This window comes from Bhargavaea cecembensis DSE10 (assembly GCF_000348905.1).
GTDB classification, from domain to species: domain Bacteria; phylum Bacillota; class Bacilli; order Bacillales_A; family Planococcaceae; genus Bhargavaea; species Bhargavaea cecembensis.
The window spans coordinates 1-57,280 of sequence record NZ_AOFT01000008.1 but is presented as its reverse complement, the minus strand read 5'-3'; the positions used below and the strand labels follow the sequence as shown (position 1 = coordinate 57,280).

55 protein-coding genes and 2 riboswitches are annotated in these 57,280 nt (G+C 56.5%); of the genes, 44 read left to right on the top strand and 11 right to left on the bottom strand.

The genetic code is table 11. The features are described 5' to 3' along the window. Window positions 1-25 precede the first annotated feature (25 nt). From C772_RS08860 to C772_RS08820, 9 genes are all read left to right on the top strand, one after another. The gene (locus tag C772_RS08860; RefSeq protein WP_008299269.1) at window positions 26-1,639 is read left to right on the top strand and encodes a long-chain fatty acid--CoA ligase; all 1,614 of its coding nucleotides are present in this window, start codon (window positions 26-28) and stop codon (window positions 1,637-1,639) included. A gap of 186 nt (window positions 1,640-1,825) precedes the next feature. Then, on the top strand, window positions 1,826-3,244 hold the full coding sequence (locus tag C772_RS08855; RefSeq protein WP_008299267.1) for a YfcC family protein: 1,419 nt from the start codon (window positions 1,826-1,828) through the stop codon (window positions 3,242-3,244). 56 nt (window positions 3,245-3,300) lie between these two features. After that, entirely contained in the window at window positions 3,301-4,512 is a 1,212-nt protein-coding gene (locus C772_RS08850; protein ID WP_008299265.1) for a M20 metallopeptidase family protein, read from the top strand. Between the two features lie 196 nt (window positions 4,513-4,708). Next, window positions 4,709-6,013 (top strand): DUF4139 domain-containing protein, encoded by a 1,305-nt coding sequence (locus C772_RS08845; protein WP_008299262.1) that lies wholly within the window; start codon window positions 4,709-4,711, stop codon window positions 6,011-6,013. Between the two features lie 155 nt (window positions 6,014-6,168). Beyond that, window positions 6,169-6,780 carry a DedA family protein gene (locus C772_RS08840; RefSeq protein ID WP_008299260.1) on the top strand — a complete coding sequence of 204 codons (612 nt, stop codon included), beginning with the start codon at window positions 6,169-6,171 and terminating at the stop codon, window positions 6,778-6,780. Window positions 6,781-6,786: 6 nt separating this feature from the next. Beyond that, a complete protein-coding gene (locus C772_RS08835) occupies window positions 6,787-7,617 on the top strand; it encodes an undecaprenyl-diphosphate phosphatase (RefSeq protein ID WP_008299258.1) in 831 nt (276 codons plus the stop codon). A gap of 526 nt (window positions 7,618-8,143) precedes the next feature. Continuing rightward, window positions 8,144-9,334, top strand: a complete 1,191-nt coding sequence (locus C772_RS08830) for a M14 family zinc carboxypeptidase (protein WP_008299254.1) — start codon at window positions 8,144-8,146, stop codon at window positions 9,332-9,334. Between the two features lie 204 nt (window positions 9,335-9,538). Then, window positions 9,539-10,579 (top strand): M14 family zinc carboxypeptidase, encoded by a 1,041-nt coding sequence (locus C772_RS08825; RefSeq protein ID WP_008299252.1) that lies wholly within the window; start codon window positions 9,539-9,541, stop codon window positions 10,577-10,579. A 268-nt stretch (window positions 10,580-10,847) separates the two neighbouring features. Then, window positions 10,848-12,386 carry an AbgT family transporter gene (locus C772_RS08820; RefSeq protein ID WP_008299250.1) on the top strand — a complete coding sequence of 513 codons (1,539 nt, stop codon included), beginning with the start codon at window positions 10,848-10,850 and terminating at the stop codon, window positions 12,384-12,386. Window positions 12,387-12,549: 163 nt separating this feature from the next. On the opposite strand, the gene C772_RS08815 is transcribed toward C772_RS08820, so the two are convergent. Beyond that, window positions 12,550-13,281 carry an IclR family transcriptional regulator gene (locus C772_RS08815; RefSeq protein ID WP_008299248.1) on the bottom strand — a complete coding sequence of 244 codons (732 nt, stop codon included), beginning with the start codon at window positions 13,279-13,281 and terminating at the stop codon, window positions 12,550-12,552. 147 nt (window positions 13,282-13,428) lie between these two features. Here C772_RS08815 and C772_RS08810 point away from each other — a divergent pair, with 147 nt between their 5' ends. The 4 genes from C772_RS08810 (at window position 13,429) to C772_RS08795 (ending at window position 18,336) form a co-directional block, all read left to right on the top strand. Further along, window positions 13,429-14,304, top strand: coding sequence for a dimethylarginine dimethylaminohydrolase family protein (locus tag C772_RS08810; RefSeq protein ID WP_008299246.1), 876 nt, complete (start codon window positions 13,429-13,431; stop codon window positions 14,302-14,304). Between the two features lie 44 nt (window positions 14,305-14,348). Next, window positions 14,349-15,989, top strand: a complete 1,641-nt coding sequence (locus tag C772_RS08805) for a M20/M25/M40 family metallo-hydrolase (RefSeq protein WP_008299244.1) — start codon at window positions 14,349-14,351, stop codon at window positions 15,987-15,989. A gap of 13 nt (window positions 15,990-16,002) precedes the next feature. Further along, window positions 16,003-16,770, top strand: coding sequence for a dimethylarginine dimethylaminohydrolase family protein (locus tag C772_RS08800; RefSeq protein WP_008299242.1), 768 nt, complete (start codon window positions 16,003-16,005; stop codon window positions 16,768-16,770). 153 nt (window positions 16,771-16,923) lie between these two features. Next, window positions 16,924-18,336 carry an amino acid permease gene (locus C772_RS08795; RefSeq protein WP_008299239.1) on the top strand — a complete coding sequence of 471 codons (1,413 nt, stop codon included), beginning with the start codon at window positions 16,924-16,926 and terminating at the stop codon, window positions 18,334-18,336. Between the two features lie 143 nt (window positions 18,337-18,479). Here C772_RS08795 and C772_RS08790 read toward each other — a convergent pair whose 3' ends face one another. Continuing rightward, complete coding sequence (locus tag C772_RS08790) at window positions 18,480-18,815, bottom strand: zinc ribbon domain-containing protein YjdM (RefSeq protein WP_008299237.1); 336 nt, start codon at window positions 18,813-18,815, stop codon at window positions 18,480-18,482. A 433-nt stretch (window positions 18,816-19,248) separates the two neighbouring features. Here C772_RS08790 and C772_RS08785 point away from each other — a divergent pair, with 433 nt between their 5' ends. Then, window positions 19,249-20,115 (top strand): nuclease-related domain-containing protein, encoded by an 867-nt coding sequence (locus C772_RS08785; RefSeq protein WP_160162843.1) that lies wholly within the window; start codon window positions 19,249-19,251, stop codon window positions 20,113-20,115. Window positions 20,116-20,246: 131 nt separating this feature from the next. Here C772_RS08785 and C772_RS08780 read toward each other — a convergent pair whose 3' ends face one another. After that, window positions 20,247-20,981, bottom strand: a complete 735-nt coding sequence (locus C772_RS08780) for an MBL fold metallo-hydrolase (protein ID WP_008299234.1) — start codon at window positions 20,979-20,981, stop codon at window positions 20,247-20,249. Window positions 20,982-21,167: 186 nt separating this feature from the next. Between C772_RS08780 and C772_RS08775 the strand changes: the two genes are divergently transcribed. The 7 genes from C772_RS08775 to C772_RS08745 all read left to right on the top strand — a co-directional run bounded on the left by C772_RS08775 (window position 21,168) and on the right by C772_RS08745 (window position 26,117). After that, entirely contained in the window at window positions 21,168-21,863 is a 696-nt protein-coding gene (locus C772_RS08775; RefSeq protein ID WP_008299232.1) for a response regulator transcription factor, read from the top strand. Continuing rightward, window positions 21,860-23,206, top strand: coding sequence for a sensor histidine kinase (locus tag C772_RS08770; RefSeq protein WP_008299230.1), 1,347 nt, complete (start codon window positions 21,860-21,862; stop codon window positions 23,204-23,206). The genes C772_RS08775 and C772_RS08770 overlap by 4 nt, the downstream gene beginning before the upstream one ends. 21 nt (window positions 23,207-23,227) lie before the next feature. After that, window positions 23,228-23,650 (top strand): VOC family protein, encoded by a 423-nt coding sequence (locus C772_RS08765; protein ID WP_008299228.1) that lies wholly within the window; start codon window positions 23,228-23,230, stop codon window positions 23,648-23,650. Between the two features lie 72 nt (window positions 23,651-23,722). Beyond that, the gene (locus C772_RS16120) at window positions 23,723-24,442 is read left to right on the top strand and encodes a PepSY domain-containing protein (RefSeq protein WP_008299226.1); all 720 of its coding nucleotides are present in this window, start codon (window positions 23,723-23,725) and stop codon (window positions 24,440-24,442) included. Window positions 24,443-24,506: 64 nt separating this feature from the next. Beyond that, entirely contained in the window at window positions 24,507-24,851 is a 345-nt protein-coding gene (locus tag C772_RS08755; RefSeq protein WP_008299224.1) for a DUF6176 family protein, read from the top strand. Window positions 24,852-24,941: 90 nt separating this feature from the next. Beyond that, window positions 24,942-25,448, top strand: coding sequence for a PepSY domain-containing protein (locus tag C772_RS16115; protein ID WP_008299221.1), 507 nt, complete (start codon window positions 24,942-24,944; stop codon window positions 25,446-25,448). 90 nt (window positions 25,449-25,538) lie between these two features. Beyond that, window positions 25,539-26,117, top strand: coding sequence for a PepSY domain-containing protein (locus tag C772_RS08745; RefSeq protein WP_008299218.1), 579 nt, complete (start codon window positions 25,539-25,541; stop codon window positions 26,115-26,117). Between the two features lie 345 nt (window positions 26,118-26,462). On the opposite strand, the gene C772_RS08740 is transcribed toward C772_RS08745, so the two are convergent. Beyond that, window positions 26,463-26,861, bottom strand: a complete 399-nt coding sequence (locus C772_RS08740) for a DoxX family protein (RefSeq protein ID WP_008299216.1) — start codon at window positions 26,859-26,861, stop codon at window positions 26,463-26,465. A 304-nt stretch (window positions 26,862-27,165) separates the two neighbouring features. On the opposite strand from C772_RS08740, the gene C772_RS08735 reads away from it, so the two are divergent. Next, window positions 27,166-27,849: a response regulator transcription factor gene (locus C772_RS08735; RefSeq protein WP_008299215.1), complete on the top strand. Its 684-nt coding sequence runs from the start codon at window positions 27,166-27,168 to the stop codon at window positions 27,847-27,849. Between the two features lie 192 nt (window positions 27,850-28,041). Continuing rightward, window positions 28,042-29,109 carry a sensor histidine kinase gene (locus C772_RS08730; RefSeq protein ID WP_008299213.1) on the top strand — a complete coding sequence of 356 codons (1,068 nt, stop codon included), beginning with the start codon at window positions 28,042-28,044 and terminating at the stop codon, window positions 29,107-29,109. Here C772_RS08730 and yyaC read toward each other — a convergent pair. Continuing rightward, window positions 29,095-29,694 carry a spore protease YyaC gene (gene yyaC / locus C772_RS08725; RefSeq protein WP_008299210.1) on the bottom strand — a complete coding sequence of 200 codons (600 nt, stop codon included), beginning with the start codon at window positions 29,692-29,694 and terminating at the stop codon, window positions 29,095-29,097. The two genes, C772_RS08730 and yyaC, sit on opposite strands and share 15 nt — an antisense overlap. A 198-nt stretch (window positions 29,695-29,892) precedes the next feature. Here yyaC and C772_RS08720 point away from each other — a divergent pair, with 198 nt between their 5' ends. The 3 genes from C772_RS08720 (at window position 29,893) to argH (ending at window position 33,558) form a co-directional block, all read left to right on the top strand. Then, window positions 29,893-30,999, top strand: coding sequence for an AbrB family transcriptional regulator (locus tag C772_RS08720; RefSeq protein ID WP_008299209.1), 1,107 nt, complete (start codon window positions 29,893-29,895; stop codon window positions 30,997-30,999). A 164-nt stretch (window positions 31,000-31,163) separates the two neighbouring features. Further along, complete coding sequence (locus C772_RS08715) at window positions 31,164-32,081, top strand: ROK family protein (protein ID WP_008299206.1); 918 nt, start codon at window positions 31,164-31,166, stop codon at window positions 32,079-32,081. A 70-nt stretch (window positions 32,082-32,151) separates the two neighbouring features. Further along, window positions 32,152-33,558, top strand: coding sequence for an argininosuccinate lyase (gene argH / locus C772_RS08710; RefSeq protein WP_008299202.1), 1,407 nt, complete (start codon window positions 32,152-32,154; stop codon window positions 33,556-33,558). A 93-nt stretch (window positions 33,559-33,651) separates the two neighbouring features. Here argH and C772_RS08705 read toward each other — a convergent pair whose 3' ends face one another. Beyond that, the gene (locus tag C772_RS08705) at window positions 33,652-34,050 is read right to left on the bottom strand and encodes a VOC family protein (protein ID WP_008299201.1); all 399 of its coding nucleotides are present in this window, start codon (window positions 34,048-34,050) and stop codon (window positions 33,652-33,654) included. 16 nt (window positions 34,051-34,066) lie between these two features. Further along, window positions 34,067-34,687, bottom strand: a complete 621-nt coding sequence (locus tag C772_RS08700; protein ID WP_008299199.1) for a YczE/YyaS/YitT family protein — start codon at window positions 34,685-34,687, stop codon at window positions 34,067-34,069. Window positions 34,688-34,915: 228 nt separating this feature from the next. Between C772_RS08700 and C772_RS08695 the strand changes: the two genes are divergently transcribed. From C772_RS08695 to C772_RS08675, 5 genes are all read left to right on the top strand, one after another. Then, complete coding sequence (locus tag C772_RS08695; RefSeq protein ID WP_008299198.1) at window positions 34,916-35,710, top strand: ABC transporter ATP-binding protein; 795 nt, start codon at window positions 34,916-34,918, stop codon at window positions 35,708-35,710. Then, window positions 35,688-37,646: an ABC transporter permease gene (locus tag C772_RS08690; RefSeq protein WP_235046397.1), complete on the top strand. Its 1,959-nt coding sequence runs from the start codon at window positions 35,688-35,690 to the stop codon at window positions 37,644-37,646. Before C772_RS08695 ends, C772_RS08690 begins: the two co-directional genes overlap by 23 nt. A gap of 143 nt (window positions 37,647-37,789) precedes the next feature. Beyond that, entirely contained in the window at window positions 37,790-39,124 is a 1,335-nt protein-coding gene (locus tag C772_RS08685; RefSeq protein WP_008299196.1) for an LLM class flavin-dependent oxidoreductase, read from the top strand. Window positions 39,125-39,234: 110 nt separating this feature from the next. Beyond that, window positions 39,235-39,338, top strand: a riboswitch (guanidine-I (ykkC/yxkD leader). A gap of 88 nt (window positions 39,339-39,426) precedes the next feature. Continuing rightward, on the top strand, window positions 39,427-39,771 hold the full coding sequence (locus C772_RS08680; protein ID WP_008299195.1) for a DMT family transporter: 345 nt from the start codon (window positions 39,427-39,429) through the stop codon (window positions 39,769-39,771). Then, a complete protein-coding gene (locus C772_RS08675) occupies window positions 39,753-40,067 on the top strand; it encodes a DMT family transporter (protein WP_008299194.1) in 315 nt (104 codons plus the stop codon). Before C772_RS08680 ends, C772_RS08675 begins: the two co-directional genes overlap by 19 nt. Window positions 40,068-40,168: 101 nt before the next feature. On the opposite strand, the gene C772_RS08670 is transcribed toward C772_RS08675, so the two are convergent. From C772_RS08670 to garR, 4 genes are all read right to left on the bottom strand, one after another. After that, entirely contained in the window at window positions 40,169-40,690 is a 522-nt protein-coding gene (locus C772_RS08670) for a hypothetical protein (RefSeq protein WP_008299192.1), read from the bottom strand. Window positions 40,691-40,798: 108 nt separating this feature from the next. Continuing rightward, window positions 40,799-42,148 (bottom strand): GntP family permease, encoded by a 1,350-nt coding sequence (locus C772_RS08665; protein WP_008299190.1) that lies wholly within the window; start codon window positions 42,146-42,148, stop codon window positions 40,799-40,801. An 18-nt stretch (window positions 42,149-42,166) separates the two neighbouring features. Beyond that, window positions 42,167-43,588 (bottom strand): four-carbon acid sugar kinase family protein, encoded by a 1,422-nt coding sequence (locus tag C772_RS08660; protein ID WP_008299187.1) that lies wholly within the window; start codon window positions 43,586-43,588, stop codon window positions 42,167-42,169. Window position 43,589: 1 nt separating this feature from the next. Beyond that, the gene (gene garR / locus C772_RS08655; protein ID WP_008299186.1) at window positions 43,590-44,483 is read right to left on the bottom strand and encodes a 2-hydroxy-3-oxopropionate reductase; all 894 of its coding nucleotides are present in this window, start codon (window positions 44,481-44,483) and stop codon (window positions 43,590-43,592) included. Between the two features lie 164 nt (window positions 44,484-44,647). Here garR and C772_RS08650 point away from each other — a divergent pair, with 164 nt between their 5' ends. The 13 genes from C772_RS08650 (at window position 44,648) to C772_RS08590 (ending at window position 57,226) form a co-directional block, all read left to right on the top strand. Then, window positions 44,648-45,271 carry a GntR family transcriptional regulator gene (locus tag C772_RS08650; protein WP_008299183.1) on the top strand — a complete coding sequence of 208 codons (624 nt, stop codon included), beginning with the start codon at window positions 44,648-44,650 and terminating at the stop codon, window positions 45,269-45,271. A gap of 176 nt (window positions 45,272-45,447) precedes the next feature. Continuing rightward, window positions 45,448-45,628, top strand: a riboswitch (cobalamin riboswitch). Between the two features lie 247 nt (window positions 45,629-45,875). After that, a complete protein-coding gene (locus C772_RS08645) occupies window positions 45,876-48,077 on the top strand; it encodes a ribonucleoside-diphosphate reductase subunit alpha (protein ID WP_008299182.1) in 2,202 nt (733 codons plus the stop codon). Window positions 48,078-48,135: 58 nt separating this feature from the next. Continuing rightward, a complete protein-coding gene (locus tag C772_RS08640; RefSeq protein WP_008299179.1) occupies window positions 48,136-48,573 on the top strand; it encodes a flavodoxin in 438 nt (145 codons plus the stop codon). Window positions 48,574-48,776: 203 nt separating this feature from the next. Continuing rightward, window positions 48,777-49,829: a ribonucleotide-diphosphate reductase subunit beta gene (locus tag C772_RS08635; protein WP_008299177.1), complete on the top strand. Its 1,053-nt coding sequence runs from the start codon at window positions 48,777-48,779 to the stop codon at window positions 49,827-49,829. Window positions 49,830-49,952: 123 nt separating this feature from the next. After that, window positions 49,953-50,627: a transposase gene (locus C772_RS16110; RefSeq protein WP_008299175.1), complete on the top strand. Its 675-nt coding sequence runs from the start codon at window positions 49,953-49,955 to the stop codon at window positions 50,625-50,627. 72 nt (window positions 50,628-50,699) lie between these two features. Beyond that, window positions 50,700-51,659 (top strand): 2-hydroxyacid dehydrogenase, encoded by a 960-nt coding sequence (locus C772_RS08625; RefSeq protein WP_008299174.1) that lies wholly within the window; start codon window positions 50,700-50,702, stop codon window positions 51,657-51,659. Window positions 51,660-51,809: 150 nt separating this feature from the next. Next, window positions 51,810-52,013 (top strand): hypothetical protein, encoded by a 204-nt coding sequence (locus C772_RS08620; RefSeq protein ID WP_008299172.1) that lies wholly within the window; start codon window positions 51,810-51,812, stop codon window positions 52,011-52,013. Window positions 52,014-52,310: 297 nt separating this feature from the next. Then, on the top strand, window positions 52,311-52,739 hold the full coding sequence (locus tag C772_RS08615) for a VOC family protein (RefSeq protein WP_008299170.1): 429 nt from the start codon (window positions 52,311-52,313) through the stop codon (window positions 52,737-52,739). After that, complete coding sequence (locus C772_RS08610; protein WP_008299168.1) at window positions 52,739-53,008, top strand: iron-sulfur cluster biosynthesis family protein; 270 nt, start codon at window positions 52,739-52,741, stop codon at window positions 53,006-53,008. Before C772_RS08615 ends, C772_RS08610 begins: the two co-directional genes overlap by 1 nt. Before the next feature lie 163 nt (window positions 53,009-53,171). After that, window positions 53,172-53,954 (top strand): IclR family transcriptional regulator, encoded by a 783-nt coding sequence (locus tag C772_RS08605; RefSeq protein ID WP_008299166.1) that lies wholly within the window; start codon window positions 53,172-53,174, stop codon window positions 53,952-53,954. 27 nt (window positions 53,955-53,981) lie between these two features. Continuing rightward, on the top strand, window positions 53,982-54,866 hold the full coding sequence (locus C772_RS08600) for an acetaldehyde dehydrogenase (acetylating) (protein WP_008299164.1): 885 nt from the start codon (window positions 53,982-53,984) through the stop codon (window positions 54,864-54,866). 13 nt (window positions 54,867-54,879) lie between these two features. Beyond that, window positions 54,880-55,905 carry a 4-hydroxy-2-oxovalerate aldolase gene (dmpG, locus tag C772_RS08595; RefSeq protein ID WP_008299163.1) on the top strand — a complete coding sequence of 342 codons (1,026 nt, stop codon included), beginning with the start codon at window positions 54,880-54,882 and terminating at the stop codon, window positions 55,903-55,905. Between the two features lie 337 nt (window positions 55,906-56,242). Further along, the gene (locus tag C772_RS08590) at window positions 56,243-57,226 is read left to right on the top strand and encodes a nuclease-related domain-containing protein (protein WP_008299159.1); all 984 of its coding nucleotides are present in this window, start codon (window positions 56,243-56,245) and stop codon (window positions 57,224-57,226) included. Window positions 57,227-57,280 lie beyond the last annotated feature (54 nt).

Sequence of the window (57,280 nt, the reverse complement as noted above, 5' to 3'; positions counted from 1 at the left end):
ACCATACAAAAGGAGATGGATTCAAATGATGAAGACGCCGCTGCTCTTGAAGACGTTCGTGGACCGCGCGGAGCGCTATTTCCCGGACAAGGAGATCATCTCGAAGACCGCCACACAGACACACCGCATTCCATACCGCGAATTCGCGAAGCGCACCCGGAAGCTTGCTTCTCTCCTGACCGCACTCGGCATGGAGCGGGGGACGAAGGTCGGTTCGTTCGCATGGAACACGCACCGACACCTCGAGGCTTACTTCGGCGTCCCGTGCGCCGGCGCGATCCTGCATATGATCAACATCCGGCTGTCACCGGAGCACATTGTATACGTCATCAACCACGCGGAAGACGAGATTCTGCTCGTCGACGATGATCTGTTCCCGCTGATCGAGAAGCTCGCGCCGCAGCTCAAGACGGTCAAGCACATCATCGTCATGTCGGATTTGGACAAGCTGCCGGAAACGTCTCTCGAAAACGTCCACTCCTACGAGGCGCTCATGGCAGAAGCGGCGGACGACTTTGAATTCCCGGATGACCTGGATGAAAACGCGCCTGCAGGCATGTGCTACACAAGCGCCACGACCGGCAATCCGAAGGGCGTCGTGTACTCGCACCGCGGGCTCGTCCTCCACAGCTATGCACTCGGGCTTGCCGACGGCATGGGACTGTCGGAGCGCGACGTCACGCTGTCGGTCGTCCCGATGTTCCATGCGAATGCCTGGGGGCTGCCGTTTGCCGGTGTCTTTTTTGGCATCACGCAGGTGCTGCCGGGGCCGGGCGGGTTCAACCCGGACGTCCTGCTTGATCTGATCGAGCAGGAAAAAGTCACACTCACCGCGGGCGTACCGACCATCTGGCTCGGCGTGCTGAAGACACTTGAGCAGAAGCCGCGCGACATCAGCTCGCTCCGCGCCATCGTCTGCGGCGGCTCGGCATCCCCGAAGGGACTGATCAGGACGTTCGAGGAAAAGTACGGCGTTCCGTTCATCGTCGGCTACGGCATGACCGAAACGTCGCCGCTCGTCAGCTTGTCGAACTTCACCTCTTCTGTGGAAGACCGTTCTGCGGAAGAAAAGCTCGACCTCCGCGCCTCGCAGGGCATGACCATTCCGGGCATTGATACCCGCGTCATCAACGAACAGGGCGAAGTGCCGTGGGATGGCAAGACGATGGGCGAGCTGACCGTCCGCGGCCCGTGGATCGCAAGCGAGTACTACAAAGACGAGCGCACGAAGGACGCCTTCCGCGACGGCTGGCTGTACACGGGCGACATCGCCGTCATGACGCCGGAAGGCTACATCAAGATCACCGACCGGACCAAGGACCTGATCAAGTCCGGCGGCGAGTGGATTTCCTCGGTCGACCTCGAGAATGCCCTCATGACCCATCAGGACGTCTTCGAGGCAGCCGTCATCGCCGTCCCGCACGAAAAGTGGCTCGAGCGGCCGCTCGCCTGCGTTGTCCTGAAAGACGGCATTGAGCGCAGTGATGAGAAAAAGCAGGAACTCCTCGGCTATCTGGAAGGCCAGTTCGCCAAATGGTGGGTCCCGGACAACGTCGTCTTCCTGGATGAAATCCCGAAAACCTCCGTCGGCAAATTCCTCAAGGCGAAGCTTCGGGAGCAGATGGGGCAGACGGTATAAGAGAAGCTTCTATAAATATGTGATAAAACCGGGCGATGCCCGGTTTTTCCATTTCTTGAAAATCTAATAAGAGTAGGGAATTGAGTTTTATTTTCTGTAGATTTCGTATTGACCGCATAATTCTATTCACTTATATTTATACATATTCAAATTTCGACGGTCTTCGACCTCTAGGAGTGACTGCGCATGGCCAATATTTCAGAAACCACCGCCCGCAAAAAGCGGTTTAAATTCGAAGTTCCCCATCCATTCGCCATCTTGTTCGCAGTGATCCTGCTGACGGCGCTCAGTACTTATCTGATTCCGGCTGGCGAATACGAGCGGACGACAAACGAAGAGGGACAGACCCTGGTCGTGGAAGGCTCCTATCAGCAGATTGAATCCAGCCCGGCCGGATTCATGGACATCTTCAAGGCGATCCATGCCGGGCTGACAACCAGTGCCGGCATCGTGTTCTTTATTTTTATCGTCGGCGGGGCGTTTAACGTCTTCAAGGAAACCAAGGCGATCGAAGGCGCATTCGGTTCCGTCTCGGGCAAGCTCGAGGGCCGGGAGATGCTGATGATCCCGGTGTTCATGATGTTCTTCGCCATCGGGGGCGCGACGATCGGCATGTTTGAAGAGGCGCTTCCGTTTATCCTGATCTTGGTGCCTCTTGCGATGATGATGGGCTTTGACTCCATGACCGGTGCTGCAGTGGTCATGGTCGGAGTCGCCACCGGATTCACCGCTGCCTTCATGAACCCGTTTACGGTCGGTGTTGCACAGGGCATCGCCGAACTCCCGACCTTCTCGGGGATGGTCCCGCGGATCTTCTTCTGGTTCGCCTACGTGACGGTATCGATTCTCTTCGTGATGCGCTACGCGGCCAAGGTGAAGAAGAATCCGGAGCTGAGCGTGACATTTGAAGAAGACAAAAAACGCAATGTGGACAAGGCGGCCGCGCTTGATATGAAGCTGTCCCACAGGCAGGGCGTCACACTTCTGATTCTGCTGGCCACATTCGTCGCCCTTGCTTACGGCGTCATCAAGTACGGCTGGTATATCCAGGAAATCTCCGCGTTGTTCGTCATCATGGCGATTGCGATCGGAATCGTCAACCGCATGGGGATCAACGGGACGACGATGGCGTTCGTTCGCGGATGCGAAGAGCTGCTCGTCGGCGCCCTCGTCGTCGGATTCGCGTATGGTGCCGTCACGCTGCTTGAAAACAGCAGCACGATCGACACGATCCTCTATGGGATCTCCGGCCTCGTCTCGGAGCTTCCGACCGCGCTTGCCGCGGGTGCCATGTTTGTCGTTCAGGCGTTCATGAACCTGATCGTTGCTTCCGGAAGCGGCCAGGCCGCACTGACGATGCCGCTCATGACGCCGCTCGGCGACCTGATCGGCGTGAGCCGCCAGACGGTGGTCCTCGCTTTCCAGATGGGTGACGGCATCACGAACATCTTCTCGCCGACAAACGGGCTGCTGTTCGCGGCACTCGCCATGGCCGGCATTTCCCTTACGAAATGGTTTAAGTGGATGGCACCGCTGTTTGTTATCCAGTTCATCATGGCGATCATCATCGTCACGATCGCCCATCTGTTTATCTGGCCGGCATGACCGGAGCACTTGGGACGGCTGTTGCCGTCCCTTTCTTATCATAAGGAGTGATGAAAATGAATCAAACACTATATGAACGTTTTAGTCAGCTGCAGGAAGAACTCGTCGAGATCCGCCGGGACCTCCATATGCATCCGGAAGTCGGACACACCGAGGAGCGGACACCGGCGTTTGTCGCCGAGTATCTCCGGAACCTCGGCATTGAAGTCCGTACCGGTGTAGGCGGCCGCGGGGTCGTCGGGACGCTAAAGGGCGGGAAGCCCGGCAGGACGGTCGCGCTGCGCGCGGACTTTGATGCACTGCCGATCCAGGATGAAAAAGATGTTCCGTACAAGTCGACGGTTCCCGGTGTCATGCACGCCTGCGGGCACGATCTCCATACGGCTACGCTGCTCGGCGTGGCCAAGGTACTCTCTGAAGTCCGTGATGAACTTTCCGGCACGGTCGTCTTTCTCCACCAACACGCCGAGGAAACGACACCTGGCGGCGCGGACTTCATGATCCGGGACGGCTGTCTGGATGGAGTGGACGTGGTTTACGGCGCGCATGTCATGGCCGACGAGCCGCTCGGCACCGTCGGGGTGATGGAAGGCTACGCCTCTTCTGCACAGGACGATTTTGAAATCACGGTATTCGGCAAGGGCGGCCACGGAGCGGCGCCGCACACGACGATCGACCCGCTCGTGACCGGCAGCCAGCTGGTCGTCAACTTCCAGCAGATCCTCAGCCGCCGCGTGAACCCGATGCGCTCGGGCGTCATCACGGTCGGTTCGTTCCAGAGCGGGGAAGCGACAAATGTCATCCCGGACAAGGCGGTTCTCAGGGGCACTGTCCGCACCTATGATCCGGAGGTGCGCGATCTGATCGAAGAAGCGATGGAACGCCTGACCCGCACCACCTGCGAAGGAAACGGCGCGACCTACGAATTCCATTACGTCCGCGACTGCCCGTCGATCCATAATGACGCAGAGGAAACAAAGCGCGTCGCCAAGGTGGCGGCTTCCATCTTCGGCACTGAAAATGTCCGTTACGTCGAGCCGATGTCCGGCAGCGAGGACTTTGCCTACTACACCCAGCACGTGAAGGGCACCTACTTTATTGCCGGCGGGTGCAACCCGGAGATTGGAGCCGATTACCCGCACCACCATCCGAAGTTCAACGTCGATGAGCGTTCGATTCAATACATCGGCAAAACCTTCATCGGAGCGGTCCTCGACTTTTTGGGGAACACGGCAGCAGAGGAAAAATCTACAGAGATCCATGCATGATGAATCGGGCTTCGGCCCGATTTTTTGATTTGCGGCAAGGGGTATCATGCTGGAGGCACCCGGCGAGTAAGTTGAAGTACTCGGGACAGGCGGAAAAGCACTCGTCCGCCGAAAAAGGGCACTCGTCCGCTCATCGGAAGCACCCGCTCCATACGGTCCATCCCGGTGATACAATCGCAGAAAAGGGGGAATCGCCATGCTGGCTGATATTTCAGGTAAGAATGCGGTGTTGCGCGCATTGACCGTCTACAACGATGGGTTTGCGCTAATCAAGGAAACGAGGAAACTGCCGGAGTTTCCGGCGGACGGGGTGCTGCGCTACCTGGACGTGGCGCAGCGGATCGAGACGGAGTCGATCCTTGTTGAGGGGCTGGACATCCGTGAGATGAACTACGAATACGATCTTGTGGACAAGAATAAATTGCTGGAGAAGTATATCGGCCGTGAGCTCACGATCGTCGACCCGGAGTCCGGCAAGCGGATGCGCTACCGCCTGCTCAGTGTCGCGAACGGCATGGTCGTCGAAGACCTGGAGACGGGCGAGATTGTGCTTGATCCGGATGGGCAGGTCCGCCTCCCGGAACTCCCGGGCGGCCTGATTCTGACGCCGGCACTTGTCTGGCATGCGGCACCGTCCGGATCAGACGAGGTGCGCGTGAGCTACCTGACACAGGGGATGTCCTGGGAGACGGATTACGTCATTTCGCTGCCTGCAGAGTCGGCCGGCGAGGAGATGTTCAGCCTGACCGGCTGGATGACACTCCGGAACGAGTCGGGCATGACCTATGAGGATGCGGTGCTCCGCGTGCTCGCAGGGGAAGTCCACCGTGCGGAAGAGCCGGACCGGTTCATTCTCTACAGTGCTGTCGAGGAACAGGGCATGCCGGAACACGAATCATTCGCCGACTACCACCTGTATACGATTCCCGGCACGGTCACGATTAAGGACAGCCAGCAAAAGCAGATCCGGCTGATCGGCGCGGAGGGGGCGACGGGCCGCACCATTTATGAAGCGGGCCCGTATGACCGCAATCCTGCCATCTACTTTGAGTTTGACAATATCGAAGCGGCCGGACTCGGTTTTCCGCTTCCGCAGGGGACGGTGAAGTTCTATCGGAACAATCCGTCCGACGGCTCGGCGGAATTCGTCGGTGAAGACCGGCTCGGACACACCGCCAAGGGCGAAAAAGTCCGTCTCCGTCTCGGCAGCGCGTTCGACATCACCGTGGACTCCGGCCTCACGTCGTCCCGGAAAGAGGGCCGGTATGATCTGGAGTCTTATATGTATGCCATCCGCAACGCGAAAGATGTGCCCGTGACGGTCATCATCCGGCACCCGGTCCATGAGCGGCACTGGGACATTGCCGAGTCGGATCACCCGGCGGAGCGGAAGTTCGGAGAGGTGCTGATCCCCGTCAGAGTTCTGGCGAATTCCGAGGAGGTTGTCCGCTTCACCCTCCGGATCGACCGGTCGGTCACCATCGCCGGGGAAGAGGAATAACGGGGAACCTTCAATGGGCCTTTGCGTCTTTATGAACTCCGGGAGTGCGCCCCGCCCTGCCGGCAGGCCGTCCGGCGGGAGCGGCGCACGGCACGTCTTCCCAAAAACGGGGTTCTCTAGTAAACTGTCTAAAGGCAAAAATTTGGAGGAAACAGATGGAGAATTGGATCACCGACATCATGGAACAGTTCGGATATGTCGGAGTATTTGTACTGATCATGGTGGAAAATGTATTCCCGCCGATTCCGTCCGAGGTGATCCTGACATTCGGCGGGTTCATGACGACGGCCAGCTCGCTTACGAAAATCGGGGTGATCGCGGCAGCGACGGCGGGTTCCGTCGCGGGCGCCATCATTTTATATGGCATCGGCCTGCTGCTTGATGTGGAGCGGCTGGAGAAGATCGTGGACCGCTGGGGAAGGGTGCTCCGCCTGACGCGGGAAGATATCCATAAAGCGGATGCGTGGTTCGACAAGTATGGCCCGTGGACGGTGTTTTTCTGCCGGCTCGTGCCGCTGATCCGGAGCCTGATTTCGCTTCCGGCGGGGATGTCGAACATGAACTTCATGCTGTTCATTCTTCTCACGACGCTCGGAAGCCTGATCTGGAACACTGTTCTCGTATCGCTCGGAGCAGCCGTCGGAGACAACTGGGAAAGCATTGTCCATTACATGGATATTTATTCGAACATCGCCTATGCGATCATCGCCGTGCTGGGGATTGCTGCAATCATCTGGTACATCAACTTCAGAAGAAAGCGGGCTTAATAAAGTATGGATTGGTTTGACCTGTTAAAAGCCATTATTCTGGGATTTGTCGAAGGGATGACGGAGTTTGCGCCGGTCTCCTCGACGGGCCATCTCATCATCGTCGACGACATGTGGCTGAAGACGGAAGAGTTTCTGGGGAAATACCCGGCGAACACATTCAAGATCGTCATCCAGCTCGGGTCGATCCTGGCCGTCGTCATCGTCTTCTGGAAACGCCTGTTCAGCCTGATCGGGCTCTACCAGGTGGAGACGCGCGAAGGCGGAAGCACCCGGTTCAACCTGATGCACGTTATCATCGGGATGCTTCCGGCGGTCGTCCTCGGATTCGCCTTCAAGGATCTGATCGATGATTACCTGTTCGGCGTCGAGACTGTCATCTGGGCGCTTGTCGCCGGGGCGATCCTCATGATTACGGCCGACAAGTTCGGCCCGAAGACACCGAGTGTCACATCGCTTGACCAGCTGACGTACAAGCAGGCCTTCTCGATCGGCCTCGTCCAGTGCCTCTCGCTCTGGCCCGGCTTCTCACGCTCCGGCGCGACCATCTCCGGCGGCGTCCTGTTCGGACTGAACCATAAGACCGCCGCCGACTTCACCTTCATCATGGCCGTCCCGATCATGGCCGGCGCGAGCCTCGTCTCCGTCGTCAAGAACATGGACATGATGTCGATGGACTACCTGTCGTTTTACGTGGTCGGATTTGTGAGCGCGTTCCTGTTCTCGCTCCTGTCGATCAAGTTCTTCCTGAAACTCATCGACCGCATCAAACTCACCCCATTCGCCATCTACCGTATTGTGATTGCCGCGGTGCTGGCTTGGATTGTGTGGATGTAACGGCATTGAAAAAACCCCGCCCGTTGGCGGGGTTTTTTATTTTGGGGGCGAAGTTCAACGATCCTTAATAGCCATATGGATATCCATATGGCGGATATCCGAAGGGAGGATAAAAGAATGGCGGGTAAAAGAAGAATGGATAGTTGCCGTACCCATATCCCGGATAATGTCTTCTGCGTGGTCTATAGTAGCGATAAAAATCACGGTCCCTATAATCGCGATGCCTGTAATCTTCCCGGTAATACCTGGTCATTTGTCACGCTCCTTTTTCACAGTAACCTATTCAAAAGCCGGCAGTCGGGCGTAGGCGTCTGCCCATATGCATCCCGGCCCGTTAATATGGACTACGCGGATGTTAAGTGTTCCGCCCATTGAACCATTTGCCGCCCATGCCTTTAGGGAGTCCTTTTCTTCCTGTTTCGACAATCGTCTATTACAAAATGACCGAATAGTGTGTCATCTATTGTGCGTCCGATTTCTCCCTGCTAATCTAAGATTGAGTGAAGCGAGCAAAGGAGTGGGAGAGATGAAGAAGTGGGTTGGCGTTACGGCGGCAATCGCCATGGCGGCAGGAATTGCCCTGCCGGCAGCACCGGGGGAGGCGCTGGCGAAGGAAGAGTCGCATCATGAGTTCTCAATCAAGGGCTTCACCGATTATGCGGAGCTGACGAAGAAGCTGCAGCAGGTCGAGAAAACGAGCAAGGGGCTGGTGTCCGTTGATGTGGCGGGCCAGTCTAACCAGGGCCGCGACATTTACACAGTGCGTGTGGGCTCCGGTGACAAAGTTGTTCTGATCCAGAGCGAGATCCACGGCAACGAGAAGACCGGGACCGATGCGATCCTGAATCTCCTGAAGACGGTATCGGGCGGCTCGCCTTACGCGCAGCAGCTCCGTGAAGAAATCACGTTCGTCTTCATGCCGATGATGAACCCGGATGCATCCGAAGGGGACAAGCGCCGCAACACGATGACGTGGGCGGAAGTGGTCGAGGACTTCCCTCAGCTCAGCGGAGCACAGCCGTCGTGGAACTACCTGGACGACCGCGTCCAGCAAAACTATGACTACAGCAAAAATCCGGGCTTCGACGTGAACCGTGACTTCAACCCGGATCTCGACTACGTGCCGCAGCCGGAGGACTTCCCGGGAAGCTCGAGCGATCCGGGCTGGTTCATCACACCGGAATCACAGACATCCCGTGATGTGTATAAATCGCTCGTCGAAGAGTTCGGCAAAGTCGATGTCTTTATCGACCTGCACCACCAGGGGGTCTACTATGTCGAGGGCACGTCCGATGAAGTGACGCTGTCGCTGTCGGCGCAATTCGTCCCGGATCCGTCCAGCCCTGAAGGTGCCGAATACGCCCAGTACGCGGACAACTACAACTATGACTTCTCGCGCCAGCTGAACGTCGCCGCCTATGACGCGCTTCAGGCCAAGGGCAACTCGATTTTCAACAACATCACGCTCTACTCGCAGGGGCTTGACCTGCCGGGAACGGCACTCGGTTCGTACGCCCTGAATGGCAGCGGCACCGTCCTGTTTGAAGTGACCGGCCAGACCCAGTCGTTCGGCCAGAAAAAGCGCGGCCAGCTCGTGAAGGCAGTGGAAACCGGCCTTCTCGGCATCGTGAATGCCGTCGCCGACGGATCCGTCCATGATTTGGACCCTGAAGAGTACAAAGACATCCCGCTGACGTCCTACCGCCCGGCAGAGTAATTTAGACGAGAGAAGCCCTGCAGCCGCCGGGCTTCTCTTTTCATTCAGACCGGCCAACCGGAGAGGAAAATAGCCCCATCTTTTCTTCCCGAAAGTGTACGTAAAGACCCGATGGACAAGCAAAGAAACCCGCCCAACGCCGCATGGAAGCGGTTACTTTTGGGGTGTACGATAGAGACAGACATTCGAAGGGGGAGTGGGGACATGAAGAAAACGATGATTTCACTTGTTGCCGCGGGGGCGCTTGTTCTGAGCGCGGCACCATTGCAGGCGGACGCAGTAGGAAACGGTCCGAATTACGGGGGAAATGAGACGATCAATACGTCGATTCTCCATACGTACAGCGAGATGGCGTCGTACCTGCAGAAGCAGGAGGCCAAGCAGAAGGATATGGAGCTCGAGGTGATCGGCCAGTCGGTCAAGGGCCGCGACCTGTACCTTGTGAAGTACATGAAGAACCCGGAAAACCCGACGATCCTCTTCCTGACCCAGCAGCACGGCAACGAACAGCTGACGACGGAAGGCGCACTTGAGTTCATCAAGCACCTCGGCACGGGCAAAATGAAAGGCGTGACGGACAACGTCAACATCCTCATCGTGCCGATGCTGAATCCGGACGGGGCGATGGGGGATGTCGACTTCTCGCTGGATGACTATGTGGCGTCCGGGGACCGCCACCTGACGCGCTACAACGCGCTCGGCGTCGACCTGAACCGCGACCACGTCACGAAGATCCAGCCGGAAACACAGGCGCTGCACAATCAGGTTATGCAGAAGTATGATATCGATTATATGATCGATTTGCATCATCAGGGGGCACGCAGCGAACGTGACGGAGAGCTCGTATCCGGCTCGATCCTCTATCCGACAACACCGAACGTTGACCCCGACGTACTCGAGGGATCTAAGAAGCTGGGAGCGGTCGTCTTTGACGCCGTTGACTCCACAGGCTGGGGACACCTCGGCAAGTACGTCGGCGGCACGGCCGAGACGATCTCCCGCAACGGCATTGCGGTCGAATACGGCATTTCCACGCTCCTCTTTGAAATGCGCGGCATGTCCGACCACGAATACGAGCCGTATGTCCTTGGCCAGAAGAGCAACGGCTATCTGATCAAGCAGACAATCACGACGCTTGATGCAACGGTCCGGGCGATTGCAGACGGCTCGATCGAGTCAAAAGATACGTCGTTCTGGGACACGCTCGCTGAACAGAGGACCCGCCAATCCGAAGAAGACGAATAAAATGATGCCCCTGCCGCTTTGGCCGGGGCTTTTACATGTGCGTAAAGTGAGGCGTGCGGCTGAATGCTGAGCAACGCATGATTCAGTGAAACAACCGACTCGGATTTTTATGTCTTCTCCCGATTGTAAAGGTTCACCCAATTTCCCCAATTAGAACTTATTGTAATCACCTTCAATTCTTTCCCTGTCCGCGCTATACTGTGCAAAGCGTAATTTTCCGAACGCTAAAATGACTGAATATTATTTGTCATCTAAGAAAGGAGAAAACATGGAAGCGACCAAGAAAAAAGGGTTCGTCCAAAAATTCCTCGATACGATCGAAACGGTCGGGAACAAGCTGCCCCATCCGGTCACGCTGTTCGCCGGGCTGGCACTTCTCGTGCTCATCCTTTCCGCGATTGTCTCGTCCTTCGGCATCTCGGTAGAGCACCCGGGCAAAGAAGGGGAGATCATCGAGGTCAAGAACCTTCTCAATAAAGAGGGAATCCACTACATATTCACAAGCATGACGGCTAACTTCATCGGCTTTGCGCCGCTCGGCGTCGTGCTTCTCACGATGCTCGGCATCGGGGTCGCGGAACATTCCGGCCTCATCTCCGCGTTGCTTCGCGGCTTCGTCATGTCGGTGCCGAAGCGCCTGATCACGCTCGGCCTCGTATTTGCAGGGGTCATGTCGTCCGTTGCATCCGATGCGGGCTACGTTGTCCTGCCGCCGCTCGGTGCGGTCATTTTCGCCGCACTCGGCCGGCACCCGCTCGCGGGTCTGGCCGCTGCGTTCGCCGGCGTCTCCGGCGGATTCAGTGCAAACCTGCTCCTGTCGGGAACGGACGCGCTCCTCGGAGAGCTCACGATCCTCGGTGCCGCAATCATCGACCCGGCTTATGCTGACGGCATGAACATCGCCATGAACTACTACTTCATCATCATCTCTGTCTTTGTACTGACATTCGTCGGTGCATGGATCACGGAGAAAATCGTCGAGCCGCGTCTCGGCGAATACAAGGGTGAGTTCCGTGAAAGCATGGATAAGCTCACGGCTATCGAGAAAAAAGGCCTCGTATGGGCGACGGTCTCCGTCCTGGTAGCATCTGCCCTCATGGCACTGCTTGTCCTGATCCCGGGCGCGCCTCTCCGCGGCGATGAAGCGGACATGCCGATCATCCGCTCGCCGTTCATGAGCTCGCTCGTACCGATCATCGCAATCCTGTTCTTTATCCCGGGTCTTGTCTACGGGATGGTCACAAAAGCGATCCGTAACGACAAAGACGTCGCCGAGATGATGGGCAAGACGATGGCATCGATGGGGATGTTCATCGTCCTCAGCTTCACCGCCGCACAGTTCGTCGCCTACTTCTCCGAATCGAACATGGGTCTCGTCCTCGGTGTGTACGGCGCCGAATTCCTGCAGAGCATCAACCTGACAGGTATTCCGCTCGTCCTGCTGTTTATCCTGATCGCCGCGTTCATCAACCTGTTCATCGGTTCCGCTTCCGCGAAGTGGGCCATGATGGCGCCGATCTTCGTCCCGATCATGATGCAGCTCGGCTACTCGCCGGAGCTCACGCAGATGGCATACCGCATCGCGGACTCCTCGACGAACATCATTTCGCCGCTTATGACGTACTTTGCGATCATCATTGCGTTCGCACAGAAATATGACAAGAAAATGGGAATCGGAACACTTGTCTCCACGATGTTCCCTTACTCCATGGCGTTCCTGTTCGTCTGGTCGGCCGTCCTCATCATCTGGATGCTTCTCGGCCTCCCGCTCGGACCGGATGCACCGATCTACTACAACGGAAATTGATGAAAAAACCCCGCTTCCGGCGGGGTTTTTTGTGTGGGGTCAGACGGGTTTGAAGATTAGCCGCCTGAGTTTGAAGATTAGTGCCGTGAGTTTGAAGATTAGGTCCCCGAGTTTGAAGAATAGCTTCCTCCATCGGCGTCTCCCGCTCCTGCTCCCCCGATCCTCACAATGCTCCCAGTTTCCTCGCAATCCGGTCTCCCGCTTCTCTGACTTTCTCCACAAGATAGGCGAGCCGCTCATCTTCCAGCTCGTAGTCGAGGAAGCCGATTGACACGGCACCGATCACCTCGCCGAGACCGTCTTTGATCGCGACCGCGACGGAGGCGGTACCGGGTGTGCGCTCGCCGTGGCTTTCGGCAAATCCGGCTTTACGGATTTGGTGAAGCTTTAAGCAGAATTCGCCCCGCATTTCTTCAGGAACAAGGTTTTCGATGATCCGCCTGGCGCGGTCTTCCGGCATGGCGGCCAGGATGGCCTTGTTGGCGGCTCCGATATGCAGGGGGATGCGGATGCCGAGAGGGTCGTTGATCCGTATCGGATTTTCCTCATTGTCGATCCGCTCCACGACAATTGCCTCATTGCCGGAGGGCCGGCTCAGGTAGACGCTTTCTTTGACTTCACGTGACAGCTGCTCAAGTTCGGGCCGGATTTTGGTGACGTAGTCCATCGAATCATACAGACGCAGGCCGTATTCCATCCAAACCGGTCCGAGACGGTACAGCCTGGATTGCTCGTCCTGCTCGACCATCCGCTGTCTCATCATTCCCTGCAGGATCCGGTGCATCGTGCTGAGCGGCAGTCCGCTCCGGACGGACAGTTCGGAAATACTCATTCCCTCCTGGTCCGAGTCCGATAAGATTTCTGCTATTTTCATGGATCGCTCAAGTGCCTGCATCAGTTATCCTCCTGAAACCAAGGGTTTTCCGCTAAACGGAAATTTCAAAATACATTGACAGTATAGCACGGATTGCCTATATTGAACGTATTAAGTTTCCAATCAATGAAAATGGTTTCCATTCAACGGAAAAGGAGGGCCTATTCTATGTCCTATCTTTCGTCTATGTATCAGCCTCTTCAGCGGGTCATCGTCAAGCGGCCGCAGGAAGCATTCAAAAGCCAGGAGCATCTTGATGAAAACTGGCAGACGTTCAACTACGTGAGCGTTCCTGACTACGGGGAAGCAATCCGCGAGTACGAGACTTTCCTCGGAATTCTGGAAAAGCATGTCCCTCAGATCGATTATCTGCCGGAAGCGGAGGAGACGGGGCTCGATTCCCTTTACGCACACGATCCGGTCAAGTTCACGCCGGCGGGTGCCATCATCCTCAGGTCGGGCAAATCTCTCCGGCAGCCGGAAGCCCCCGTGTACAAAAGGTTCCTGGAGGAAAAGGGCATTCCGGTCATCGGCGAACTGACGGGAGACGCGGTTTCCGACGGAGGGGATATCGTCTGGCTGGATGATCGGACCATCGCGGTCGGGCGGGGCTACCGGACAAATGATGAAGCCATCCGCCAGCTGCGGGAAATCACGGCACCTTTCGTAGATGAGTTCATCGAAGTGCAGCTGCCGCATGACCGCGGAGAAGCGGAATGCCTGCACCTGATGTCATTCCTGAGCATCGTCGACAAGGACCTGGCTGTCGTCCACTCGCCGCTCATGCCGGTGTTCCTCCGCCAGCGCCTCATCGAAAATGGGGTCCGGCTGGTCGAAGTTCCGCAGGACGAGTACGACAATCTCGGCTGCAACGTCCTCGCGCTGGCACCGCGCATAGTAGTCATTCCGGCGGGCAATCCGGTGACGAAAGCAGGCCTCGAGGAAGCCGGCGCGACTGTCTACGAATATAAAGGTGACGAAATCAGCTATAAAGGAACCGGCGGGCCGACCTGCCTGACCTGTCCGGTGGTGAGAACAACATGACTCTGGTCCATGAAGAAAAACAGATGAACAAGGGGGAACGGCAAATGGGACGCCGATGGGACACACCTGAAGCACGCCGCGCGCTTCTCTGTGAATTGGTCAGCTGGGACAGCCGGACGCTGACGGAAGGGGAGCGGCTGTTTGCTCAGCGGCTGGAGACGAAGCTGCGCGAAATGCCCCACTTCCAGCAGCATCCGGAACGGGTAGGACTTCATGATGCAGGCCTCGGCCGCCAGACAGTGACGGCACTCTACAAGCATCCGGATGCGACAGATACGATCGTGCTGATCAGCCATTTTGACACGGTCCAGACCGAGGAATACGGGGCTCTCCAGGCGCTCTCCACACTGCCTGAAGAACTGACCGCCAAGCTCCACGAGGTCAAAGACACGCTCCACGCAGAAGCGCGCGCCGACCTGGAGTCGGGTGAGTACCTGTTCGGCAGAGGCACGATGGACATGAAGGCGGGCCTCACTGCTCATCTTTCACTGCTCGAGCAGGCGATCGACGAAAGTTGGCCGGTCAACCTTCTTCTCCTGACCGTACCGGACGAGGAAGTGAACTCTGCGGGGATGCGGGTCGCGGTCGGAGTTCTGCTCGAAATTGCCGAGAAGGAAGGACTCACCTTCAGCCTGTTCCTGAACGGGGAGCCGTCCTTCACGCAGGAGCCGGGCGATACGAAGGAATATATCTATTCAGGCACGATCGGCAAGATCATGCCCGCCGCCCTGTTCTATGGAAAGGAAACCCACGTCGGCGAACCGCTTCAGGGCCTGACTGCAAACTACATCGCTTCCTATCTGACACAGCAGATGGAGTTCAGCGACCTGTTCGAAGAAAGCGAGTACGGCGAGAAGACACCGCTTCCGGTATCGCTGTACCAGCGGGACCTGAAGGACCAGTATTCCACGCAGACGCCCTATCGCGCGGCCGCGCTCTATAATGTGTTCCTGTTCAAGCGCACTGCAGCGGACGTCATGGAGACATTCGAGAAAGTCGCCGTGGAAGCGGCATCCGCATGCAACTCGGCCTACCGGGAACTGTGCCGGCGCCACGGCGTAAGCGGCGTCGGCGACGTGAAGGTCTACCGCTACGAGCAGATCTTGAGGCACGCGGAAGACAAGCTTGGCACGGAAACGGTCCGCAAGCTGAAGGAAAAGGCGATTGCCCTGGCAGGTTCCGACGAGCGGGCGCAGAGCTTTGCCGTCGCCGACCGCCTCATGATTGAATGCCAGGAGCTGTCCCCTGCAATCGTCCTTTTGTATGCGCCTCCCTATTACCCGGCAGTCAATTCCACGGAGGACCAGCTGATCCGGGACGCGATCACGCTCATGCAGGGCACCGCGCGAACGCTTGGCACCGAACTCGAGCAGGTTCACTATTTTAATGGGATCTGCGACCTGAGCTACGTGAACTATCGGGACGGAAGTGCAGGCTGGACCGCCTACGAACGCAACACCCCGGTCTGGGGGGACACGTACAGCATCCCGTTTGAAGACATGCGGAAACTGGACGCTCCCGTACTGAACGTCGGGCCGCTTGGCCGCGACGCGCATCAGAGGACCGAGCGGCTCCACATCGACAGCGCCTTCCGCCGGCTGCCGATCATGCTGGAGACGCTGATCCGCAAGCTGTTTATTGAACGCAGTGAACATGCCGCTGCCCAATATCATCATTCATCCTGAAAGGAAGATTTCCATGTCCCGATTCCAGAATGTCATCGTCAAAGCGCCCGCCAGAAGCTATGTGAACGGGCTGACCAGCTCCGACCTCGGAAAGCCGGACTATGAGAAGGTCGCCGAACAGCACAGGGCCTACGTCGAAGCGCTGAAAAGCTGTGGTGTCGAAGCAACCGAGCTTCCGGCCGATGAGCAGTATCCGGACTCCGTATTTGTAGAGGACCCGGCCGTCCTGACGCCGGAATTTGTCGTCATCGCCAACCCGGGCGCCGAATCCCGCAACGGGGAAAAAGAAGCGATCGAAGAGGCGCTGAAGAAGTTCTACGATAAGTTCTATTACATCGAAGCACCGGGCTATCTGGATGGCGGAGATGTTCTCCAGGCGGACGACCGGTTTTATATTGGTTTATCGGAGCGGACAAACGAAGAAGGCGCGCGTCAGCTCAAGGAAATCCTCGAGAAGGAAGGCTACATGGCGGACATCCTGCCGCTCAAGGAGTTCTTCCACCTTAAGACGGGAATTGCCTACCTCGGAAATAACAACATGGTCGTCGCCGGTGAATTCATCGACCATCCGGCTTTTGCAGACTACAACCGGATTGTCATCAATAAGGAAGACGAGTACTCCGCGAACTGTATCCGGGTGAACGATCACGTCATCATTCCGGCGGGTTATCCGGAGACCAAACGCAAGATCGAGGAAGCCGGCTATCAGACAATTGAACTCGACATGAGCGAGGTCCAAAAGCAGGACGGCGGGCTGAGCTGCCTGTCACTCAGGTTCTGAAAAGGAATCAAGAAAAGCCCGCACACCAAGGGGATGCGGGCTTCGCTTAACCAATCAAGAGACTGAAAATTGGTTCTATTGTCCATTTCTGTAAGCGTGTTCAGGAGAAAATAAAAACCAGGCGGCTGCAGGGCCGCCGGTCAGGGGGATAAAATGAACGATCCAAGCAATCTCATGCCGCCGCAGGAACTCAATCGTTCAATGAAGAGCCGGCATCTGCTCATGCTCAGCCTGGGCGGAGTCATCGGGACCGGACTGTTTCTCAACGCCGGCTACACGATCAACCAGGCGGGTCCGGGAGGGGCCATCCTCGGCTACCTCGTCGGCGGCCTGATTCTGTACATGGTCATGACGTGCCTCGGGGAACTCGCCACCTATATGCCGGTCACCGGTTCATTCCAGACGTACGCCACAAAATTCGTCAGCCCGTCTGCAGGCTTCTCGCTCGGGTGGATGTACTTCGTCGGCTCGGCTGCGACCGCGGGGGTTGAGTTCACGGCGGCGGGAATCCTCATGCAGCATTGGTTCCCGGACGTCCCTGTGTGGATCTGGTGCGCGGTCTTCATGGTGTTCCTGTTCAGCCTGAACGCGCTAACGACACGCGGCTTTGCCGAAGCTGAATTCTGGTTTGCCGGCATCAAGGTGCTCGCGGTGATTGCCTTTATCATCATCGGGGCGCTGGCTATCTTCGGCGCGGTTCCGCTCGCCGACCGGCCGTCACCCGGCATGGCGAACCTCGCGCCGGCCGGCCTGTTCCCTGCGGGGATCGCCATCGTCTTTGTCACGATGATGAACGTCATCTTCTCCTATCAGGGGTCGGAACTGGTGGGGGTCGCGGCAGGGGAGACGGAAAACCCGGAGAAAAACATCCCGCGCGCGATCCGTACGATCCTGGTCCGCATCATCCTGTTCTACATCGCATCGATTGTCATTTTGTCGGCCATCTTCCCGTCCTCCGAGCTCGGCCTCATGGAAAGCCCGTTCGTCACGCTCATGACGCTGGCCGGTGTGCCGTTTGCAGCGGACATCATGAACTTCATCATCCTGACGGCCATTTTGTCCGTCGGCAACTCGTGCCTCTACGCCTCGACCCGCCTGCTCTGGGCAATGTCCGGCGAAGGTATGGCGCCGAAGGTCTTCCGGAATCTGACGAAGCGGAAAGTGCCGCTGAATGCCCTGCTCTTCACGATGATTTTCTCGCTCCTTTCGCTTCTGACCAGCTTCATGGAAGCCGACGCCGTCTTTGTCCTGCTCATGTCCATCGCGGGGATTTCGGTGACCATCTCCTGGATGGGGATCGCCCTCAGCCAGTTCATGTTCCGAAGGAAGTACCTGAAAGCCGGCAACCGCCTGGAGGATCTGAAGTACCGGGCACCGCTTTACCCGATCCTGCCGCTGTTCTGCATCGCATTCTGCCTGCTGATCCTGGGCTTCCTCTTCGTCGACCCGACACAGCGCATCGGCCTCATCTACGGCGTCGGCTTCTTTATCGCCTGCATGGTGTTCTACAAGATGAAGGAACTGCGTGCGAAGAAAGTCGTGGCGGAAACACCTGCGGCAGAATAAGGACGCTGTGCCCGTGTGTTTCTTGACACTCACTCTCCACTTTTTTCAAAATCGGATTCTAATTGCCCCGTCCCACGGGGCAATTTTCAATACCTGTGTGCGAAAAATGGTCTCGCATTCCGCAGCGGAATACGAGACCATAATCAGGCCTTTTTCACAAATTCAGATTTTAGCTGCATGGCACCAAATCCATCGATCCTGCAATCAATATTGTGGTCACCATCAACGATGCGAATCCCTTTTACTTTCGTACCGATTTTGAGGACTGATGAACTGCCCTTCACTTTTAGATCTTTAATGACGGTCACCGTATCTCCATCTTTCAAAATATTGCCGTGGACGTCTTTTACAACGTTTTCCTCACTTTTTTCACCATCTTCATGTGTCCACTCATTTGCACATTCAGGACATACGAATACATTACGGTCCTCGTAAGTATACTCCGATTGGCATTTGGGGCAATTCGGCAAAACAGCCATGATCGTTTATCCTCCTTAAGATAAATGTCTGCAGCAACAACATTCTATATGATTATCCAGAAATGGCAAATTGGCCCCTGGCTGCGGAATGATGGCACAGTGTGTGCTAATCTTCAAACTCGGGGAGGTATTCTTCAAACCCGGCACGCTAATCTTCAAACTCAGGACACTAATCTTCAAACTCATTAAAAATTCTCGTATGAATGCCCCGCCAGCCGGGGCATTTTTCAATTTTGACATCAATAAACGCTCCAAAATTCAAAGATGCGAAGTTGTCTTCCGGCTTGTCCCTGACTATGGTATGGTTCGGGAAAAGAAAGGGGCGGGTCAGGTGGGGAGCGAATCGATGGCGGTTCTTAAAGGAAGGGCGCATGAGCGGCTACTCGTCCGAGTGGGTAGCCGTCACCGGTCCTACTTGGACATTAAGGGGAAAATGAATTCCATTCAGGCGGGAATTGCAGGGGAAGAAAAAGTACTGAACTACATACGCTGGCTGGAATCTCCGTGGCCCATACTCTGGGACGTCAACCTGGAAGTTACCCCGGGGCAATACGTCCAGATTGATGTCCTGATCCTCCTGCCCACAGGAGCGGTAATTTACGAAGCCAAGAACATGGCCGGAAGGCTCCGCTTTGAAGAACATCCTGCACGACTGGATAAAGTGGACGAACATGGGTACATTACCGACCGCTACGACTGCCCGATGCTTCAGCTGCAGGATGAAATCGCCAATCTGCAAGTCTGGTTTCATCTGCATGGTATCCCGATGAAGGCGGTGGGCGCCGTTGTCATGACAGGAAGCGCGGTCATTGAGAAACCTCCCGCCAATGGACGGATCTTCAGCCTCCGGGAGATTCGCGGACACTTGGCCGCAAGAGGGAAGGAGAGGGGGATGACCGTCCGGGAACTCCGCCAACTTGCCGACTACATCCGCCGCCATAACCGACCCTATATCGCGTTCCCGCTGATTGGGCGGTTCAGCATTCCTGCCGAAGAAGTTGAGTGGGGACCGCTCTGTGAATCATGCGCTGGCCGCCTCTTGCGAAAAAGCGAACGGGTCTGGTTGTGCCCGGCCTGCAACTGGAAAACCGCTGATCCTTTTACCCGCACATTGGAAGATTGGTTCACCCTAAGGAGCCGGACGATTGTGAACAGGCAGGTCCGGGAGCTGTTCGGCATGAAGAGCCCGGGAGCCGCCTCCCGCCTGCTGCGGTTCTATCCCCTGCTAAAAGATGGCGAAGGACGGTCGACTTGTTATGCCTGGGACTACACCACGACACTAACACGCCAGCCGAAATAATCAGTAAAGGGGTTCGCCGCGGCGAACCCCTTGCTAGTTCGAGTGAGTTTGAAATAAAGCATGCTGAGTTTGAAGATTAAGCGTCTGAGCTTGTAGATTATGGCTCGGAGTTTGAAGAAAACCCCGCTCCCTCAAATCTCGATGACTTCTCCAGCTTCCGCCAGCCTCGCACTCCCACCGAACGCCTCCTGCGCGGCCGACAAGATCAGCTGTACGTCGCCTTCCTGCGGCAGGTGCGTCAGAAGCAGCCGCTTCGCACCAGCGAGCCGCGCGAGCTCACCGGCTTCGCTTCCCGCCATATGCCCCGGCGACTTGCCCTTGTATTCCTCATAAAGATTCGCCTCGCTCACCAGGAGGTCCGCACCCTTCGCAAATTCCGCGAGCGGCTCGTGGAACTCCGTGTCCGCGGTGAATACGACCGCTTTGCCGTCCGCCTCGAAGCGCGCCGCCAGGCAGTACACCGGATGCACCGTCTCCGCGAACGTCACCGTAAATGGCCCGATCTCGTACGTCTCACCCGGCGCCACCGCATGCCCCTCGGCGACCTCCTTATACGTCAGCTTCCCGAAGCCTTCCGTATCCCGGTCATGCGCGTAAAACGTCAGCTTCCGGAGCGGACGCCCCGTGTAGTACGCAATCAGATGATGATACTGCAGGCTCCCCACATCCGCCACATGATCCGCGTGATAATGGCTGATCACGACCGCATCGATCTCATCGAGCGTGATGTAGCGCTGCACCTGCGCCAGCACTCCGCTCCCGCAGTCATACAGTACCCGGAACCCCTCATGCTCGATCAGGAACGACGATGTCGCCGACTCCGCCTTCGGATAACCGCCCCAGATCCCAACTGGAATCACCTTCATCCAAATCCCTCCTCTGAAAACTCGTTACCCACAGTGTACCACCCGAGCGCGCAGTGAACCCTTTTGGGGAAGAAAAGCCGTGCGCCGCACGCCCTCTGCGGCCTGCAGGCTTTGAGCCCTTCCGCCCTTGACGCCGAAAACCTTCCCAATCATAGTTATAGGTAGAAAGAGAAGGAGGCAGACGTCATGGCAGAACGGATCCTGATTGTGGAAGACGAGGAGAACATCGCGCGGGTGCTGCAGCTTGAGCTGGAGTTTGAGGGCTACGAGGCAGGAGTAGCGCACGCGGGGGATGAGGGGCTGATCAAGTTCCGCGAGGGCGGATGGGATCTCGTGCTGCTCGATCTGATGCTTCCGGGGCTGTCCGGGCTTGATGTGCTGCGCCGCATCCGGGCGAGCGATACGGCGGTTCCGGTCATTTTGCTGACGGCGAAGAATGATGTGGAGGATAAGGTAGCGGGTCTTGACCTCGGGGCGAATGACTACGTGACAAAACCGTTTGAGATCGAGGAGCTTCTTGCGCGCATCCGGGCAACGCTGCGTGTGGCGAAGGCGCTCACCGGAGCAAAAGTGGAAGAGACACCGGAGCACATCCACTCGTTTGCCGGGCTCACGATCAATGAAGAAACACGTGATGTAACCCGTGACGGGCGTTCCATCGACCTGACCCCCCGGGAATACGACCTGCTTCTGTATTTCCTGAAGCACCCGAACCGCGTGTTCGAGCGCGAACAGCTGCTGGATGCGGTTTGGGGATTTGATTACTACGGCGATACGAACGTCGTGGATGTGTACGTCCGTTACGTGCGCAAGAAGATCGGTGACGGGCTTATCCACACGGTCCGGGGCGTAGGCTACGTGCTGAAGGAAGCACCGAAATGAAGCTGAGGACGAGGATCCATGTGTTCACGACGCTCCTCATGTTCCTGATCCTCGCCGGGCTCAGCACCGGCATCTACTTCCTGTTCGAGAAAATGACATACGAACGGCAGGCGGACCAGCTGATGGGGAGGGGCGAGGAGCTGACCGTGGAGCTGCAGAAAACTGCTGCCGAAGACAGGGACATGGTCATCCGGGCCTATATGCCGCCGGACGGTGCGCTGCTGATCGTAGGTGCAGACGGAAGGAAGATCACCGATGTAGAAAGCGACAGTCGGCTGCGGGGTTTCCCGGCTGAACCGGACGGCAGTGGCCCGTATACGATCACCGATGTAAAAGGCGTGCCTGCCGTGACGGTGGCCATGCCGTTTATCAGTACAGGCGGTGAAGTGGCCGAGCTCCGCATCACGCAGCTTGCGGACGACATCGCGAACGAACTCGCCACGCTCCGGCTGATCCTGATCGGTCTCACTGCTGCGGCGATGATCCCGGTTATCGCCTCGAGTGTCGCGCTCGGCCAAATTGTCACCCGGCCGATCAATGTCCTCACCGGCACGATGCGCGAGAACCGGGAAAAAGGGGCCTACGAGAAGATCGACGAAGGCCGCGGCCGGGACGAGCTGCATGAGATGGCGCTGGCCTACAATGACATGATGGACCAGCTGGGCCGGAACTACGAGAAGCAGGAGCGTTTCGTATCCGACGCCTCCCACGAACTGAAAACGCCGATCACCGTCATCGAAAGCTATGCGCGCCTGCTGAAGCGCCGCGGTTTCGGCGACCGGAACGTCGCGGATGAGGCGGTCGAAGCGATCTTATCGCAGTCCATCCGCATGAAAGACCTGACGGCACAGCTCCTGGACCTGGCGCGATCCGATCAGGCGGCTGCCTATACCTTTAAACAGGCGGACATCCGGGACATCGCCGAAGAAACGGTCCGTCCGATGCGACAGGCGTACGGCCGGGAATTTTCAATCGAAGGCCCGGAAAAACTCCTGGCCGAAACCGATCCGGACAAGCTCCGCCAGCTGCTCTTCATCCTCTTGGACAACGCACGGAAATACAGTGATGGAGCGGTGCGGCTCACTCTGGAAGAAAAAGAAGGCCTTGTCGAACTGGCCGTCGCCGACCACGGCCCGGGCATCCCGGAAGCGGATCTTCCGCACCTGTTCGACCGCTTTTACCGCGTCAACAGCGACCGGAACCGCAAAACCGGCGGCACCGGCCTTGGGTTGTCCCTCGCCAAGGAAATCGCAGACGGGCTCGGTGCGGAGATCAGTGTGGAAAGCGTCGTCGGCGTCGGCACCGTATTCAGAATCAGCTTTCCGACAAACCGGCAATCATAACGACTAAAAGGAGAGATGAGCATGATCAAAGCGATGTACCCGTACCTCGTCACAAACGGCAACGGACAGGAAGCGGTCCGCTTCTATGAAAAGGCGCTAAAGGCTGAGGTGCTTGAGATGAAGACGTTCGGCGACATGCCGTCGCGTCCGGGCGAAGAAATGCCGGAAGAAATGAAGGGCCGGGTGCTGAACGCCCACCTGAAAGTCGGGAACACCGACTTCATGATTTCCGATACAAATCCGGGTCAGCCCCATACGGTCGGCGACCATCTCTCGATTGCCCTATCCCTGACGGATCCGGACATCACCCGAGAAGTTTTCGGCCTACTTTCGGAAGGCGGCGAGGTGGTCATGGATGTCCAGGAAACGTTCTGGAGCCCTGCCTACGGCCAGGTCAAGGACCGATTCGGCATCCTCTGGCAGATCAACACCGTGACGGAATAAAAACCTTCAGGCCTCTCACCGTTTTTTAATGTTCGCTATGTATAATGGGAGAAAAGGAGGGGGTCGTTCAGCATGGATAACCGAAAATGGCTTTGGCTCGCGGCTATCGGAGCATCTGCTCTGATCGTGGTCGTCGTGGCCGTCATGGCGCTCCGCGGCGGCGGGGAAGTCATGGCAGCGGCTGACGCCGAAGCGAAGCTGAAGCAGATGTATGGCGGCGAAGTCCGGGAGATCGTGCAGGACGGCGAAGTGTACCGTGCCACGCTCGAGCGCAATGACGGCGTGTTCGAAGCGGTCGTCGACAGCGACGGCGGTGCGATCATTTCGATGGAAAAGACGGAAAGCGTCGACCCGATCCCCGAAGCGGACATGAAAGCGAAAATCGCGGAGCAGTACGGCTCGGAGCCGACAGCCATCGCGCTTAAGGACAACGTCTACAGCGCAACCGTGGAAGACGAATCCCGCACGACCGAAGCCGAGTACGACGCGGTCACCGGGGAACAGATCAACGAATCGGTGACGGACAAAAAGCCGGCCAAGGAAGAACCTGCAAAGGAAGAAACGCCGCCGGCACAAGAAGCACCGAAACCGTCCGTCCGGCTCACCCCGGGTGAGGCCGCGGCCATTGCGGTCAAAGAGATTCCGGGTGAACTGGATGACGACATCGAATTCGAGGAAACCCAGGACGGCGGTTACTACATGGTCCAGGTCGAGACCGGGGATGACCGGGAAGCCGATATCCAGGTCCACGCCATCACCGGGGAAATCCTGACCGTGGCGTGGGATGACTAAAATAAACGAACCATCAGGGCCGGGGCGATCCCCGGCCCTTCTTAAATAAAAGGGGGAAGCGAACATGAATGTGGAACTGACACGATTCCGGGTGAAGCCCGGCATGTCCGAAAAGGTGGATGAATGGCTGGCGTTTCTGAACGGACATATGGAGGATGTGCTTGTCACGCTCGAGGGAGAGAACATGCATGTGGAGACCATTTTCCGAGAGGTGCTGGACGGGGAGGAGTACTTGTACTGGTATTCCATCCAGGGCGGGGGCGGCCAGGCGGTCGAGGAGTCGGACCACTGGATCGACAAAAAGCACCTGGAGTATTGGGACGCGTGCATCGACCCGGATTTCCGCCCGGTCGACCTGAAGACGGAAGTGGTGATGATTCCCGAAAAAGTCCGCCGTGCCATGGATTGACCGATTCTCATCGTTTTCTAATCGTTCTTTCAATGTTATCTCATTCCCTGCAGGTACTCTGTAGGTAACGAAGCCAAGGAGGAGAGCGGGTTGAAGAAACGATGGATGATTGCGCCGGTCACATCAGGGATTTTGGCCATTGGGGGACTGGCAGCCGTGGCATACGGAGAACCGGGGAAACTCATCCCGGTGGATCCGGATACGTTGGAGCCGGTCGAAGCGGCGGAACAACAGGCTGCTTCCGATCAAACCAGTGCAGAGAACGACCGGGAATACGCTCCGGTTATTTCTGAGGAAGCACCTGCACAGAATCCGGCTGCTGCTGAGCCGGTCACTTCCCCGGAAACCGGCACCAAACCAGTCGTCCATGCCATGTCAGAACGGCCAACCGAATTCCGAGCCCTGATTTCCCGCGACGAAGCGGTCCGAATTGCCATCAGCCAAACGGACCAATCGGCTCGGGTCGCCGAAGTCGAACTGGACGAAGACGACGGCCGCCCCATCTACGAGATTGAGCTCGAGGGCGGTTCTGATGAATACGAGCTGGAAATCGACGCTTCAACGGGAAACATCCTGGACTTCGAAAACGACGACTAACATTCTCATCAATCTCTAATCTTACACTCACCGTCGCTTAATCCGGCGAGGATATGATAAAGACAACAAGAAAACGAGGAGGAAAACAACATGAAAAAACGTTGGTTTATTGCACCGGTCGCAGCAGGGGTTCTGGCATTTGGAGGCATGGCCGCATTCGCGGAAGACACAGGAAAGCTCGCGCCCATCGAAACGGCGGAAGCAAAAGTGAAGCAGGTGACATCCGGCTGGATCTCGGCGGATGAAGCTACAACGATCGCACTTGAAGCAGCCGGTGGCGGGGAAGTCCGCGAGATGGAGCTGGACCGCGATGACCGCAAATATGAATTTGAGATCCGCGGCGAGTCCGGCGAAGTGGAAGTGAAAGTCGATGCAAAATCCGGTGAAGTGCTGAAGACAGAGCATGACGACGAGGACGATGACCGTGATGACCGCGACGACCGCGACGACCGCCAGGCGGCACCGGACAACCTGATTTCGGAAGATGAAGCGATCCAGATCGCCAAAGGCAAGGCCGGCGCTGCAGCCGAAGTCATTGAAGCCGAACTCAACGAAGATGATGGCCGATGGCACTATGAACTGGAACTGCGGGACGACCGCTACGAGTATGAAGTGGACATTGACGCACAAAACGGCAACGTCATCGACTTTGAAAAAGACGAAGACTGATCAAACACGAAAGACCGCTGTCCGGATGGGACAGCGGTCTTATTTGCATAAAAAAGGATCCGCCAGACAACCGGACGGATCAAAGACCTGCATTCTCTAAAAGGGGGAAATAGAGAAGTGGGGCTGGTCATAGGTTACCCCGTCCATCGGATTTTAATCATAAAGAAACGAATTTTCTTTATTTTTCCCGTCCCCACCCGGGTGAGAAGGGTCTCCGCACTTCTTTCCACAAAAAATGCCCGCCGACATTGCCGGCGGGCCAGGACCTGCATTCTCTAAAAGGGGGAAATAGAGAAGTGGGGTTGGTAATAGGCTACCCGTTTAATAGGAAAAGTAATCGTGAGATTATCCTTTTTGGGCAAGTTTATGGTCAACCGACAGAACCGAACGGTCGGCGAGCACAAAATACAGGGAAGCGGCGAGCAGGATCAGATCCAGTTCGTAGCCCGCCATCTGGCCATTTCCAAGGAAGCCGAGCGAAAGCTTAGCAGTAAAGATGGCACCGATCATAATGATGGCGAAAAGGATCCCGACAATTTTCGTTCCGATGCCGAGAATCATGGCCAAGCCGCCCAGAAGCTCAATAGCGGCAACGGCATATGCCATGAATCCCGGGATGCCGAGGCTGTCAAAGTACCCTGCGGTATTGGCAATGCCTCCCTGGAACTTAACCAGTCCGTGAATAAAGAAAGTGAAACCGAGGACGACCCTGAGAATGACTTTCGCGATATCGTTCTTGTTCATATCTAAACAACTCTCCTTTTGTTTTTAAGTTACTAAATATAACTATGTATCGAAGTATAACTTCTGGATCCGTCCCTGGCAACCCCCTAAAAAGAAAAAAGAAAAGTGGAACAGTTTTTGCTCTTACAGAAACGCAAAAAAATGCCCGCCGACATCGCCGGCGGGCCAGGACCTGCATTCTCTAAAAGGGGGAAATAGAGAAGTGGGGTTGCTCATATGGTACCCGCCTCTCAGAGAGTTATTCATGTTTTCCCGAAAAAATTTGGGGATTTCCGGTAAACTGGTTGAAAAGGGGGTCTGCGTGATGGAGTTTACGGTGTTTTTGGTGGAGGACGACGAAGCGATTTTCCGGTCATTGTCCGAAAAGCTCGGGCAATGGGGACTGACGGTAACAGGCCCTGACGATTTCCACGGGGTGATGGATTCATTCCGGGCTGCCGGCCCGCACCTGGTGATCCTCGACATCGGGCTGCCGGCATTTGACGGGTACCACTGGTGCCGCGAAATACGCGCGGAGTCGAACGTACCGATCGTCTTTTTGTCGTCGCGGGACCACCCGATGGACCAGGTGATGGCGATGTCGATGGGAGCGGACGATTTTATCCAGAAGCCGTTTAATTCGGACGTCCTTCTGGCCAAGCTCCAGGCGATCCTCCGGCGTACATACGCCTACACCGATGAGAAACCGGACATTGTGGAATGGAACGGAGCGGTGCTGGACCTGAAGCGGGGCATCATCCGATCCGGTGGGGTTGACGTCGAACTGACTAAGAACGAATTCTTCATCCTCGCCGTCCTCGTCGAGTCGCGCAACGAAATCGTGACTCGCGATGAACTGATCCGGAAGCTCTGGGACGACGAGCGGTTCGTGAACGACAATACCCTGACTGTGAACATCAACCGACTGCGGAATAAGCTCGAGGAAATCGGGCTTGGGGACAAAATTGTAACGAAGAAGGGCATGGGGTATTTGGCGGTGGAGGAGTAAATTGGGGATTTCGGAGCGATCGGGCGGGTGCATGGCTCCGGTTTCGTCATTCGGTGTCCCAATTTCGTCATTCACGGCTTTGGTTTCATCATTCGGTGCTTCGATTTCGTCATTCGAGATTGGATCGACGAATGACGAAATCACCGCAGTGGGTTGCCGTGATTAACAAACATTGAAAGGAGGCAGCCGATCATGTTCATCCCCTACCTGAAATCCCGTCTCCCCTGGATCCTGTTTTTCCTCGTCGCACTCCTGCTCGCTGACCTGATCATCATCCTCGATGAGGGAATCGAGATTGAAGCGGCGTCCGTCGTGTATATGAACTTTCTTCTGGTCGCTTTATTGGCTCTGTTCATCCTCTGGCGGTGGCGGCAGGAGACGGCATTTCTCAGGGAAGCCGCACGCCTGACCGATGAATCACTGCGGGAGTGGGAGGAGCTGTTGCCGGAGCGTGCGTCCGGCCTTGACCGGACAACGGCGGAACTGCTCACCGCGGCTTCCCGGGCCCACCGGGAGGAGCTGGAAAAGGTCGCTGATGCGCAGTATCTCGAGGCGGATTACCTGGCGGCGTGGGTTCATGAGGCGAAGGCGCCGCTGACGGCGATGAAGCTGATCCTGGACGAGCACCGGGCGGATCCGGCCATGCGTCGGCTTGCGACAGAGTGGCTCCGTCTCCATCTCCTGATCGACCGGCAGCTGTATATCTCGCGCATGCCGACGCTTGCGGCCGATTTCCTGCCGGAGACGTCGACCGTGCGCTCACTCACCTCGTCCGAAATCCGGGAACTGGCCGCCTGGTGCATGGAAAAGGATGTTGCCGTCGAGCTGGAAGGGGAAGATCTTCCCGTCCGGACCGACGTGAAATGGGCCCGCTTCATCATCCGCCAGATTCTGACGAATGCGGTGAAATACAGCCCGGCCGGCGGCACGATTCTCATCACGGCCGACCGTACTCCCGATGGGAACGTCCGGCTGCGGATCGCAGACGAGGGGCCTGGCATCCCGGCGCATGACCTCCCGCGTATTTTCGAGAAGGGCTTCACAGGAGGCACCGGCCGCATCCAAAACGCCGCGACGGGGCTCGGCCTGTATCTGGCCGACCAAGTTGCCGGGAGGCTTGGCATCCGGCTGTCCGCGTTTTCCGAAGACGAACGAGGAACCGCCCTGACACTCATGTTTCAGAAAGAAAATGAATTTGACCGAATCATGGGCGGCAAAGAAAAAAGAGGAATCTCGGCGGATTCCTCACGCTTCCTCTAAAATGGCCGGTCTGACAGAGTCCATGATAATTCCCGATGTGATTTCGGCGAGCCGGAGGACTGTATCAAGCCGAGTGTTATTTAATGAATCGGCGGGAAAGTGCGGGTCAAGATGGTTAACGACGGCTTTGAAGTGACAGGCACCCACACCGGGCAACGGATTCTGGATGGCATATCCGGGAATAAGCGGGCCTTCATTGAAAATGATGGACCCGATCTGATGGGCGTCTCCCAGGCAGGCATCGATGCTGACGATCAGCGGATCCGTATATTGGCCATCGATCTCCCCAAGCACCTTTTTCAGGTTCAGCGCATGGACGGGCTCCTCGATGGTTCCAAAGACAGGAAGAGGAAACTGCTGTTCCTTGAGCATCTTTCCGACAAAGGGGCCATACGAATCGCCGGTTGAGCGATCCGACCCGATACATAAAAAGACCGTGTCACCACCATGTGACCGTTGCAGACGGACAAGCTCAGAGGCCATATCTCGCAGCACATCCGTTTCCGGCGACCGTGAGGCATAGCGGTACGAAAACCTGCTTTCGGCAGTCTGGATCGTTTTTCTTCTTTGGATAAAAGGAAACATGGCACAGCCTCCTTCTGATCTGAGAAAACGGGAATGAATTGCACGGACACACAGAAATCGTCTATATCCGATTAGTTCGATAGCAACGAAACGGAACCCTTTTTTCGTAACAGCCCCCCGCGCCTCCTCTTAACGGCTTCTGTAAACGTGCTAAGATAGAGCAAGAGACTTTAAGTAATGAGGCAGAGGTGCACCAAGATGAAGACACCTGAGAATAAGAATAAATGGAACCAGCTCCTTGAAGCGTTGCTGTGCGGGCTGGCTGGCGGGTCCATTTTTTCATGGATCGGCCTGCCGCTCGCCTGGATGCTCGGCCCGCTGACGGCAGTGATCCTATGGAATCTGCTGACCAAACGAACGTTATACTGGCCGAAATCCTTTAAAAACGGGGGCCAGATGCTGCTCGGCTACAGCATGGGCCTGTCGTTCACCGCTGAAAGCGCAGCGCAGATTGCCGGCCAGCTGCCGTCCATGACGGTGAGCACCGTGCTCATGGTCATCTTCGGCCTGGGAATTGCTTATCTTGCATCCAAGGTGACCGGCATTAATGCGCCGAGCGCGGTTATGGGAACGACGCCCGGCGGACTGTCCCAGATGACCATGCTGAGTGAAGAAATCAGGGGAGCCGACCCGACAATCGTGACCTTCATGCAGACAATCCGCATGCTCGCCGTCACGTTCATGGTGCCGATGCTGACGACGTATGCGTTTGCGGGCGGAGCGGGCAGCGGGCTTTCTGCAACCGCGGTGGAGGCAGAGCAGGCTGTATCCGGAGGTGGCCTGATGCACTTAGGGATGACGGTGGTTGCTGTTTTGGCCGGAACGGCACTTGCCCTGCGCCTGAGGTTCCCGACACCCTGGATTCTCGGTCCGCTGATCACGGCAGCAATCCTGACGGTAAGCGGATTTGCCGCGCCGCATCTCCCTCCTATCCTGATGATTGCCGCGCAGCTCTTGATGGGGGTCTACCTCGGCCTCAGCATCCGGCTGGACATGCTAAAGGACTGGAAAAAGCTGCTGCCGTTTTCCCTTGTTTCAGGGGTGCTCATGGTCGGATTTGCCCTGCTGCTCGCCTATGTTCTGCATCTCATCCATCCGATGTCGATGGCGACCGCATTCCTGTGCATCGCGCCGGGCGGCCTTCCCGAGATGGGGGTGACCGCCCACGAAATCCGGGCGGATGTGTCCATGGTTGCGGCCTACCAGCTGTTCCGCGTGTTCTTCATCCTGTTCCTGGTCCCGCTGTTCCTCAGATTCGCTTTCGGCAGGCGGGACACCGCGGGAAAAACAGCGGAGTCCGTATGATCTTTGGATCAGCAGCACCTGCTTCGCTGCAGTCATTCTGCTGGATATAACCGCCTGTTCCCCTTGGGGAGCGGGCGGTTTTGCTGTTTGCTGGTATGATGAAATGAAAAGGATGCCACATATGATGGGAGTAGGAAAGGCCGACAGGGGGGGCACGGAATGAAATGAAGAAAGAATACGTTATCGGCGTTGACATCGGCGGGACAAATGTGGCCGTGGGAATCACTGACCTCGAGGGAAATCTCCTGGCCTCCGCCTCGTTTCCGTCGCAGGGAAAAGACGGTGAACTGTTCGGTGAAATCCGGCAAACGGCGGATCGCCTGATGGTGGAGCATGGAATTCCGGAGGAAAAGATTCTCGGAGTCGGAGCGGGTGTTCCGGGCTTTACAGACCCGGAAAAAGGCCTGGTCACCGAAGCCCCGGCGCTCGGATGGAAGGACTTCCCGGTCGGGGAAAAGCTACGGGCAGTCTTCCCTTATCCTGTCGCTGTCGACAATGACGTCAATGTGGCCACACTCGGTGAGCAGTGGATCGGGCACGGACGCGGTAAGTCCGACTTTATCTATATTTCCCTTGGGACCGGCATCGGAAGCGGGGTCGTCGTGAACGGCAAGCTGCTCCGCGGCAGCCGGTTCAGCGCCGGGGAAATCGGATATATGGTGACCGACCGGCATGAGGCCCACTTTTTTGCTCCAACCATCAAAGGATACGGTTTTCTTGAAAGCGCGGCGGGCGGCGCGGCAATCGGTGACGCGCTGTCTGATGAACTGGGACGGAGAGTCACTGCCGAAGATGCCTTCCGGATGTACCGCAACGGGAATCAGGCTGCCATAGGCGTTGTCACTGGGGCTTTCAGCCATCTCGGAATCGCTGTTGCAAATGCTGCGTCATTGCTCGACCCGGAAGTCATCGTCATCGGCGGAGGACTGGCCAAAGCATCAGACATTATTCTTCCCGCCATTTCACGAACGGTGGACCATTATGCACCGAACCGCTGCGAGATTGTCCGGACGGCCCTTGGGGAAGAGTCTGGCGTCATCGGGGCAGCGGCATTATTACTCGGTAAGGCGGAAAGGGTTTAGGTCATCTGTCCAGTTGAACCATCCCGGCCGACATATGGATGTAAAAACGTCATTTGACGGGAGCATCTATATGAGAAAAGAGGAATTCATCAAGGCCGACGGAGCGGCGTTTCCGGGAAAAGTGTTTACGGATGCCCTGCTCCGTCCGTTATTCGATTATCAGCGAAGCCATCTTTTTGATGCCATGATGCAAATCCATGCCGCCCACACCCAGATGCTCGCCGAGCAAAAGATCCTGGCTGAATCGGAGGCGGGCAAGATTCTGAATGCCATCAGGGAAGTGTGGAAGATGGACCGGGCGGAACTCAAGTATTCCGCTGAGCATGAAGACCTGTTTTTCCTCGTGGAGTCGAAAATCGGCGAACTGATCGGGGAGGAGCTGGCGGGGAAGATGCATATCGCGAAAAGCCGGAACGACATGGGCGAAGCGATGTACCGGATCGTCCTCCGGAAGTACCTGGCCGAGACGGTCGAACAGGCGGAGGCATTGGCAGAAGCGCTGCTCGCCCAGGCGGAGGAGCATGTGGAGTCCGTCATGCCGGCGCACACGCACACACAGCCCGCGCAGCCGACGACGTTCGGGCATTACCTGGTCGCAGTCTACGACAACCTGATCCGGGACATCGAGCGGCTGAAGCGAGCCCGCCATACGGTGAACCAGTCGCCGATGGGCGCGGCCGCGATCACGACGACCGGCTTCCCGATCAGCCGGGAGCGGATGGTGGAACTGCTCGGGTTCGAGGGGATGATCGAGAACTCGTATGACGCGATCGGTACGGGGGATTACCTGATCGAAGCCGCCCAGAGCCTTGTCAGCCTCATGACGAACATGGGCCGCTGGATCCAGGAATTTCTCCGGATGGCGTCCAAGGAAGTCGGCCTGCTCCGGGTGTCCGATGCCTACGTGCAGATTTCGAGCATCATGCCGCAAAAGCGGAACCCGGTCTCGATGGAGCACTCCCGTGCACTCGCCTCGAGCGCTGCGGCGGAAGGTCTCGCTGTCATCCATATGATCCACAACACGCCGTACGGCGACATCAATGACACCGAGGATGACCTTCAGCCGCATCTGTATACCGGCATTGAAAAGGCGAACCGCGTGCTCCGGCTGATGCATGCCGTTGTGACCACGCTCACCTTCAACAAGGACCGTGCCCTCCGGCAGGCGAGGGAAAACATGATTACGATCACGGAGCTCGCGGACGTGCTTGCCAGGGACTACGGCGTTTCGTTCCGCCGCGCCCACCACAAGGCAAGCCTTATCGCCCGCGAAGCCGACCGCCAGGAAAAGGAACTGTACGAAATCCCTCTTGAAACGGTCAATGGCTGGCTCGGCGACGTCGAACTCACCGCAGAGGACTGGAACGCCATCGCCGACCCCGTTGCCTTCGTCGAACGCCGCCGCATCACCGGCGGACCGGCACCGGACGTCGTACGGGGAATGATTGCGAAGCGGAAACAGGAAAAGGATGCATGACAAAAGGGACGCGCGATGGCGTCCCTTTTTTGATGGGAGAAAAGCTTCCCGTATTGATGGATGGAAAGTGACGATTCCGGCCCTGCCGATCAATCACGGCAAATTGATCTGCCACGACACTCCGTACTTATCGTTCACCCAGCCAAATTTCCGGCTGAATCCGTGGTTGCCGAGCGCCATGAGTTCCATGCCGCCTTCTGCGAGCTTGCTGTACAGGTGATCGATTTCTTCTTCAGTCTCGACGTCCACGTAGATCGAGAACGACGGGGTGAAGTCGAACTGGTGGCGGATGCTGCTGTCGATGCACTTGAATTCGCGGCCGTTCAATGTGAACGTCGCGAGCATGACGGTGCCTTCGTCACCGCCCGGTACGTCCGGGCCGTAGCGGACGATGCTTGTGACCTCGGAATTCTTAAAGAGCGAGGTATAGAAGTTCATCGCTTCTTCCGCATTTTTGTCCTGGAACATAAGAAACGGAGTAATGTTGGTCATGTTTGAGACTCTCCTTTTATGGGCGCAGCTCGTGATATTGCTGTACCTGTAGTATGGTTTTCATCTTCGCGTTGACTGTCTGGATGATTTTGCCGAGGAAGAGGGCAGTGATCAGCGTCCCGAGCGCCACCGGCCCCCCGAGGAGGAAGGCGGTCGCCGCTCCGCTTCCTTCAATCAGCATCCTGGCAGAGCTGAGGCTCCAGCCGGTGCGGCCGCTGAGGGCAACCATCAGGCCATCAATCGGCGTTTTCGGGAATCCGGCCTCCATGTAGGCGCCGAGACCCGCACCGATCAGGAGAAGGCCCGCGGCAAAGCTTGTCCACTGAAGCAAGGGCGACGAGGCGAGGTCCGCTCCGCGGAGCACGCCGTACAGCCAGAAGTCGAGGAAAGCGCCGCGGATGATGATCGGCACCATCGACTCAAAGCGGAACCGAGTTTTCTCGATCAGGAACGTGAGGAGGGTGAAGAGAAGCTGGGAGAGAATCGACCAGAGGCCGACCGTCAGCCCGAGATGAAGGTTCAGCCCAACTGCGACCGCATCCCACGGTCCTGCCCCGACTGCGGACAAAATCACGAGCGCGATGCCGAGCGCCGCCACGAACAGCCCCGCCAGGTAAATGGTGATCCGTCCGGCCATCCCAGCCGCCCCCTCCCGAGTTAAATGAATTATTCAATTATAGCATGGTTCGGCAGACTGCAGAGTTGCCGCTGCGGTGAATGTTAAGCAAGCTCCCAACCTTACAAAATCGTCACCCACGCACCCCTGATTGTAACCAATATCGAACGACCGCAGTCTCCTCCGCGCGTTATGATAAACTCAACAAATCGGGCAGGGCCGTGAATCCTGCCGCCGGGAGGAATCATTATGGTGACAACAACCAACACGAAGCCGGGCCGCGCGGTGCTCCAGGCGCACCAGATCCGAAAATCGTTCGGCTCGAAGCTGAATTCAACCGAGGTGCTGAAAGGGATCAACCTGCAGGTGCGCGAAGGAGAATTTGTCGGCATCATGGGGCCGTCGGGCGCGGGCAAGACGACGCTGCTGAATGTGCTCGCGACAATCGACCGGCCGACATCGGGCACGATCACGATTGACGGAAATGAGACGTCGAAGATGAAGGACGCGCAGTTATCAACGTTCCGACGTGACAAGCTCGGCTTCATCTTCCAGGACTACAACCTGCTGGATACGCTCACGGTCAAGGAAAATATCCTGCTTCCGGCTTCCCTGGGCGGTCTGTCGAAAAAAGCGGCGGAGGAGCAGTTCAACGACATCGCGGGCATCCTTGGCATCAAGGAGCACGGCCATAAATACCCGCATGAGATCTCCGGCGGACAGAAGCAGCGGACGTCCGCCGCACGTGCACTCGTCAACCATCCGTCAATGGTGTTTGCCGACGAGCCGACGGGGGCGCTCGACTCCAAATCTGCTTCGGCACTTCTCGGGACACTGGAAGACGTCAACAAATCCCGCGGCGTGACGATCATGATGGTCACACACGATGCGGTCGCGTCCAGCTATTGCAGCCGCGTCATTTTCCTGAAGGACGGGGCGATGTACTCCGAGCTGTACCGGGGCGACAAGGCACGCCAGGCATTTTTCCAGGATATCCTGAACATGCAGGCCGTGCTCGGGGGTGACCGCGTTGACGCTCGTTGACCTCGTTCTCCGCAGCATGCGGAAAAACCTGAAGCATTATTATTTGTACTTTTTTGCGCTGATTTTCGGCGTCACGCTGTTTTTCATCTTCTCGACGCTCCAGCATGATTCGGCGGTCGTGGAACAGACCGACCTGTCGGCGAAGATGGCGTCCGGTTTCCAGGCGGCGACTGTCCTGCTGTTCGGGATCCTCATTATTTTCGTGACCTACGCGAACGACCTGTTCCTGAAGCGGCGCAGCCGCGAGATCGGACTTTATCAGCTAGTCGGCCTGACAAAAGGCGCAGTATCGCGCCTCCTGATCATCGAGAATATCCTTCTCGGCGCCGGCGCATTCATCGTCGGAATCGGAGCGGGGCTACTTGTCTCTCGGCTGTTCTTGCTTCTGCTCATGAAGCTCGTCGGTTATGAAGGGTTCGTCAATCTGTCGTTCAGCGGAGCAGCGTTTCTCCAGACGGCGGCCGTGTTCGCTGTGCTGATTGTCATCACGTCGTTCCGCATGTTCTGGAAGATCCGGCGCTCTCAGCTGATCGACCTGTTCAATGATGATCAGAAAGATGAACATCCGAAGCAGCCGAAGCCAATCCGGTCGGCACTTCTCGGTATCTTGGGCGTTGCCATGGTCGGCTTCGGCTACTGGTTCGCCAACTCCGAATACATGCTGAACATGTTCCTTTTCCTGAACATGCTGCTCGTCCTCGCCTTCGTCATTGCCGGTACGTACCTCGTGTTCCGTGTGACGATCGGCTGGCTGATGACCCTGGTCAGGAAACAGAAGAACGGACATATCGGCCTTGCGGGAGCACTCTCAACCGCGCCGCTTATGCACCGGATGAAGGCAAACGCGAAATCGCTCACCGTCATCACGACATTGTCCGCGATGACACTTGCCATGGCAGGATTTGCCTATTCGATGTATTACTCGACCGAGCAGGAAACGCGCGTAAGGGTTCCGCATGACTTTCTGATTGACGAAGTAGGAGAAGGCAATGAAGGGACTTCTGCGGAAACGGCCGAACAGTTTGCGGAAGACCTGGAGGCAGCGGGCATCGGGTATAACCGACAGTCCATCACTTACCTGGATCTGACCGCTTCTATGAGCGGGGATCATCTCCCCGAGCTCCTGAATTGGGAAGAAAACACGGTCACAACGCTCATCTTTAACACCCGGGAACTGAAAGCAGCCGGACTCGACATCGAGGAGCCTGCAGCGGGTGAAGCGATGATCCATGACTCCGGGATTTCCTGGCTGATGACCGATGATGTCTTTCCGTTTGAGGCTTCTGTCGCGGCGGGTGAGGGAACTGAGAAGCTGAATGTCACTTCCCTCGGTACACAGGAAGTGGCAAGCGGTTATGCGGGAGTCTATACCCAGCTGACCGTCAGCGGTGAGACCTATGACCAAATCAAGGCGGCTGCCCCGGCTGAGTCGCAGCGCCCGCTTGTCGCTTTTAATCTGGATGACAAGGATGACCTTGCAGAAGCTTCGGCTATCTTCAAAAACTACAGGGAAGAAATGACCCTCGATTTCTATTCTTCATACAAGGAATCATTGTCATACAACGGCATCACGATCTTCATTACCGGTTTCCTCGGCCTCGCATTCCTCGTCTCGACCGGAAGCATCCTGTACTTTAAGCAGATGAGTGAGGCCGAGCAGGAAAAGCGGAGCTACACGACCCTCCGGCAGCTCGGCTTCAAGACGGGTGAAATCATGAAAGGCATCCGGCGGAAACAGGCTTTCGTCTTTGGAATCCCGCTCCTGATGGGCCTTGTCCACTCGGTATTCGCGATCAAGTCCGTGTCGTTTATGTTCATGTCAACGGACATTACCCTGCCGGTGACCATCGCCATGATTGCGTACGGGCTGATCTACCTCGTGTTCGCCGTCCTCACCATCGGCTACTACCGAAAAACGGTGCACGCCGCACTATAAATGAAACGCCTTTTCCCGACGGGGAAAGGGCGTTTTCGACATTTCCCGGGAAATAAAGTCGGAAATTGTCCTGTTTTTGGTGTCTTTACACCTGTAAAGAAAGGCGGTATGATGAAGCCAATATCATCCGGGAGGCATGCATCATGGGAAAAGGAATGATTTTGGGGACGATGATTCACGGAGCGGGGGAGCGCCGGACTGATTGGAGGCACCCGGCGATTCCTTCCGATGCCAGTGTCAGTTTTGATTTCTACAAGCAGCAGGCACTCGTTTCGGAACGCGGGAAATTCGATTTTGTCTTTGTCGCGGATGCGATGTACATCACTCCGCAGTCCACTCCTCACTATCTGAACCGCTTTGAGCCGCTCACCATCCTCTCTGCGCTTGCGGCGGTCACTTCAAGAATCGGGCTCGTCGCCACGCTTTCGTCTACTTACAGCGAACCTTACGCCGCAGCCCGCCAGTTCGCATCGCTCGACTTGCTGAGCGGGGGCAGGGCCGGGTGGAATGCCGTCACGACTGGGCTCGGAGGTACCGCGCTCAACTTTGGCCACCGGCGGGACATGCACCCGGAGCATGGGATCCGCTACCGGATGGCTGCAGAATTCACGGAGGTCGTGCAGAAACTGTGGGATTCGTGGGAAGATGATGCGTTTGTCCGGGACAAGAAAAGCGGTGTCTTCTTCGAGCCGGAGAAGATGCACGAGGCAGACCATGACGGAGAGTTCTTCTCGGTGAAGGGGGCACTTAATATCGCCCGCTCGCCGCAGGGCCAGCCCGTCATCTTCCAGGCCGGCAAGTCGGAGGACGGACGCCGGTTTGCCGCAGACACCGCGGACGTCGTATTCGCGATCGACGGGGAACTTGAGGCAGCGCGTGAGTATTATGCGGACATGAAAAAACGGGCGGCCCGTGCCGGCCGGAATCCCGACGGGCTGCTCGTCATCCAGGGCATCAGCCCGATCGTCGCGGAGACGGAAGAAGAAGCATTCCGCATCCGTGAAGAACTGACCGCCACCGTCTCACTGGAGGAAGCGCTCGCCGACCTCGGCCGCCACTTTGACCACCATGACTTCACCCAATACGACCCGGATGCGCCATTTCCGGATCTGGGCGGTATGGGGGCGAACGGATTCCAGAGTGACACGGAGCGAATTATCCGGGGCGCCCGCCGCGATGGCCTCACTCTCAGGGAAGCCGCCATGCGGGAAGCCGCTCCGAAAACCCCGTTTATCGGCACACCGGAACAGGTTGCGGACCGGATCGAAGAATGGCACCGGACCAGAGCGGCGGACGGATTCATACTGATCGCCAACCTTCCCGTCCTCCTGGAGAACTTTGTGGACGGAGTCGTCCCGATCCTCAGGGAGCGCGGCCTGTTCCGGGAGGAGTATGGAGGCACGACATTGCGTGACCATCTCGGCCTGCCGTTCAGGGAAAACCGGCATGCACGGGTTGCGGAGGCAAGTCTCGTCTGAGGGATGGGGGGAGCTTGCTGTACTTTCACGCACGCTTAATGTATCTCGCAACCCCAAGCCCCAGAGTTGCCGCCGGCCGCCGATTTGCTATAATGAAACCAACCTCATACGAAAATGTCCCCTAGGGTTCCGCGGCGCCTGGCGCGCCGGACTGGTCCGAGAGGGGGCTCACGGCACTGTTGCCGTGCCACGGAAGGACAAAAGCCTGGGAGATGCTGTCGGATCAGCATGCTCCCGGGCTTTTTTGTTTGGACGCATGCTGAGCCGGCAGGATGAGGAAACCACAAGAGGAGGACAACCACATGAAAGACTGGTGGAAAATCATCGTCGCGGCCATTTTTGAAGTCGGCTGGGTGATCGGGCTCAAGCATGCAGACAGCGCACTGGACTGGGCCGGCACTGCGGTGGCCATTTACGTGAGCTTTTATCTGCTTATCGTCGCCGGGCGCACACTTCCAGTCGGCACCGCCTACGCAGTATTCGTCGGGCTTGGTGCGGCAGGAACGGTCATCGCTGAAATCATCCTGTTCGGTGTGCCGGTCAATCCGGCAAAACTGATTCTGATCGCCGTCCTGCTTGCGGGCGTCGTGGGCCTGAAGTTCGTAACGGATCAAGGAGGGGAAGAAAAATGGCATGGCTCTCACTGATCGCCGCCGGACTGTTTGAGACGGCCGGTGTCATGACCATCAACCGGCTGAACAAGGAACGGAACGTCCAATCGCTTCTTCTGCTGCTTGGTGCATTCGGGGCGAGCTTTATCCTGCTCGCCTACGCCATGGAATTTCTCCCGATGTCCACGGCCTATGCCATCTGGACCGGGATCGGCGCATCCGGCGGCGCACTTGCCGGCATGTTCCTTTACGGGGAATCAAGAGACTGGCGCCGGGTGCTCTGCATCCTCATCATTCTGGGGGCCGCGGTCGGCCTGAAGCTGGTGGAGTAAGCCTCCGTGCATCTATGTGCCCTAACATTAGTGTCATTTACCCTTAATATAAGGAGGGCGATTTCATCGCCCGGCATGAAAAAGCCGGCGAGCACACGCGATCAGTGTGTTCGGCGGCTTTTCTTCCGTTTCTTCTTTTTCTTCGGTCCGGTGAAAGAAAGATAGAGGGTGAGCAGGAGGCAGATAAGCAGGACGGCATGCAAACCGGTGTGCAGCGTGTTCGGCGTGATGCGGTTCATCTCGGGCAGGAAAGCATGTGTGTTTCCGAACATGATTCGGTAAGACTCGGCCTTTTCCTCCGCGCCGATCCCGAGTAAATACGGAATCCACCAGGCCATCAGCGCACCCGCAAAAATGAATCCCTGGTGGATGATAAGCCATAGCCTGGCCCAGACCGGGTAGCGCCTTCCGATAAACAGCCGGACAATGAAGATCAGCAGCACAATCTGGCCGGCATTGATCAGCATCGAAACCAGCAGATCTTTGAATGAATGCACCCGGGAAACCGCATCGACATCATTCAGTGTCCCCAGCGGTACCCAGTCCTGAAAAAGCATCAGTATAAGAATTGCGTACAGCCCCAACAGCAGGCCCCGCTCTGAAAGGCGGATTTTCCGCTTCATGGCCAGTCCCTCCTCTTGTATGAGTGTATGAACAGGGAAGGGGTGGCATGTACAATCCTATTATTCGGGGCAAAACAAAAAACGCCCGCACCATGCGGACGCTTGTTGTCAGAGCCCCGGCAGAATGCCGCTGAAGAGGCTCAGGATATAGACCATGGCAAGGGCGGTGAGTCCGGCGATAAAGCCGCCTAGAGACCAGGCCTGGATGGTCTGCGGAATGGTGAGTCCGCCGAATTTGTTGACGACCCAGAAGCCGGAATCGTTCGGAAGGGACAGGCCGACTGCACCCGCACAGATTGCGAGACCGAGAAGAATTGGCGAAGCACCGAGTTCCACAGCCATCGGCCCCATGATTGATGAAGTTGTGACAAGCGCGACTGTTGCAGAACCGAGCGACGCCCGGAGAATCTGGGCAAAGATAAATGCCAGGATGAGAACCGGGATGCTCCAGCTCTGCATCGTTGCGATCAGGTGATCACCGATGCCGCTTTGGTTGATGACCGCACCGAATGCGCCCCCGGCACCGGTGACGAGGATGATCATCCCCGCTGATTCGATCGCCTCGTCATAAAGGTTCTTGTAGGGAACACTGATGTATGGCTTCAGGACAATGATCGCGACGATGACACTGATAAAGAGCGCGACGTTCTTGTCCCCGACAAAGCCGAGAATGTTAGACAGCGTGGAACCTTCTTCAAGCCAGATCTGCGTAATTGTATTCAGGAGAATCAGGACGATCGGCAGGGCAAGCATGAAAAAGGACAGGCCGGTGGAAATTTCTTTTTTGTAAGCCGTGGCTGCTTCCTGAACCTCGGCATCTTCCGTGACCACGGTTCCGGGGATCCGCTTGCCGATGAACGTCCCATAAAGATATCCGCCGACAAGCGTTGCCGGAATGGCACAGATCAGACCGTATACGATGAACAGCCCAAGGTCGGAACCGGTGTTTTCCGCGACGACCATCGGGCCCGGCGTCGGAGCGATCATGCTGTGGGAGACGATCAGTCCGATGCCCAGAGAGGTAACGAATGTGACGATCGAGATGCCGGTCCGCCGTGACAGGCTCCTTACAAGACCACTCAGGATGACGAAAGCGGCGTCAAAGAAAACCGGAATCGAGACGGCGACACCAGTCAGCGACAGTCCGGCTGCCGAGCGCTTCACCCCGAACAGTCGGAGGACGGCAACGGCAATTTTTTCGATGGCCCCGGATGCGCCGAGGAACTGGCCGAAGATCACACCGAGTCCGATCAGGATACCGACGCCGACCAGCGTGTTCCCGAAGCCTCCCGCGACAACGCCCGGTATGTCCGCCAGCGGGAATCCGAGGGCAAGCGCGGCGGCGAACGCGACAGCGATCAGCGAGATGAACGGGTCAACTTTCAGTTTCAGGATCATGAAAAACAGGGCTGCAAGCGACAAGAGGAAGATGACAATGAGCAGATTGCCGGTGACCATATGGGTACCTTCTTTCTATTAGGACTCCAGCCGTGCGACGACTGTTTTTAGTGTATCGGCATCTCCGACGTTGCCGGGGAAGATGATATAAGGGATTTCCGGAAACACGCTTTCTTTGCCGGTTTTCCACACAGGGACGCCCGGTGCTGCCTGTCCCATGACCTCGGCTTTTTTGACGCCAAGTCCCTTCGTTCCCACATCGCTCGAAGTGATCCCGCCTTTTGCGATGACATACGAAGGCTGAGGGTCGCAGTTCCGGACGAACGTCGTCACTGCCTCCGAAATTTTCACGGACTGTGCCAGTTCCTCTTCCTGCCGCCCTTCGCCGAGGTCAAGCCGCTCGCGCGATGTGTAGACACAGATGGACGTTCCTTCCGCAATGCCGGCATTCACCGTGTCCTGGATACGTGCAATTTCTTCTTGGAATTGTTCCGCATCCGCGACCAGCTTCACTTGGAATTCGACAAACCGGATATTGCCCAGCGTCTTTAGCTGCTCCAGCTGTTCGGTCGTCTTCTTCACATGGGAGCCGACAATGATAAGGCCGCCGTGGCCGCGTGACTCTTCTGATACGAGCTCTTCTTTTGTCAGCACCGGCTTGGACGGCACATCGCCGATCACTTTCGTGAATGCGGCAGCCGTCCGGAAGATGAACCGCTTGCCTTGCTTCATCGCGCGGAGAAGGGCGATGGAGAACGCGCGAACGTCTTCTTCGTCCACTGCATTCACGACCATCTTGCCGAAATCTTTCAGGGACATCAGCTTATCCGTAACCGAATCCAGATCAAGCGAGCGGAGTTCATCAAGCGTGACGGACAGGACATCTTCAGCTTTAAATGCACCGGCCGTCTTTTCTTCCACATAGTCCTTCAGGTCACTGCTCGTGTACCCGAACATGCGGTCCTTCGCGAATTCGGTTTCTCCTGCAGGGACGTAGGTGTCACCGGACTTTACATAGTGCACATCGCCGATGGTCTCGCGGCCGCCTTCTTTAAAGAATGGGAGCAGAATCTCCCCGTCGATGGCTTCCGGCAGGTTTTGTTCCAGCGTGCTCCGGAGCGTTTCAGTTTCCAGCGGGTAATGCCCGCGAAGCGTGGAATCTCCCCGGCTGATGATCAGGAACGGTTTTCCCGTTTCCTTCGAGACGCGGGCAATCCGCTCCGCGATATCCTGGTGCACCTGCTTGGTCTGTTCCTCTGAAAACGCCCGGGAGTTCGTCAGGATAAACACCATCTGGCGCTCTTCACCGAACACGGCACGGATCGTGTTTTCCGACCAGTCGGTAAAGACCGGGATGTTGTGCACGGTCTGAACGCCGGTCGGGTCATCGTCCAGCACGATGATCTTATGGTCAAACGATGCCCGCTCCTCTTTCCAGAGCTGTTCAAGCTCCTGTCCGTATGCCGGCAGCTTTTCTGCGATCTCATTTGGTGTTGCCATTTTATTTCCCGCCTTTCGGCACTTCGTAGTTCGCAAGCTTTTCATAATACTGGATCAGTCCGGAGTGATCGTCCGTCGCATGCCCGTTCGCCTTGAGCGAATGGAACATCTCCAGCACCTGTGAAGTGAGAGGCATCGGCGTGCCGAGCTCGCGTGCTGCGTTATACACGTTCGTCAGATCCTTCATGTTGATGTCGATCCGGCCGCCCGGCTCGAAGTTGCGCTCCAGCACCATCGGGATCTTCGCATCGAGCACGGCGCTTCCCGCGAGCCCGCCCCTGATCGCTTCGTACATTTTTCCGATGTCGACGCCGGCCTTGGAGGCAAGGACGACCGCCTCGGACATTGCGGCAATCGTCACGTTCACAAGAATCTGGTTTGCAAGCTTGGTCGTGGAGCCGCTGCCGATACCGCCGACATGCGTCACTTCGGAGCCCATCGCTTCGAAAGTTGGGCGGACTTCCGCGAATGCCGACTCATCTCCGCCTGCCATGATGGCAAGCGTGCCGTCGATCGCCTTCGGCTCACCGCCGGATACAGGCGCATCGATAAAGCGGACGCCACGCTCCTTCAGACGTTCTGCACATTGCAAGGAATCTACGGGGGAGACGGAGCTCATGTCGACGACAATCGCGCCTTCACTTGCTGCATCCGCAACGCCGTTTTCGCCGAACAGGACATCCTTCACAATCGCCGCATTCGGAAGCATCGTGATGATGATGTCCGTGCCGGTTGCCGCTTCGCGTGGAGAAACGGCTGCCTCGGCACCTGCTTCCGTAAGAATCTTCCGTGCGTCTGTACTCAGGTCAAATGCCTTTACCTGAAAGCCTGCTTTAACAAGGTTCAATGCCATTGGGCGGCCCATAATGCCAAGCCCGATAAATCCGATTTTCATATGAGTATAACCTCCTGGAGGGAAATCAATGAATTATGAGTCATAATGACTCTTGTAGTGTACTATAAGTATTCAGTCATGTATACAAAATTACAGAAAGCGTATACAAGAAAATATTGTATGATAGAGATAGAAAAGAGACTAGGAAAGGGGGGCGACTGTTGATGAGAACCGGAGGTGCAGCACAGGCGCTTGCCTATGAAAAAATCCGTGAACAGATTGTCACCGGGAACTATCCGGGCGGGATGAAACTGATCGAAGAGCGCCTGGCGGAAGAGATTGGCGTGAGCCGTACTCCGGTCAGGGAAGCCATCCGGAGGCTTGAACAGGAAGGCCTTGTACGGCGCAAAAAAGTATTCAAACCCAGTGCCAAGGAATTGCGTGATCACTTTAAGATGCGCATCCTCATCGAAGCCCATGCGGCTCGGATGGCAGCTACCTACATGATCGATGATGATCTTGATGAACTGAAAGAAACAGTCGGGAAGGCAAAGGCCATCCGGGACGACTCCGCCGCTGTCGTCCGTGAGAATAAAAAGTTCCATGACCTCATCGTCCGGGAAACACGAAATCCGGTGATGATCGAGACCGTCGACCGCATGCAATCAATTATCTACCTGTTCAGCCGTGCGGTGGTCATCAATAAACGTCCGGGTCTCCTTGACGAACACGCTGCGATCTGTGAGGCGATTTCCGCACGAGATCCGGAAAAAGCGGCCCGCCTGATGGAAGAGCACCTGGAAGCGGACCTTGAATTCACACTGGCGATTGTCGACTGGGAAGAGTGACGCGTGATACGGAGATGAAACAGGCGGAATAAACGAACGGCCTTGCGGAGCGCCGCATGTCTGGTATAGTAGAAGCCGTGTGTGGCTGACACGTTTCTCTGATTTTCATAGCCTTTCGTCCTATTCAGGTTTAAAACACAATATGTTAGGCTATATGAGCGTTAACAACACAATATATTGTATTAACGATGGGTTGGTACCGATCGCGGTTTAATAGGGAATCCGGAAAATGCCGGAGCTGTCCCCGCAACTGTGAGCGCCGACGACCGCCGAGGAAGCCACTGCAGACATGCTGCGGGAAGGCCGGCGGAAGGAAGAAGCGCGAGCCAGTAGACCTGCCGCCCATCGACAAGCGACACTTTCTTCGGGGGTTGAGAGGTGGAAGCGAACGGGCGCCGGCCATTCATATCTTCTATTCATCTCTTCATTCATTCCCGGCCCCGATCCTCCATTACCCACACGCAAACAGCGGAAGCCCCGCCGAAGAATCGTTCTTCGGACGGGGCTTTTGCGCGTCTGAAGATAGATTTCGCACCGGCGCCGCGCCAGTTCGCGCCCGCAGCCCCGGATTTCGCATCCCCATAACAACTAAGGAGGAATATCCATGGTCACCACCAAACCGACAGATCAGCTCGACATCCTTTCCGCGCTTGAACAGGAATTCACTTCAGAAAAAATCGCCCCGCTCCGCCGTGCGGCAGAAGGCTACAGCGGCCCGTCCCTCTCTCAGCACCTCATCCGCGAGGCGCTCGGACGGGTGGATGAGTCGGAAACCTACTGGACGGATGTCGCGGCGCGCATTTTGCTCGCCCAACTGTACCGCGACCAGCAGGAGCGCCGCGAAACCGAGGACGCCTACGGAGACTTCGCTCGCCACGTCCGCACGCAGGCCGAGGCAGGTCTCTACACCTTGGCGCTCACCGAGCACTACTCTGAACGTGAGCTGCAGGAAATCGGCACATTCCTCGATCCGTCGCGCGACCGGCTGTTCACGTACACAGGGCTAAAGACGCTCACTGACCGCTATGTCGCAACCGATTTCAACAAAAAACAGGTCGAGCTGCCGCAGGAGCGCTGGCTCGTGATCGCAATGACGCTGATGAGAAATGAAACAGAAGACCGCCTCGGGAAAATCAAGGAAGCCTACTGGGCACTTTCGAACCTCTACATGACCGTCGCGACGCCGACGCTCGCGAATGCCGGGAAGCCGCACGGCCAGCTGTCGTCCTGCTTTATCGACACCGTCGACGATTCGCTCCAGGGCATCTACGATTCAAACACCGACATCGCGAATCTGTCCAAATACGGCGGCGGGATCGGTGTCTATATGGGGAAGGTCCGCTCCCGAGGGGCCGCGATCCGAGGCTTCAAGGGCGCGTCCTCCGGTGTGCTTCCATGGATCAAGCAGCTGAACAACACCGCCGTCTCCGTCGACCAGCTTGGCCAGCGCCAGGGGGCGGTCGCCGTCTACCTCGATGTCTGGCACAAGGATATCCTCACGTTCCTTGACCTCAAACTGAACAACGGTGACGAGCGCCTTCGTGCACACGACATCTTCACCGGCGTCTGCCTGCCGGACCTGTTCATGGAGCAGGTCGAGGCAAGAGGCGACTGGCATCTGTTCGACCCGCATGAAGTGCGTACCGTGATGGGCTGGTCGCTCGAGGACTTTTATGATGAATCGTTCGGGGCGGGCTCGTTCCGCGAGCGGTATGCCGACTGCGTCGCCCATCCGGATATCCATTCCGAAAAGGTGCCGGCGATCGACATCATGAAGCGCATCATGCGGAGTCAGCTCGAGACGGGCGTGCCGTTTATGTTTTACCGCGACGAAGTCAACCGGATGAACCCGAACAAGCATGAGGGCATCATCTACTCGTCCAACCTCTGCTCGGAAATCGCCCAGAACATGAGCGCGACGAGCGCTTCACAGGAAGTGCTGGAAGACGGTGTAATCGTCAGCCGCCGGACGCCGGGGGATTTCGTTGTCTGTAACCTGTCTTCGATCAACCTCGGCAAAGCCGTTCCGGCGGGTGTGCTCGGCAGGCTGATCGACATCCAGGTCCGCATGCTCGATAACGTCATTGACCTGAACCAGATCCCCGTCCTGCAGGCACAGGTGACGAACCGGCGCTACCGCGGCATCGGCCTCGGCACGTTCGGCTGGCACCACCTGCTCGCGCTGAACAGCATCCAGTGGGAGTCGGAGGAGGCTGTTGAATTCGCCGACAAGTTATATGAAGACATCGCCTATCATACGATCCGCGCATCAGCCAAACTGGCAGGGGAGAAAGGCGCGTATCCGCTGTTCTTCGGATCTGACTGGCAGACCGGAACCTACTTCGGACGCCGCGGGTATAAAGGCGAACGCTGGGACGCGCTCCGGGTAGAAGTGGAGAAAAGCGGCGTCCGCAACGGCTATATGATGGCCGTCGCCCCGAACTCCTCGACATCGGTCATCGCCGGTTCCACGGCGTCGATCGATCCGGTCTTCAGGCCGTTTTATCACGAGGAAAAGAAAGACTATAAACTCCCGGTCGTGGCCCCGGACCTTGATCACCGGACCTATGACGTCTACCGCCGCTCCGCCTACATCGTCGACCAGCGCTGGAGCGTCCGGCAAAACGCCGCCCGCCAGCGCCACATCGACCAGTCGATCTCGTTCAACCTGTACGTTCCGAACACTATCCGCGCCAGCGTCCTGCTCGACCTCCACCTGCAGGCATGGAAATCGGGCCTGAAGACGACCTACTATACACGTTCCACCGCAAGTGACGTGGAAGAATGCGAATGGTGCCAGTCTTGAGGACTGACATCCGAATGTGAAGCAAATATTCGCCATTCAGAGGAGGGAGGGACAGCCGATGAACATCCTGATCGCCTATGCCACCTACAGCGGCAACACGAAAGAAGCGGCGGAGCTGATCGCCGATTGCCTCGAGGAAGCGGGCCATGCCGTCGGCTTCCATTGGATCGGCGGGGAGCCTGTCCCCGATGTTTCCGGTTACGATGCGCTAATATTAGGCTCATTCACCTGGGCGGAGGGGAGCGTTCCGGAGGAGGTGAAGGACTTTATTCTGGATGTCGGCTACAAGCCGCCGAACACTTTCATTTTTGGCACCGGCGACACCCAGTTCGGGCTTTTCTGCAGGGCCGCAGTGAAACTGGCAAGATTTTATGAATCACCGCTGCCTCCGCTCAAGATTGAACAGAGCCCCCGCGGTGGGCAAGAGGAAGCCGTGCGGGAATGGACCCATCATGTCGTTGAGCGGTTGGTTTGCGGATCGGCAATTGCCGATTGAATGGAGTGTTTTTGCCAGTACCCGCTTGTTGACTCCGAGTGAACAAAATCAGTTTGTGAGTGCACAGAAATCCTGTCCGAGTGCCCACATTCAGACTGCAGCTGCCCAATCAGAAGCCTTAATGGAAGGATTACATTGCGAAGCGAGCGCTCGCTCGACCGTATTTTTTTTATCACCCTGACACCAGAAAGGAGCCACCATTCATGACGACACAATCCACCGGGCTGCTTACCCGCGTGAAGGTGCTGGACCCGGTCAATCCGAACCGGGCGACGGCGATCTTCGGCGGGGAGGCGAGCGGCATTTTAAACTGGAATGACCTGAAGTATCCGCATTTCTATAAGCTCCGCCAGCGGATCCGCTCCCTGTTCTGGACGGCCAACGAAGTCGACATGACGCAGGACGTAAAACAGTTTCCAAACCTCTCCCAGGCCGAACAGGAGGCATTCCTTAAAATCATAGGCCTGCTTGCGACGCTCGACGGCCCGCAGACGGACGTCGCCGCAAAGCTTGCCCACTACGTGACGGACCCTTCCGTCAAATCCCTTTTCGCAACGATCGCGGACCAGGAAAGCGAGCACAACCACAGCTATGCGTATGTCCTGAGTTCGGTCACGACGTTCGATAATCAGGTGAAGTCCTTTGAGACCGGACGGCATGATCCGGTCCTCCTGAAGAGGAACGAGCGGATCGCCGAAGTCTACAATGATTTCGCAACCCGTCCGACCACCGAAAACGCACTCAAGGCGATGGTGTACACAACGCTTCTGGAAGGTTTGTTCTTTTATTCCGGCTTTGCTTTCTTCTACAATCTCGCCCGCAACGGGAAGATGGTCGGCACGTCGACGATGATCAGCTACATCAACCGGGACGAGCTTGAACACGGAAAAGCGATGAGCGATGTGTTCCGTGCGGCGATGGGGGAGAACCCGGAGATGAACACGCATGAGTTCACCGATTGGATCTATGATGCGTACCGCCATTCGGTCGTGCAGGAGACGCTGTGGAGCCGCTATGTGCTGGACGGCGTGGACGGCATCGACCCTGAGGAGATGGAAGGGTACATTAAATATAGAGCTAATAAAATGTTGAGGATGCTCGGATTGTCAGAGATTTATCCGGAGCACACAGACAATCCGATGAAGTGGATCCGTGCTTATGTCGACAGTTTCGATGATACAAAAACGGACTTTTTCGAGCAGACCTCCAGGCAGTATACGAAGACAAGTGACCTGAACGGCTTTGATGACCTGTAATCCCTTTAAATCGAACCATTTTTCTACAGAAAAAATGCAATTTCCTCCTATAACTATGGACAATCCACATCATAAATTTGTTATAATTGCGTCAATGATAATTTGTTCAAGGGGGAGAACTGCATGGCGGCTAACGTGATCGAAGATAAAGAAGCCAAACCACAAAAAACATTTGAGGAAAGGCTCCGGGCGGTGAATGAAGTCCTTGAAAAGAAGCGGAAAAAGGGAGCGGTCGCCCGCGAATTCGGCGTCCACCCGAACACGCTGAAAAACTGGCTTGATGCCTACGAGGAATCCGGCGAGGAGGGCCTCATCCCGAAAAAGCGCGGCCGCCAGCCGAAATCCCCGGGCATCGACCCGAACCGCCGACTCCGCGAGCTGGAGCGCGAAGTGCGCCGTCTGCGTGAGGAAAACGATATCCTCAAGAAATTTACCTCGATGGTCGACATCAAAAAGACCGAGCGCTTCGATGCGATCCACGAGATGAAGGACGAGCACAAAGTGCGCCGGCTCTGCATGACGCTCGACGTGTCGGAAAGCGGTTATTACAACTACGTGAACCGGCCGGAAAACAAGCTGTCCGAGCGCGACCGCGAAGACATCGCCCTGATCCGCCACCTGATGGAGCAGGAAGATGTGCTTGATCCGGACTGGATCCTGCTTGAGCTGAGAAAGGCCGGACGCACGATCAACCGCCGCCGCCTTCTCCGCCTGCTCGACCAGATTGATGAGGTCGAGGTGCTGGAAATCGAAGAAGACGATTACTCCGAAGAAAAGGAAGCCGTCGGAGCTAAATAATCTCCAAACTGAACTGCCGGGATGCAATTTCCGGCGGTTTTTTACAGTGGGATATGAAAGGGGATGCGGGGAATGAAGAAGATTTTTATCACAAGGAAGCTGCCGGAGGAGGCCGTCTCAAGGCTGCGTGAAACGTTTGCAGTGGACATGTGGCCGAGCGAGGACGAGGTTCCTCCGAAAGAGGTGCTGGTCGAAAAGGCGAAGACGGCCCACGCGCTCTGGACGAATGTGGGGGACACCGTCGACAGGGATGTGATTCAGGCAGGCGAGACACTCCAAGTGATCGCAAATCTTGCCGTCGGCTACAATAATATCGACGTGGAAGCTGCGAAAGAAAGGGGCATCATCGTCACGAACACCCCGGGCGTCCTGACAGAAACCACTGCAGACCTGGCATTCACACTTATGCTCGCGGCCGCGAGGCAGACCGGGCAGGCGGAGCGGTTCCTCCGCGGGGGCAAGTGGACTTCCTGGTCGCCGATGGGCTTCACCGGCATGGACATCTTTGGCGCCACGCTCGGCATCGTCGGCATGGGCCGCATCGGCGAAGGTGTCGCCCGCCGCGCCTCCGGCTTTGACATGGACGTTCTCTACCACAACCGCACGCGAAAGACGGAGGCCGAGTCGATGTTCGGCTTCCGGTATGCTGTGCTGGACGACCTGCTGAAGCAGTCCGACTTTGTCGTGATCCTCACGCCGCTCACCGACGAAACCCGGGGCCTGATCGGCGAACGGGAGCTCGGTCTCATGAAGGAAACCGCCGTTCTCGTCAACGCTGCACGCGGCGGAATCGTCGATGAAGAAGCCCTTTATGAAGCCCTGAAAAACGGCAGCATCTGGGCCGCCGGGCTCGACGTGTTCGAAGGCGAACCGATCGGATCCGACCACAAGCTCCTCACCTTGCCGAACGTGACGGCACTCCCGCACATCGGCAGCGCCAGCGTCAAGACGCGCCTCGCCATGATGAGCATGAACTCGGAAGACATCGAAGCGGTGCTGTCGGGACGTGCACCTGAGAACCGGGTGGTGTGAGGATGAAGAAACTTCTGGTGGCAGGACTCGTCACCCTGGCAGGTGTGCTGCTCAAACCGCGCAGAGTGCGGTCGGAGAAGTTCAGGCACTGAAATCCGGCGAAACCTCTCCGGACCCAAGACCGTAATAGAGAGAAAGAGGAGGGGGCGCATGATTCAAACCAGACACAAGATCGGCATCCTTGCAGTCACCCTATTGATGGTGGCCGCGGTTCTGCTGGCTGCGCAACATTATTTTACCAAGCAGGAAATCAGTGCCTTGACCGATGGCTGCCTGGACAACGGCGGCACCGTCGAACTGACCATCCACAATACATTCACCAGCTCGTATGAATTCGGCTGCACGAGTGAGTAGCAATCAGCCGGACGGAAAAATAACGGTGCATAGCAAATACTATGGTAAGATAAACTCTCAACGGAATTCTGAAGAAATAATTTGTCTGATTTGGAAATATTACTATACTTTTTGTCGATTGTGCATTACAATAGTACTAGGAATCATGCTACTGGCCAGTCTCCTTAACCGGAGGCTGGCCTATTTTGTGTCTTAAAGAGAGAAACATGCAGAAGTCGTTGACGGTGGAGATGCGGCTCACCCTTTCCAAAATCGGGTATGATTAATGAAGACAATCAGAAAGCGGGGCGGTTACTGATGAAAGATTGCATCACACCTTACCTTACGTTTTACGGCCGGGCAAAGGAAGCGGCCGTGTTTTATGCGGACCTGTTCGGCATGGAGAATCTGGGCGTCCAGACATACGGGGAGTCTGACTTTCCGACCCCAGAGGGTGCCGAGGACTATGTCATCCACTGCCATTTGAAGCGGGGCAATTTCCAGCTGATGCTGGCTGATTCGACCGAGCCGGCACCGGAAGTCCCGCGCCGGGGCCTATCCCTGCTGATCGACTGCGAATCGGAAGAGGAGATCCGCCGGCTCTATGACGGTCTGCTTGTGGAAGGACGCCGGATCATGGAGCTTCAGGACACATTCTGGGGTGCCAGATACGCCAAGGTGGAAGACCGGTTCGGGTTCACTTGGGACCTGAATTATTCAAAAGATCCGGAGCAGGCGTTTGAGTGATGTTTGCCGTATCTGATGCGTCAAAAGAGGAGCTGGCTAAGCGTCTGCAGTCTGCAGGCCGCCCGTTCGTCCGCCTCCGGATGCGGGAAAGCTGCCTGCTGAGCCTGAAGCTGACACTTGTTGAGTCCGCGCAGCCCGGTGACCGGGAATTTTCTAAGGATGGCTTCTGTTTTCTTATTAATGAGGGAGAACTCCATTATTTTAAGGGGAAAACACTTGATTACCTCCCGGACCAAACAGGCTTCAGGCAATTCGAGATGATTGATTAAAGACGGGGACCTGCTTTCTGAAACAGAAGGCAGGTCCTTTTGAATTCCTATATTAAATTTTCATAATCTTCATTGACAACTGATTGGCTTTCCGTTTAGGATAAACATATCATCGATATTTACGAACGGCGTTCGACAATGCCGAACGGAAGGAAGGCTGGTAGTGACCGTCAAAGTTATTCAATCGGTGGACCGGGCGATCGATATCCTGGAACTGTTCATGGCATCCAAGCCTGAGCTGAGCATCAAGGAGATCAGCGAAAAGCTGGCCTTATCGAAGAGCACCGTCCACGGAATCATCAAGACACTGGAACATCGCGGGTACCTCCAGCAGGACCCGGAAAGCCTGAAATACCGGCTGGGCATCAAACTGTTCGAACTGGGGAATGCCGTCGGCAACAGCATGGACATCCGGAAAATCGCCTCACCACTGATCAGGAGACTCGTGGAAGAGCTCCATGAAACCGTCCACCTTGCCGTCATGGAACGGGAAGAAGTGGTCTATGTGGAAAAGCTGGAAGGGCCGAGGACATTGACGATTTACTCGCACGTCGGCAAGCGGGCGCCGGTCCATTGCACAGGTGTGGGTAAGGCGATCCTCGCTTATCAGAGTGACGAGCAGATTGATAGAATGCTCGCTTCCGATCACCTGGTCGCCCATACGGAGCACACAATGACTGATGCAACTGCAATCAGGGAACACCTGAAAACCATCAGGGACAACGGCTATGCCGTCGATGACGAGGAAATCGAGCTCGGCCTCAAATGTGTCGCTGCGCCGATCTTTGACCATCAGGGGAATGTAACCGCTTCAATCAGCTGCTCCGCCCCAAAGGTGAGAGTGGACGATCATAGCTTTGCAGAGATGATCGGGAAAATCACGGCCGCGGCATCCGAAATATCGGCCGCACTGGGCTACCGCAATCCGCAGCCGGTCAATCTTTGAAAATACGATGGGTAGGGGGAGATTCATGTGTCAAAAGTAAAAGTGGCAATTCTCGGTTCGGGGAACATCGGGACCGACCTGATGATCAAATTGGGACGCTCGGACGTGCTGGAACTCACAACGGTAATCGGGATCGATCCGGATTCCGACGGCCTGCGCCGGGCACGCGAACTCGGATATACGGCGATCGACAGCGGCGTGGATGGATTCCTGGAGCAGCCGGAACTCGCAGATATCGTGTTCGATGCGACATCCGCTAAAGCACATCTGTACAATTCAAAGGAGCTTCAGGAAGCGGGCAAGAAAGTGATCGACATGACGCCGGCTGCGATCGGGCCGTATGTGTGCGCAGCCGTCAACATGGACGAGCACCTGGACAAGGACAACATCAACCTCATCACATGCGGCGGCCAGGCGACCATCCCGATGGTCCACGCAGTCAACCGGGTCGCACCGGTCGAATACGCCGAAATCGTAGCAACAATTTCGAGCCGGAGCGCAGGCCCGGGAACACGGGCCAATATCGATGAATTCACGGAAACAACTTCCCGCGCAATCGAAAAAGTCGGCGGTGCCAAAAAAGGCAAGGCGATCATTATCCTGAACCCGGCGGAACCGCCGATCCTCATGCGGGATACGATCTACACGCTCGTTGAGGAAGGGAAGATGGATGAAGAGGCCATCCGAAAGTCCATCCAGGACATGACGGAAGTCGTCAAGTCCTATGTGCCGGGCTACCGTCTCCGCACGGAACCGTTCTTTGACGGCAACCTGGTCACGATCTTCGTTGAAGTGGAAGGCGCAGGGGATTACCTGCCGAAGTACGCGGGGAACCTCGATATCATGACAGCCGCAGGCGTCAAAGTCGCAGAAGAATTCGCCAAGAACGTACTGGCGAAACAAACGGTTTAAGGGGGAACGGACCATGACAAAACAAAGAGACATTCTATTGACCGAAGTCGCCCTGCGGGACGGCAGCCACGCCATCTCCCACCAGTTCACGGTCGACCAGGTCCTTGACGTAACAAAAGCACTGAACGACGCCAACGTTCCATACATCGAAGTATCGCACGGAGATGGCCTCGCCGGTTCGTCCGTGCAGTATGGCCTGTCCAAAACCAATGAAATGGAACTGATCGAGGCGGCGGCGTCCGTCGCGGACAAGTCCAAGATTGCGGTGCTTCTCCTGCCGGGCATCGGCACGCTCCACGAACTCAAGGAAGCGGCCAATCTCGGCGCAAAGATGGCCCGGATCGCCACGCACGTCACCGAAGCGGACGTGTCCCCGCAGCACATCGCCTACGCCAAAGAGCTCGGCATGGAAACGGTCGGCTTCCTCATGATGGCCCATATGGCACCGGTCGAAAAACTGGTCGAGCAGGCCAAGCTCATGGAAAGCTACGGTGCAGACACGGTCTATGTGGTGGACTCTGCCGGCTACCTGCTTCCGGACCAGGTCCGAGAGCGGATCCGTGCGCTGAAGCAGTCGATCGGTGTCAACGTCGGCTTCCACGCCCACAACAACCTGTCACTCGCCATGGCGAACACGCTTGCCGCCATCGAGGAAGGCGCGACGCGCATCGACGGAAGTGTCCGCTGCCTCGGTGCCGGTGCGGGCAATACCCAGACGGAAGTCCTCGTTGCCGTCCTGGAGCGGATGGGCATCGAAACAGGCGTCGACCTGTACAAAATGATGGACCTGGCAGAAGACATCGTCGCCCCGATCCTCCAGTCGCCTCAGGAAATCACGAAAGACAGCCTGACCCTCGGCTATGCGGGCGTCTACTCCAGCTTCGCGCTCCACGCCAAGCGCGCCGCCAAGAAGTTTGACATTGATTCCCGGGACATCCTGATCGAACTCGGAAAGCGCAAAGTCGTCGGCGGCCAGGAAGACATGATTGTCGACGTGGCTGCTGAAATTGCTGCGAAAAAAGAGAAAGTGCTTAGCTAAAGAGAGAGATTGGAACCCGCTGACTTCCCTGATGGAGGTAGCGGGTTTTTGGTGTGTGGGACTGAATGATGAAATCACAAGTGGTGAATGACGAGACTGGGGCCGTTAATGACAAAACTTCGACCTCGAATGACGAGATTAAGTCCCCGAATGATGAAACCGTTATGTAAATAGGTGCCAAATGTGGCTTACTTAACTCGAGGAAATTCAATTTTGGGGCACAGGGCTAATACAAATTTCAAAAATGTCATCGGGATCTGCTCCCATTCGCAATACCAACACACTGTGTATCACGCTTTCTCAAGGCATGATATGGTTTCACAAAGGAGGGAGTGCTTTGGGGGAGCGGCCATATCCGTTGGACTTATTGCAGTTGGAAAGCATGCTTCGCAGGCTGCATCGGAACCACCCGGAAAGGGATTGGATTGCCGATCGGCTGAAAAAAGTGGAAGCGGGATTTAGCGGGGAACAGAAAGTCGAACAATACATGAAAAGCCTGCGACTGCCAGGCAACTGGTGGATCCTTCGGGATATCCGGCTCAGAATCAATGAAGCCCATGTGGCGCAGTTTGACACCTTGCTGGTGACAGACAATGGGATTGTCATCATCGAGGCAAAGATGATCAAGGGGACGCTTCACTATCTTGAGAACCCCCGTAGGCTGGAACGCACCGAAGAAGACGGTTCGGTTCTCACGTTTGATTGTCCGATTATGCAACTTGAAAATCAGAAGGAGGGCCTCACCGATTGGCTTCGCCAAAGAGGCTTCTCGAAAAAGATTAGTGGAGTGGTGGCATTCGCCGCGCGCAACACATGGATTGGACTGCCGGAGGACGCACCTTTCGTATCTGTAAAGGAATTGCCCTATATCCTGAGGCGTAAAATTGCGTTAGCAGCCGATCCCGGCGGCACACCGGCAAACATGGTTGTCAGCCGGATTCTTGCAGAAGAGCTTGGGCCGGAACGGATACAGATTGAACAACACTATGGCATCTATCCGCACGAGTTCAAAAGAGGTCTCTTATGCGAAAAGTGTGATGGTCAATTGAGATGGATGACAAGAAGAAAGCTGGAATGTCCCACCTGTGGCGTTCCAGCGGGTAATCCGTACCAACAATCCCTGCTCGACTACTTTTTGCTGATCAACCCGGTCATCACCACACGGGCATTCTGCGAGTTCACCGGAATACCTTCTATATCTACCGGACTCCGCCACTTGAATAGCGTTGAGCTGGACGTACTTGGCAGTACCAATAAGCGGGCATTCAGATTTGATCCCATGAGGCACTTGAAAGGAAAAACACTGATTCAGAAACGATAGCCGGCGATGATTTCGTCATTCATCTTGTTAATCTCGTCATTCACACGTCCAATC

Coding starts and splice junctions, on each gene's coding strand:
- C772_RS08860 (WP_008299269.1), top strand. CDS start 26: ATGATGAAGACGCCGCTGCTCTTGAAGACGTTCGTGGACCGCGCGGAG.
- C772_RS08855 (WP_008299267.1), top strand. CDS start 1,826: ATGGCCAATATTTCAGAAACCACCGCCCGCAAAAAGCGGTTTAAATTC.
- C772_RS08850 (WP_008299265.1), top strand. CDS start 3,301: ATGAATCAAACACTATATGAACGTTTTAGTCAGCTGCAGGAAGAACTC.
- C772_RS08845 (WP_008299262.1), top strand. CDS start 4,709: ATGCTGGCTGATATTTCAGGTAAGAATGCGGTGTTGCGCGCATTGACC.
- C772_RS08840 (WP_008299260.1), top strand. CDS start 6,169: ATGGAGAATTGGATCACCGACATCATGGAACAGTTCGGATATGTCGGA.
- C772_RS08835 (WP_008299258.1), top strand. CDS start 6,787: ATGGATTGGTTTGACCTGTTAAAAGCCATTATTCTGGGATTTGTCGAA.
- C772_RS08830 (WP_008299254.1), top strand. CDS start 8,144: ATGAAGAAGTGGGTTGGCGTTACGGCGGCAATCGCCATGGCGGCAGGA.
- C772_RS08825 (WP_008299252.1), top strand. CDS start 9,539: ATGAAGAAAACGATGATTTCACTTGTTGCCGCGGGGGCGCTTGTTCTG.
- C772_RS08820 (WP_008299250.1), top strand. CDS start 10,848: ATGGAAGCGACCAAGAAAAAAGGGTTCGTCCAAAAATTCCTCGATACG.
- C772_RS08815 (WP_008299248.1), bottom strand. CDS start 13,281: ATGCAGGCACTTGAGCGATCCATGAAAATAGCAGAAATCTTATCGGAC.
- C772_RS08810 (WP_008299246.1), top strand. CDS start 13,429: ATGTCCTATCTTTCGTCTATGTATCAGCCTCTTCAGCGGGTCATCGTC.
- C772_RS08805 (WP_008299244.1), top strand. CDS start 14,349: ATGGGACGCCGATGGGACACACCTGAAGCACGCCGCGCGCTTCTCTGT.
- C772_RS08800 (WP_008299242.1), top strand. CDS start 16,003: ATGTCCCGATTCCAGAATGTCATCGTCAAAGCGCCCGCCAGAAGCTAT.
- C772_RS08795 (WP_008299239.1), top strand. CDS start 16,924: ATGAACGATCCAAGCAATCTCATGCCGCCGCAGGAACTCAATCGTTCA.
- C772_RS08790 (WP_008299237.1), bottom strand. CDS start 18,815: ATGGCTGTTTTGCCGAATTGCCCCAAATGCCAATCGGAGTATACTTAC.
- C772_RS08785 (WP_160162843.1), top strand. CDS start 19,249: ATGAATTCCATTCAGGCGGGAATTGCAGGGGAAGAAAAAGTACTGAAC.
- C772_RS08780 (WP_008299234.1), bottom strand. CDS start 20,981: ATGAAGGTGATTCCAGTTGGGATCTGGGGCGGTTATCCGAAGGCGGAG.
- C772_RS08775 (WP_008299232.1), top strand. CDS start 21,168: ATGGCAGAACGGATCCTGATTGTGGAAGACGAGGAGAACATCGCGCGG.
- C772_RS08770 (WP_008299230.1), top strand. CDS start 21,860: ATGAAGCTGAGGACGAGGATCCATGTGTTCACGACGCTCCTCATGTTC.
- C772_RS08765 (WP_008299228.1), top strand. CDS start 23,228: ATGATCAAAGCGATGTACCCGTACCTCGTCACAAACGGCAACGGACAG.
- C772_RS16120 (WP_008299226.1), top strand. CDS start 23,723: ATGGATAACCGAAAATGGCTTTGGCTCGCGGCTATCGGAGCATCTGCT.
- C772_RS08755 (WP_008299224.1), top strand. CDS start 24,507: ATGAATGTGGAACTGACACGATTCCGGGTGAAGCCCGGCATGTCCGAA.
- C772_RS08745 (WP_008299218.1), top strand. CDS start 25,539: ATGAAAAAACGTTGGTTTATTGCACCGGTCGCAGCAGGGGTTCTGGCA.
- C772_RS08740 (WP_008299216.1), bottom strand. CDS start 26,861: ATGAACAAGAACGATATCGCGAAAGTCATTCTCAGGGTCGTCCTCGGT.
- C772_RS08735 (WP_008299215.1), top strand. CDS start 27,166: ATGGAGTTTACGGTGTTTTTGGTGGAGGACGACGAAGCGATTTTCCGG.
- C772_RS08730 (WP_008299213.1), top strand. CDS start 28,042: ATGTTCATCCCCTACCTGAAATCCCGTCTCCCCTGGATCCTGTTTTTC.
- yyaC (WP_008299210.1), bottom strand. CDS start 29,694: ATGTTTCCTTTTATCCAAAGAAGAAAAACGATCCAGACTGCCGAAAGC.
- C772_RS08720 (WP_008299209.1), top strand. CDS start 29,893: ATGAAGACACCTGAGAATAAGAATAAATGGAACCAGCTCCTTGAAGCG.
- C772_RS08715 (WP_008299206.1), top strand. CDS start 31,164: ATGAAGAAAGAATACGTTATCGGCGTTGACATCGGCGGGACAAATGTG.
- argH (WP_008299202.1), top strand. CDS start 32,152: ATGAGAAAAGAGGAATTCATCAAGGCCGACGGAGCGGCGTTTCCGGGA.
- C772_RS08705 (WP_008299201.1), bottom strand. CDS start 34,050: ATGACCAACATTACTCCGTTTCTTATGTTCCAGGACAAAAATGCGGAA.
- C772_RS08700 (WP_008299199.1), bottom strand. CDS start 34,687: ATGGCCGGACGGATCACCATTTACCTGGCGGGGCTGTTCGTGGCGGCG.
- C772_RS08695 (WP_008299198.1), top strand. CDS start 34,916: ATGGTGACAACAACCAACACGAAGCCGGGCCGCGCGGTGCTCCAGGCG.
- C772_RS08685 (WP_008299196.1), top strand. CDS start 37,790: ATGGGAAAAGGAATGATTTTGGGGACGATGATTCACGGAGCGGGGGAG.
- C772_RS08680 (WP_008299195.1), top strand. CDS start 39,427: ATGAAAGACTGGTGGAAAATCATCGTCGCGGCCATTTTTGAAGTCGGC.
- C772_RS08675 (WP_008299194.1), top strand. CDS start 39,753: ATGGCATGGCTCTCACTGATCGCCGCCGGACTGTTTGAGACGGCCGGT.
- C772_RS08670 (WP_008299192.1), bottom strand. CDS start 40,690: ATGAAGCGGAAAATCCGCCTTTCAGAGCGGGGCCTGCTGTTGGGGCTG.
- C772_RS08665 (WP_008299190.1), bottom strand. CDS start 42,148: ATGGTCACCGGCAATCTGCTCATTGTCATCTTCCTCTTGTCGCTTGCA.
- C772_RS08660 (WP_008299187.1), bottom strand. CDS start 43,588: ATGGCAACACCAAATGAGATCGCAGAAAAGCTGCCGGCATACGGACAG.
- garR (WP_008299186.1), bottom strand. CDS start 44,483: ATGAAAATCGGATTTATCGGGCTTGGCATTATGGGCCGCCCAATGGCA.
- C772_RS08650 (WP_008299183.1), top strand. CDS start 44,648: ATGAGAACCGGAGGTGCAGCACAGGCGCTTGCCTATGAAAAAATCCGT.
- C772_RS08645 (WP_008299182.1), top strand. CDS start 45,876: ATGGTCACCACCAAACCGACAGATCAGCTCGACATCCTTTCCGCGCTT.
- C772_RS08640 (WP_008299179.1), top strand. CDS start 48,136: ATGAACATCCTGATCGCCTATGCCACCTACAGCGGCAACACGAAAGAA.
- C772_RS08635 (WP_008299177.1), top strand. CDS start 48,777: ATGACGACACAATCCACCGGGCTGCTTACCCGCGTGAAGGTGCTGGAC.
- C772_RS16110 (WP_008299175.1), top strand. CDS start 49,953: ATGGCGGCTAACGTGATCGAAGATAAAGAAGCCAAACCACAAAAAACA.
- C772_RS08625 (WP_008299174.1), top strand. CDS start 50,700: ATGAAGAAGATTTTTATCACAAGGAAGCTGCCGGAGGAGGCCGTCTCA.
- C772_RS08620 (WP_008299172.1), top strand. CDS start 51,810: ATGATTCAAACCAGACACAAGATCGGCATCCTTGCAGTCACCCTATTG.
- C772_RS08615 (WP_008299170.1), top strand. CDS start 52,311: ATGAAAGATTGCATCACACCTTACCTTACGTTTTACGGCCGGGCAAAG.
- C772_RS08610 (WP_008299168.1), top strand. CDS start 52,739: ATGTTTGCCGTATCTGATGCGTCAAAAGAGGAGCTGGCTAAGCGTCTG.
- dmpG (WP_008299163.1), top strand. CDS start 54,880: ATGACAAAACAAAGAGACATTCTATTGACCGAAGTCGCCCTGCGGGAC.